At 40.1% G+C, this 57,671-nt stretch carries 46 protein-coding genes, 1 tRNA gene and 1 pseudogene (2 of these 48 only partly in view); 45 read left to right on the top strand and 3 right to left on the bottom strand.

Translation table 11 applies throughout. The annotated features are described in order from the left end of the window. The 14 genes from G633_RS0104095 to G633_RS17320 form a co-directional block, all read left to right on the top strand. A protein-coding gene (locus tag G633_RS0104095; protein WP_026512395.1) for an RNA-binding S4 domain-containing protein crosses the window boundary here: on the top strand, positions 1–57 show its end. The gene continues 183 nt to the left of window position 1, outside the view; the window shows 57 of its 240 coding nt (coding positions 184–240); its start codon lies beyond the left edge, outside the window; the stop codon is at positions 55–57. 50 nt (positions 58–107) lie between these two features. Next, positions 108–419, top strand: coding sequence for a septum formation initiator family protein (locus G633_RS0104090; RefSeq protein ID WP_022767936.1), 312 nt, complete (start codon positions 108–110; stop codon positions 417–419). A gap of 81 nt (positions 420–500) precedes the next feature. Continuing rightward, complete coding sequence (gene tilS, locus G633_RS17330; protein WP_022767935.1) at positions 501–1,919, top strand: tRNA lysidine(34) synthetase TilS; 1,419 nt, start codon at positions 501–503, stop codon at positions 1,917–1,919. Further along, positions 1,912–2,436: a hypoxanthine phosphoribosyltransferase gene (gene hpt / locus G633_RS0104080; RefSeq protein WP_022764867.1), complete on the top strand. Its 525-nt coding sequence runs from the start codon at positions 1,912–1,914 to the stop codon at positions 2,434–2,436. The genes tilS and hpt overlap by 8 nt, the downstream gene beginning before the upstream one ends. 38 nt (positions 2,437–2,474) lie before the next feature. Then, positions 2,475–4,340 (top strand): ATP-dependent zinc metalloprotease FtsH, encoded by a 1,866-nt coding sequence (gene ftsH, locus G633_RS0104075; protein WP_022767934.1) that lies wholly within the window; start codon positions 2,475–2,477, stop codon positions 4,338–4,340. Positions 4,341–4,558: 218 nt separating this feature from the next. Further along, on the top strand, positions 4,559–6,652 hold the full coding sequence (locus tag G633_RS0104070; protein WP_022767933.1) for an alpha-glycosidase: 2,094 nt from the start codon (positions 4,559–4,561) through the stop codon (positions 6,650–6,652). Between the two features lie 65 nt (positions 6,653–6,717). Then, positions 6,718–7,581: a class II fructose-1,6-bisphosphate aldolase gene (fba, locus tag G633_RS0104065; protein ID WP_022767932.1), complete on the top strand. Its 864-nt coding sequence runs from the start codon at positions 6,718–6,720 to the stop codon at positions 7,579–7,581. A 91-nt stretch (positions 7,582–7,672) separates the two neighbouring features. Beyond that, the gene (locus G633_RS0104060) at positions 7,673–8,176 is read left to right on the top strand and encodes a GreA/GreB family elongation factor (protein ID WP_022767931.1); all 504 of its coding nucleotides are present in this window, start codon (positions 7,673–7,675) and stop codon (positions 8,174–8,176) included. A gap of 32 nt (positions 8,177–8,208) precedes the next feature. Then, positions 8,209–8,715, top strand: coding sequence for a flavin reductase (locus G633_RS0104055; RefSeq protein WP_022767930.1), 507 nt, complete (start codon positions 8,209–8,211; stop codon positions 8,713–8,715). Positions 8,716–8,747: 32 nt separating this feature from the next. After that, positions 8,748–10,091 carry an ABC transporter substrate-binding protein gene (locus G633_RS0104050; protein ID WP_026519154.1) on the top strand — a complete coding sequence of 448 codons (1,344 nt, stop codon included), beginning with the start codon at positions 8,748–8,750 and terminating at the stop codon, positions 10,089–10,091. 21 nt (positions 10,092–10,112) lie between these two features. Then, a complete protein-coding gene (locus tag G633_RS19110; RefSeq protein WP_051199926.1) occupies positions 10,113–13,199 on the top strand; it encodes an ATP-binding protein in 3,087 nt (1,028 codons plus the stop codon). Between the two features lie 24 nt (positions 13,200–13,223). Continuing rightward, positions 13,224–14,420 carry an FprA family A-type flavoprotein gene (locus G633_RS19880; protein ID WP_026519153.1) on the top strand — a complete coding sequence of 399 codons (1,197 nt, stop codon included), beginning with the start codon at positions 13,224–13,226 and terminating at the stop codon, positions 14,418–14,420. 32 nt (positions 14,421–14,452) lie between these two features. Next, positions 14,453–16,093 carry a DUF5722 domain-containing protein gene (locus tag G633_RS0104035; protein WP_242838827.1) on the top strand — a complete coding sequence of 547 codons (1,641 nt, stop codon included), beginning with the start codon at positions 14,453–14,455 and terminating at the stop codon, positions 16,091–16,093. A 1-nt stretch (position 16,094) separates the two neighbouring features. Continuing rightward, the gene (locus G633_RS17320) at positions 16,095–17,342 is read left to right on the top strand and encodes an AAA family ATPase (RefSeq protein ID WP_081664680.1); all 1,248 of its coding nucleotides are present in this window, start codon (positions 16,095–16,097) and stop codon (positions 17,340–17,342) included. A 47-nt stretch (positions 17,343–17,389) separates the two neighbouring features. Here G633_RS17320 and G633_RS0104025 read toward each other — a convergent pair. Next, positions 17,390–17,463, bottom strand: a tRNA-Pro gene (locus G633_RS0104025). Between the two features lie 152 nt (positions 17,464–17,615). Here G633_RS0104025 and G633_RS19105 point away from each other — a divergent pair. After that, positions 17,616–18,707, top strand: coding sequence for a GGDEF domain-containing protein (locus G633_RS19105; RefSeq protein ID WP_051199924.1), 1,092 nt, complete (start codon positions 17,616–17,618; stop codon positions 18,705–18,707). A gap of 11 nt (positions 18,708–18,718) precedes the next feature. On the opposite strand, the gene G633_RS0104015 is transcribed toward G633_RS19105, so the two are convergent. Next, complete coding sequence (locus tag G633_RS0104015; RefSeq protein ID WP_026519151.1) at positions 18,719–19,648, bottom strand: radical SAM protein; 930 nt, start codon at positions 19,646–19,648, stop codon at positions 18,719–18,721. A gap of 387 nt (positions 19,649–20,035) precedes the next feature. Between G633_RS0104015 and G633_RS0104010 the strand changes: the two genes are divergently transcribed. The 22 genes from G633_RS0104010 (at position 20,036) to G633_RS0103905 (ending at position 47,839) form a co-directional block, all read left to right on the top strand. Further along, the gene (locus tag G633_RS0104010; RefSeq protein WP_026519150.1) at positions 20,036–21,433 is read left to right on the top strand and encodes a sugar transferase; all 1,398 of its coding nucleotides are present in this window, start codon (positions 20,036–20,038) and stop codon (positions 21,431–21,433) included. A 19-nt stretch (positions 21,434–21,452) separates the two neighbouring features. Continuing rightward, complete coding sequence (locus G633_RS17310; protein ID WP_051199922.1) at positions 21,453–22,604, top strand: glycosyltransferase family 4 protein; 1,152 nt, start codon at positions 21,453–21,455, stop codon at positions 22,602–22,604. Positions 22,605–22,606: 2 nt separating this feature from the next. Then, a complete protein-coding gene (locus tag G633_RS17305; protein WP_155834907.1) occupies positions 22,607–23,227 on the top strand; it encodes a VanZ family protein in 621 nt (206 codons plus the stop codon). Then, positions 23,224–24,423 (top strand): glycosyltransferase, encoded by a 1,200-nt coding sequence (locus G633_RS0103995; protein WP_026519149.1) that lies wholly within the window; start codon positions 23,224–23,226, stop codon positions 24,421–24,423. The genes G633_RS17305 and G633_RS0103995 overlap by 4 nt, the downstream gene beginning before the upstream one ends. Before the next feature lie 195 nt (positions 24,424–24,618). After that, positions 24,619–26,706 carry an InlB B-repeat-containing protein gene (locus tag G633_RS0103990; protein ID WP_026519148.1) on the top strand — a complete coding sequence of 696 codons (2,088 nt, stop codon included), beginning with the start codon at positions 24,619–24,621 and terminating at the stop codon, positions 26,704–26,706. 475 nt (positions 26,707–27,181) lie between these two features. Next, positions 27,182–28,723 (top strand): glucosyltransferase domain-containing protein, encoded by a 1,542-nt coding sequence (locus G633_RS0103985; RefSeq protein ID WP_026519147.1) that lies wholly within the window; start codon positions 27,182–27,184, stop codon positions 28,721–28,723. A 159-nt stretch (positions 28,724–28,882) separates the two neighbouring features. Then, positions 28,883–30,055: a radical SAM protein gene (locus tag G633_RS0103980; protein ID WP_026519146.1), complete on the top strand. Its 1,173-nt coding sequence runs from the start codon at positions 28,883–28,885 to the stop codon at positions 30,053–30,055. A 75-nt stretch (positions 30,056–30,130) separates the two neighbouring features. Next, positions 30,131–31,111 carry an acyltransferase family protein gene (locus G633_RS0103975; protein WP_026519145.1) on the top strand — a complete coding sequence of 327 codons (981 nt, stop codon included), beginning with the start codon at positions 30,131–30,133 and terminating at the stop codon, positions 31,109–31,111. Between the two features lie 313 nt (positions 31,112–31,424). Next, complete coding sequence (locus G633_RS19100) at positions 31,425–31,658, top strand: acyltransferase (protein ID WP_026519144.1); 234 nt, start codon at positions 31,425–31,427, stop codon at positions 31,656–31,658. Between the two features lie 59 nt (positions 31,659–31,717). Then, positions 31,718–33,097, top strand: coding sequence for a hypothetical protein (locus G633_RS0103965; protein WP_026519143.1), 1,380 nt, complete (start codon positions 31,718–31,720; stop codon positions 33,095–33,097). A 184-nt stretch (positions 33,098–33,281) separates the two neighbouring features. Continuing rightward, positions 33,282–34,541, top strand: coding sequence for a Coenzyme F420 hydrogenase/dehydrogenase, beta subunit C-terminal domain (locus G633_RS0103960; protein ID WP_196804227.1), 1,260 nt, complete (start codon positions 33,282–33,284; stop codon positions 34,539–34,541). Positions 34,542–34,594: 53 nt separating this feature from the next. Further along, the gene (locus G633_RS0103955; RefSeq protein ID WP_022767912.1) at positions 34,595–35,047 is read left to right on the top strand and encodes an adenylyltransferase/cytidyltransferase family protein; all 453 of its coding nucleotides are present in this window, start codon (positions 34,595–34,597) and stop codon (positions 35,045–35,047) included. Between the two features lie 12 nt (positions 35,048–35,059). Then, positions 35,060–35,869, top strand: coding sequence for a LicD family protein (locus G633_RS0103950; RefSeq protein WP_026519141.1), 810 nt, complete (start codon positions 35,060–35,062; stop codon positions 35,867–35,869). A 25-nt stretch (positions 35,870–35,894) separates the two neighbouring features. Continuing rightward, the gene (locus G633_RS19095; protein ID WP_051199916.1) at positions 35,895–37,004 is read left to right on the top strand and encodes a glycosyltransferase family 4 protein; all 1,110 of its coding nucleotides are present in this window, start codon (positions 35,895–35,897) and stop codon (positions 37,002–37,004) included. Between the two features lie 15 nt (positions 37,005–37,019). Further along, a complete protein-coding gene (locus tag G633_RS0103940; protein ID WP_026519140.1) occupies positions 37,020–38,267 on the top strand; it encodes an O-antigen ligase family protein in 1,248 nt (415 codons plus the stop codon). 3 nt (positions 38,268–38,270) lie between these two features. Continuing rightward, complete coding sequence (locus tag G633_RS0103935) at positions 38,271–39,149, top strand: glycosyltransferase (protein WP_026519139.1); 879 nt, start codon at positions 38,271–38,273, stop codon at positions 39,147–39,149. A 9-nt stretch (positions 39,150–39,158) separates the two neighbouring features. Next, positions 39,159–41,546, top strand: coding sequence for a polysaccharide pyruvyl transferase family protein (locus tag G633_RS19090; RefSeq protein WP_051199914.1), 2,388 nt, complete (start codon positions 39,159–39,161; stop codon positions 41,544–41,546). Positions 41,547–41,556: 10 nt separating this feature from the next. Further along, positions 41,557–42,753 carry a polysaccharide pyruvyl transferase family protein gene (locus G633_RS17285; RefSeq protein ID WP_051199911.1) on the top strand — a complete coding sequence of 399 codons (1,197 nt, stop codon included), beginning with the start codon at positions 41,557–41,559 and terminating at the stop codon, positions 42,751–42,753. Between the two features lie 3 nt (positions 42,754–42,756). Next, complete coding sequence (locus tag G633_RS0103920) at positions 42,757–44,283, top strand: lipopolysaccharide biosynthesis protein (protein ID WP_026519138.1); 1,527 nt, start codon at positions 42,757–42,759, stop codon at positions 44,281–44,283. A 12-nt stretch (positions 44,284–44,295) separates the two neighbouring features. After that, positions 44,296–46,098 carry a DUF1919 domain-containing protein gene (locus G633_RS0103915; RefSeq protein WP_026519137.1) on the top strand — a complete coding sequence of 601 codons (1,803 nt, stop codon included), beginning with the start codon at positions 44,296–44,298 and terminating at the stop codon, positions 46,096–46,098. Continuing rightward, positions 46,091–46,711 carry a CatB-related O-acetyltransferase gene (locus tag G633_RS0103910; protein WP_051199909.1) on the top strand — a complete coding sequence of 207 codons (621 nt, stop codon included), beginning with the start codon at positions 46,091–46,093 and terminating at the stop codon, positions 46,709–46,711. The genes G633_RS0103915 and G633_RS0103910 overlap by 8 nt, the downstream gene beginning before the upstream one ends. Before the next feature lie 27 nt (positions 46,712–46,738). Next, positions 46,739–47,839 carry an acyltransferase family protein gene (locus G633_RS0103905; protein ID WP_026519135.1) on the top strand — a complete coding sequence of 367 codons (1,101 nt, stop codon included), beginning with the start codon at positions 46,739–46,741 and terminating at the stop codon, positions 47,837–47,839. A gap of 61 nt (positions 47,840–47,900) precedes the next feature. Here the strand turns inward: G633_RS0103905 and G633_RS0103900 are convergent, their stop codons facing one another. Then, positions 47,901–49,559, bottom strand: a complete 1,659-nt coding sequence (locus G633_RS0103900; protein ID WP_026519134.1) for a glycosyl hydrolase family 28-related protein — start codon at positions 49,557–49,559, stop codon at positions 47,901–47,903. Between the two features lie 357 nt (positions 49,560–49,916). On the opposite strand from G633_RS0103900, the pseudogene G633_RS20430 reads away from it, so the two are divergent. From G633_RS20430 to G633_RS19080, 8 genes and pseudogenes are all read left to right on the top strand, one after another. Then, positions 49,917–50,276, top strand: a pseudogene (locus tag G633_RS20430) (GDP-mannose 4,6-dehydratase); the annotation flags it as partial. Between the two features lie 11 nt (positions 50,277–50,287). Beyond that, positions 50,288–51,334: an acyltransferase family protein gene (locus tag G633_RS0103890; protein ID WP_026519133.1), complete on the top strand. Its 1,047-nt coding sequence runs from the start codon at positions 50,288–50,290 to the stop codon at positions 51,332–51,334. A gap of 151 nt (positions 51,335–51,485) precedes the next feature. Continuing rightward, positions 51,486–52,199 (top strand): Wzz/FepE/Etk N-terminal domain-containing protein, encoded by a 714-nt coding sequence (locus tag G633_RS0103885; protein WP_026519132.1) that lies wholly within the window; start codon positions 51,486–51,488, stop codon positions 52,197–52,199. A 15-nt stretch (positions 52,200–52,214) separates the two neighbouring features. Next, positions 52,215–52,940, top strand: a complete 726-nt coding sequence (locus tag G633_RS0103880; RefSeq protein ID WP_026519131.1) for a CpsD/CapB family tyrosine-protein kinase — start codon at positions 52,215–52,217, stop codon at positions 52,938–52,940. Next, positions 52,937–53,866, top strand: a complete 930-nt coding sequence (locus G633_RS0103875) for a hypothetical protein (protein ID WP_026519130.1) — start codon at positions 52,937–52,939, stop codon at positions 53,864–53,866. Before G633_RS0103880 ends, G633_RS0103875 begins: the two co-directional genes overlap by 4 nt. A 70-nt stretch (positions 53,867–53,936) precedes the next feature. After that, complete coding sequence (locus G633_RS19085) at positions 53,937–56,057, top strand: glycosyltransferase (protein WP_051199907.1); 2,121 nt, start codon at positions 53,937–53,939, stop codon at positions 56,055–56,057. Between the two features lie 5 nt (positions 56,058–56,062). Then, positions 56,063–57,115: a glycosyltransferase family 2 protein gene (locus G633_RS0103865; protein ID WP_026519129.1), complete on the top strand. Its 1,053-nt coding sequence runs from the start codon at positions 56,063–56,065 to the stop codon at positions 57,113–57,115. Between the two features lie 65 nt (positions 57,116–57,180). After that, a protein-coding gene (locus G633_RS19080; protein ID WP_051199905.1) for a glycosyltransferase family 2 protein crosses the window boundary here: on the top strand, positions 57,181–57,671 show its start. It continues 604 nt past the right edge of the window; the window shows 491 of its 1,095 coding nt (coding positions 1–491); its start codon is at positions 57,181–57,183; the stop codon falls past the right edge of the window.

Here is a 57,671-nt window from a genome sequence, read left to right as displayed (position 1 = left end):
GACGTGCAGGAAACCGTGCACAAAGAGGATGTGAGTAACCTTTACAGGTACATTTAGCTGTATTACAATAAAAATGGTGATATAGTGTTTGAAAGTAGGGGGTAATTATGGCGGCGAGAGCTCGTTATAAAAGGCGCAGGCTCACAAACAGAGCGGGTATCGTCTGGGCAAGCATCGTTGTACTTATTCTTGTGACGGTGGTTTCTGTAAAGAGTATCGGACTTATGCAGAAAGCCAGGGAATATCAGGAAAAGGAACAGCAGCTTCTGCAGCAGATCGAGTACGAGAATCAGAGAAGTGAAGATATCGCTGAGTTTGAGCGCTATACAGAGACGCGTAAGTATATAGAGGATACAGCCAAGGAAAAGCTGGGACTGGTTTATCCGGGAGAGATCATCTTTAAGAACTCGGATAACTGATAGCTAAGCAGTTAGGCGCAGACATCTATACGGGGGGTTCGTATGAGTCTGCGCTTTTGATATTCAAGAAGCACGATTCTAATGGACAAATTCACATCAAAGGTACTTAGTTTCATAAAGGAAAACGGGATGTTATCCCCGGGGGATAAGGTTGTGGTCGGCTTCTCAGGAGGAGCGGACTCCACAGCTCTTTTAAACGTGCTCTGGGAACTAAGGGCCGTCCTGAAGATCGAGGTGGCAGCCATTCACCTAAATCACGGGATGAGGCAGGAGGCCGGGGAGGACGAGGAATTTTCAAGGACCTTTTGCCTTGAGAGAGAAATCCCCTTTAGATCGGTGGAGGTAAGCATCCCAAAGATGGCGAGGGAGCTGAAACTGACAGAAGAGGAAGCCGGAAGAAGAGCCAGATACGAGGCCTTCGAGCTTTTTGCAAAAGAGATCGGTGCCGGGGTCATAGCTGTTGCACATCACAAAAACGATGTGGCGGAGACTCTTCTCATGAACCTGACGAGGGGGTGCGGGCTTCACGGGGCAGCAGCCATAAGGCCTGTGAGGGACAACATCATAAGACCGCTTCTTTGCGCAGACAGGAATGAGATTGAGAATTACCTTCGGGAAAAAGAGATCTCTTTTTGCACAGATAAGACCAATTTTGAAAATATCCATACCAGAAATATCATCAGAAACCGCCTGATCCCGGAGTTTGAAGAAAATGTAAATCAGAAAGCCGTAAGTCACATGGCAAGGGCAGCAGCCTCTTTTGAAAAGGCGGATGAGTTTGTAAGAAGCTATGCCCGTAAGGTATTTGAGGACATTGCTGAGGTTTCTGAAGAGGCGGTTAAGATTGACGTTACGGCGCTTCTTAAGGAAGCTGACATCATCAGGGAAAACGTAGTACTGATGGCATTTGAGGAGCTTGTAAAGAGCCGCAAGGACATTGGATTTGTCCACGTGGATGACGTTCTTGGGCTTACTGATGACATATCGGGAACAGCATCGGTGGACCTTCCCTATGGTCTTAGAGCTGTAAGAACATACAATATTCTTTATTTGGGACCTGTGGAAAACCGGATGACTTCAGATGAGGAAATAAGCTTGTCCCTCGCGGATGGAGAGGAAACTGAAATAGACATTCCGGGACTCGGAAGGGCTCAGATTGCAGTAATTTCCTACGATGAACAAAAAGAAGTCCCCACACAGACATATACGAAATGGTTCGATTATGATAGAATACAAGCAGTTTCATTTCGAAAGCGAAGACGGGGCGACATCATCCGGATAAGTCAGGGAGGGGAGCTACATTCCAAGGAACTGGCCAAGTTCATGACGGATGAGAAGATACCAAGACCTGAAAGAGACAGTATATACATTCTCTGTGACGGGGATGAAGTTATGTGGGTTCCGGGCTATCGAATGAGTGATGCTTACAAGGTAAGTAAAGCTACTAAAAGGGTTTTATCAATAAATATCAATCAGACTGGAGGAAAGAGTAATGGCTGAATCTGTACGTATATTACTTTCAGAAGAGGAAGTAGACAAGAGGATCAAGGAACTTGGAGAGGCAATAAGCAGGGATTATGCGGGCGAGACCGTACACCTTGTATGCGTCCTTAAGGGCGGTGTTTTCTTTATGTGTGAGCTTGCCAAGAGAATCACAGTTCCTGTAACAATGGACTTTATGTCTGCATCAAGTTATGGAAGTTCAACAAAATCCAGTGGTGTAGTTAAGATCGTAAAAGACCTTGATGAGCCCTTAAAGGACAGACATGTACTTATCGTTGAGGATATTGTGGATTCAGGCAGAACCCTTTCATATCTGATCAAGATGCTTGGGGACAGAGATCCTGCCAGCATCAAGCTCTGCACACTTCTTGATAAGCCAGAGAGAAGAGTAACAGATGTAAAGGTTGATTACACAGGATTTGAGATTCCTGATGAATTCGTGGTTGGATATGGACTGGACTATGACCAGAGATACCGTAACCTTCCTTATATCGGAGTAGTTGAGTTCAACTGATCCGAAGGAAAGTATTGTTAAGAGGGGAAAAACGCAAGTTGAATCGTTCAAGGAACTTTAATTCGATATTTATTTTTGTGATCGTGCTTCTTGTGGCCGTTGTGGTCCTGGAGTACGGAAGAGGACTGGTGGATAATTCAGGACCTGCTTATAACAGGGCTTCTCTTGAGAGAGACGTTGAGGCAGACAGAGTTCTGTACGCAGTTATCACACCTAATTCCGAGACGCCGACAGGCCAGGTAAGAGTAAGCTTTAAGGATGAGACCACAGACGCAAGCTTTTACTCAACGGATGTTGTTGATATTGAGAAGTATCTCACTGAGAAGGGCGTAGGCGTCGAGGTCAAGGATGTCCCTTCGGAAAATGTACTTATAAGTGGCATAATTCCCATAATTGTGGGATTGATAGTCATGGTATTTATCTTCTCGCTCTTTTCCAACATTCAGAGCCAGGGTTCAGGCAACAGCAAGATGATGAACTTTGGAAAGAGCAGAGCCAGAATGTCCACAGGTGAGGAAAACAAGGTTACCCTCAATGAAGTGGCAGGTCTTAAGGAAGAAAAGGAACAGCTCGCTGAGATAATCGAGTTTTTGAGAGACCCCGAGAAGTTCACCAAGGTTGGAGCAAGAATTCCCAAGGGAGTTCTCCTTGAAGGTGCTCCCGGAACAGGTAAGACCCTTCTTGCAAGAGCAGTTGCGGGAGAAGCGGGAGTTCCGTTCTTTAGTATTTCAGGTTCAGACTTTGTGGAGATGTTCGTAGGTGTCGGCGCATCAAGAGTAAGAGATCTCTTTGCGGATGCAAAAAAGAATTCTCCATGTATCGTGTTTATCGATGAGATCGACGCAGTAGCAAGAAGACGTGGAACAGGAATGGGCGGCGGACACGATGAGAGAGAGCAGACACTGAACCAGCTCCTTGTTGAGATGGATGGTTTTGGTGTCAACGAAGGTATCATCGTAATGGCAGCAACAAACAGAGTAGATATCCTTGATCCTGCTATCTTAAGACCGGGTCGTTTTGACAGAAAGATCACTGTTTCAAGACCTGATGTGGGCGGAAGAGAGGAAATCCTCAAGGTTCATGCCAAGAACAAGCCCCTTTCCGATGACGTAGATATCAAGCAGGTGGCACAGACCACAGCAGGATTTACCGGAGCAGACCTTGAGAACCTTCTTAACGAGTCTGCAATAAGGGCAGCCATCGATAACAGACAGTTCATCAAGCAGGAAGATATAAACAAGGCCTTTATCCAGGTTGGAATAGGAACAGAGAAGCACAGCAGGATCATCTCTGAAAAGGAGAAGAAGATCACCGCTTACCATGAGACAGGACATGCGATCCTCTTCCATGTACTTCCCGAGGTTGGCCCTGTTCACACAGTATCCATCATTCCTACAGGCCTTGGGGCAGCAGGCTATACAATGCCACTTCCCGAGAACGATGATATGTTCCTTACAAAGCGCAAGATGCTTGAGGATATCATGGTTTCTCTCGGCGGAAGGATTGCTGAGGAGATCATATTCGGCGAATCTGATATCACGACAGGCGCTTCCAGTGACATAAGAAAAGCTACTCAGGAAGCCAGAAGCATGGTTACCAAGTACGGTATGTCCGGTAATATCGGTGTCGTAAACTATGACGACAACGAGGAAGACGTATTTATCGGCTATGACATCTCTCACACCAAGAAGCACTCTGAGCTGGTGGCAGGAGAGATTGACCAGGAAGTTAAGAACATCATTGATAAGTGCTACAAGAAGGCCAAGGAGATCATCCTCCAGTATGAGGACGTTCTTCATGCAAGCTCCAAGATTCTGATCGAGAAAGAAAAGATCGGAAGAGAAGAGTTTGAAGCCCTCTTTGAAGGCCACACCATCACTGAGGATGTGGATGTAGAACTTTGATTGTGAAATATGCACAAAAACATGACGCTGTTTTTGACAAATTTGTGAAGTATTAGTCTTTACGTGGGTTTGAGGGGATGCTAGTATAATAGGCGTAACCCCCCAATACATTATATAGTTTTTTGCTATACCCCATAAGAAAGAAATACCTTCTCTAAAAAGACAGCTACCCCGCTGTCTTTTTTACTTTATACGAAAAAATATTTAAAGGAACTACTATGAATCAGTCGGCATTCTTTCACGACATGACCTTGGATTATCTAAGGCCTGCGGAACCAGATATCGGGCGTATTACGGATTTCAGATTCAGATGCGCTCATGGGGAGGCTTTGCAGGTTTATTTGGTGTACGGATCTGAGAGCAGAAAGATGAAGCACTCCGAGACTGATAACGGTTTTGATTACTTTGACGTTTCAATAAATATAGGCAAGGATCCATTCAGATATCACTTTGAGATTACAGGAAAAGACGGAAGTTTCTGGCGCTATGACAAAAGAGGCGCTGTTTCTGATGTGATGGAGAGTATGAGATTCCTTGTTATCCCGGGATTTTCCACACCGGAGTGGGCCAAAGGTGCGGTTATGTACCAGATATTCGTTGACAGATTCTGTAACGGCGACCCGACTAACGATGTGATGACCGGAGAGTATTCATACAGCGGATTTAAGGCCAAGAAGGTCGATGACTGGGGGAGCTACCCCGATCCTAAGACGGACTTTTGTGAGTTCTACGGGGGTGATCTTCAGGGCGTACTGGACAAACTTGATTATCTGAAGGACCTTGGAGTAGAGGTTATCTACTTCAATCCATTGTTTGTTTCTCCGTCCTGTCACAAATACGATATCCAGGACTATGATCATATCGATCCTCACTTTGGTAAGATTGTTGAGGATGGTGGCGACATTCTCCCTCAGTTTGAAAAAAACAACAAGAGGGCAGAGCGCTATATTAGGCGCGTCACCAATAAAAAGAACCTCGAGGCCTCTGACAAGCTCTTTGCCAAGGTTGTGGCAGAAGCTCACAAGAGAGACATAAGAGTCATTTTGGACGGAGTCTTCAACCACTGCGGATCCTTTAACAAGTGGCTGGACAGAGAGCTCATCTACGAGGATGCAAAAGGGTATGAGAAGGGTGCCTATGTGGCAGCCACAAGCCCTTATCGAAAATATTTCTCATTTTCTCAGGACAAGTGGCCCTACAACGCAAGCTATGATGGCTGGTGGGGGTACGATACCCTGCCCAAGCTCAATTACGAAGGGTCAAAAGAGCTTGAGGACTACATTATAAGCATAGGCAAAAAGTGGGTTTCGGAGCCCTATAACTGCGACGGCTGGAGACTTGATGTGGCAGCGGACCTTGGACACTCTGAGGAGTACAATCACAGATTCTGGAAGAGGTTCAGGGATGAGGTCAAAAAGGCCAATCCTGAGGCCATTATCCTTGCTGAACACTACGGACCGGCAAAGAGCTGGCTAAATGGCCATGAGTGGGATACCGTCATGAACTATGACGCTTTTATGGAGCCTGTAACCTGGTTCCTTACAGGAATGGACAAGCACAGCGACGAGTTCAGACCGATACGTGTGGGAAATGCCAGAGAGTTTTTTGATACCATGCTCTATGCAGGGGGCGAGAATTTCACAATGCCTTCTCTCTACACAGCCATGAACGAGCTCTCAAACCATGACCACTCCAGGTTCCTTACAAGGACCAGTCAGAAGGTGGGAAGGTGCGATACGCTCATGTCTTCATCGGCTGACACAGGTATCAGAAAGCATGTGATGAGACAGGCTGTAATGATACAGATGACCTGGCCCGGAGCACCTACACTGTACTACGGAGACGAAGCAGGAGTCTGCGGATTTACTGATCCCGACAACAGGAGAACCTACCCCTGGGGCAAGGAAGATAAGCAGATGCTCGCTTTCCATAAAGAGATGATCCGTATTCACAAGGAATGTCCGGAACTTAAGACAGGTTCCGTAAGAGAGCTATATGCCGAGAACAACTTCATGGCCTATGGAAGATTCAACAGAACCGCGGCTGTTGTGGTTGCAATAAACTTAAATGATTACGAGATCACAAGAGATATTCAGGTATGGCCCATGGGAATCCCGAGGGATGCCAGGTTCAGGCAGCTGATTGTCTCTGACAGCACGGGATTTGACGTTTCACCAACTACAAAGACCGTAACGGACGGAGTTTTGAGCCTTACAATGTCCAGAAACACAGGATACGTTCTTCGATACGATAGTTTCGAAGCAACAACGGATGAAGAATTCTGGACAGATAACTTCTTTGGGTTTGATTAAACAAAACAACAAGTATATAATGGTTTTAACCATCAAAACTATCAAATATAAAGGGGAGAAACAAAATGTTAGTATCTGCAAAAGACATGCTTGTAAAAGCAAAAGAAGGCCACTATGCAGTTGGTCAGTTCAACATTAACAACCTTGAGTGGACAAAGTCAGTTCTTTTAACAGCAGAAGAACTTAAGAGCCCTGTAATCCTTGGTGTATCTGAGGGCGCAGGTAAGTACATGACAGGTTTCAGCACAGTTGCAGCTATGGTAAGAGAGATGGACAAGAACCTTGGTATCACTGTTCCTGTAGCTCTTCATCTTGACCACGGCACATACGAAGGATGCTACAAGTGCATCAAGGCCGGATTCACATCCATCATGTTCGACGGTTCTCACTACGATATCGAGGAGAACGTTGCAAAGACTTCAGAGCTCGTTAACGCAGCTCACATGCTTGGCCTTTCAATCGAGGCTGAGGTTGGATCAATCGGCGGCGAGGAAGACGGTGTTGTAGGAATGGGCGAGTGCGCTGATCCTGCAGAGTGCAAGAGAATCGCTGATCTCGGCGTAGATATGCTTGCAGCAGGAATCGGTAACATCCATGGTAAGTATCCTGAAGGATGGCCCGGACTTAGATTCGACGTTCTCGATGCAATCCAGCAGCAGACAGGTGTAATGCCTCTCGTTCTTCACGGCGGCACAGGAATTCCTTCAGACATGATCAAGAAGGCTATTGACCTTGGCGTATCCAAGATCAACGTAAATACAGAGTGCCAGCTTTCCTTCGCAGACGCTACTCGTAAGTACATCGAGGCAGGCAAGGATCTTGAAGGAAAGGGATTTGACCCTCGTAAGCTTCTTGCTCCCGGCGCTGAGGCTATCAAGGCTACAGTTAAGGAGAAGATGGAGCTCTTTGGATCAGTTGGCAAGGCTTGATTCAGGTAATAGACAGATTTTCCGGAAGGGTAGAGCCAAGGCTTTACCCTTCTTTTTCTTTTAAATTAAATGATCAGGGGTATGGGTTTAAATGAACAACGAATTAACCAAAAAAGACATCGAAGATATGGAAGCTGAGATCGTGCACAGAAAGGTAGTTGTGAGAAAAGAGCTTTTGGAGCACGTAAAGGAAGCAAGAGCTCAGGGCGATCTCTCGGAGAACTTCGAGTACTACGCAGCAAAAAAGGCCAAGAATCAGAATGAGAGCAGGATCAGATTCCTTGAGAGAATGATAAAGACAGCTCACGTTATAGACGATAATACTAAAGACGACGAAGTAGGAATGAATAAGACCGTTACCATCAGAATGGAAGATGACGGCAGCCTTGAAACCTACAAGGTAGTGACCACGATGAGGAAGAACTCCCTAAAAGGCCTCATCAGTATTGAGTCTCCTTTGGGCAAACAATTACTTGGACATAAGGTAGGAGACCGTGTTACTATTATAGTGAACAGTGAAATTAGTTACGATGTAACGATAATGAACATAGAGAATACCGGATTGACCGAGGAGGATACCATAAGGGATTTCTGACTCGGGGCTCTTAAGAGAAGTGGAGGGAATACATGCACGTTTTTCAGCCAGTTGATCCTGTCGATATTGAGCAGGGAGCGTATACTTTTGACGGTACCAAATTTCTTGTTACAGCAGGAAGCGGAGGCAAGGTAAACACAACCACGGCCAAATGGGGTGGCGCAGGTTATCTCTTTGATAAGAGAGTTGTTTATATTTTCCTTCGTGGTAAGAGATATACCAGGGAACTCCTTGATGAAGCCGGTGAGTTTTCACTGAGCTTTCTTAATCAGCAGGAATTTAGAGGGGCCTTTAAGTATCTTGAGGCCGTTTCCGGAAGATTAGAGGATAAGATTGCCGGTGCCCGTCTGACAGTTAACTACGATGACGGGATACCTTTTATTGACGAGGCCGACAATGTCATAACAGCAAGAGTACTCTACAAAAAGGACTTTAGGGAGGATGGTTTTGTAGATAAGAGTCTGGCGGATGAATATGAAAAAGATGGAGAATATTATATCGTCTATGTTGGGGAAATTAAGAAGATCATGATCAGATGACGACTGAGTAAGGCTATTTATATGAGGTACATATGAAGAGCAGGAAGCTAAGAAAGATCTTTGTAAGTGTTTTTTCCGCAGTAGCTGTTCTGACAGGTGCGCTCAGTGGCATAAATGTTGCCGGGGCGAACCTGTCTTTTGGTGCGGAAACTCCTGAGACCCACGTACTTAAAGGGGTGGAGTCTGCCCCGGCATCAGGAAAAGAAGAGGATGTCACAACGATCAGGATCGGAACCTGGTACACTGAGGACAATCTAACCAATCTTAAGGCATATCTGGCCGAAGAATTTCCAAATTATAATTTTGAATTTGAATATATCGGGAAGAGTAATTACGAGCCCATTATGGATGCGAAGCTTTCCTACAAGGGAGCTCCGGATATTATTTACGTCAACCAGGAGATGGCTGAAAAGCACGCCATTACCGGCTATATTGCCAACCTTTCGGATATAACCGAGAAGTTTAACAGAGAGGCAAGGATTGCTTTTGGCTACGGAAACGCAGTTTATGCAGTTCCGAACACCTCGGAGCTGGAATGTATCTTTTACAACAAAGACATGTTCAGCGCAAAAGGAGCAAGCGTTCCAACGGATTTTGCCACATTCATAGGAGCCTGTGACTACTTCAGGGTAGTGAGAAAGATAAGACCACTGGCAGCGAGCCTTAAGGATCCATACAGCTTTGCCAACAGCGCCATGGGAGTTCTTGCAGCAAATTATTTCTCCACCGACAGAGGAAGTGGCTTTGGAGGAAGACTACAGTACGGAAGAACATCTTTTTCGGAAGAACTTCGTCCCTACATGAAGGACTGGGAGACACTTCTTGAGCACAAAGTCCTTACGCCGGAAATGTACACCATTGACGGTAAAAGAGCTGTCGAAGAATTTGTGAGTGAAAAGGCAGCCATGATAGTCGGAACCCCTGAGACATTTCTTGCCATCAAGGAAGCAAGGCCTGATATGAATATCGGAACCATGCCCTACTACGGAACGGACGGAGTGGGAATGGCGATAATAGGTGGATGCGACCTGGGATTTGCACTTAATTCAAATGCGCTTAACTATGATAAGGCAAAAGAAGTGCTGGCTTCTCTTTCAAGAGTTAAAGGCCAGGAGGCTCTCTGGAAGGACAGACCCGGAAGCCAGACATATCTGGAAGGGTACGCTTTTAACGTAGATGAGGCATATAAAGGGATTGAAGTTTGCTACAAAAAGGGACTGGTGTTTACTCCCTGGATGGACTGGGGAAAGGACTTAAACAGAAGAGTGCACTATACCTACGGAAGAGAACTTCAGAAAGTGCTTCTAAAGAGAGAGACGCTGGATGAGGCGCTTGCCAACGTAGATAAGCTTGTATATGAGATACTCCACGAGTGATAAGTAAGGAGCGGCTAAAGAATGAGAAGGATTGGAAGGATTGGAAGGTTCGGATACGCGAGCAGCATAAGGAAAACCCTTATCCGGGTATTTGCTGTGCTGATCATAGTTCCCATCTTATTGCTGGGAAGCTATTCTTATATTGTTGCCAGAAATAACCTGATCGAGCAGACTAAGATCGCCATGATAGGAAACGTGGATGTTATCTCACACGGTATTGAGAACGGTGTCAAAAAAGAAAATGACGTCGTAAAGTTCTTTTCCTATGAAGACGAATTCAGAAAAGCGCTGGAGAGAGTAAAAAATGATCCGTATACCCTGACAGAGGAGCTCAATGATGAGATCGAGCCCCTTATCTGGTATTACCTGAGCAGCGACACAAATATTGAGTCCATAATCATATATTCGGATCTCATAGACGGCGAGCATATGGGGGACTTCCTTCTAAAGCCCACCACCGACAAACAGCTGCAGTGGTATCAGGAGACAAGTGAGGAATACAGCGCTTTTTGGGATGTTGACGATGACGGAGGAGTATATCTTATTAAAGCGCTGCTGGACTCCCCGACATCCTCAAAGCGCATAGGAATGATCGCGCTTAAGGTGAAAGAGGGCGAGTTCTTTTCCATAGTAAACAAGACCGGTTACCTCAATAACGGTATCATAATCCTTGACTCCAACGGAAAGACCGTCAATCACAGAAAAATTGATGATACAGCCCTTGAAGAGAGGATCCTGAGCGATATAAGAACCGGAGAAGTTGAGGAGTTTCACGCAACCGGTGAATACTTTATTGCAGAATCTCAAGGTACGGCAAATGGCTGGACACTCTATTACTATGTAGACAAAAACGAGATCACGGCTGACGTATACAGCATACTTTTATCAGTCATCGTAATTGCTGTGGTGCTCTTTTTGGCGGCATTTGTATTCGGCCAGCTGTTTGCGGATCGCTTCAGTAAGAGGCTTGGTGCCATCAATGATATGGCGCATGAGATTGAGAAGGGTAATTTTGACGTTAAGAATCCGGATACCCACAATGATGAGATAGGACAGCTCTCCGAGTCAATGGAATCCATGGCAGATACCCTGAACAAGATGGTTCGGGAGATCGACAGGATGAACAAAGAGCAGCTCATGCTCAAAGATAACGACATTCATTACAGAGAGTGGCTCTTTGATTTCGTGGTTGAAAAGAACAATGATATCCTGGCAGTTATAAGCGGAGACGGCTATGAGGCGAGCTTTATCACGGCCAATGCCGAGGCTGTGCTTGGTATACCGGCAGACGAGCTGAAAGCAGACATAAGAAACCTCGATAAGGCTCAGAGAAAGGGCGAGGACAAGAGGATTGACGAGGCTATTGAGGATGCGAGAAAGACCGGAGATACTCAGCTCTTTGATGAGATAAGGCTTAAGAATGTAAAGACAAATGAGCATCTCTACTACCGTGGAATCATCGTTTGCACCATTGATGACGGCGGAAAGAGAATGGCGGTTGCGCTCTATGACAGAACTCAGGAGTTCAGGCGTAATCATCAGCTTCAGGAGGCTCTTAGTGCTGCGGAGACGGCAAACAAGGCAAAGACCAGCTTCCTCGCCAACATGTCCCATGACTTCAGGACACCTATGAATGCCATTACCGGCTTTAATCTGCTGATTGATAAGCATGCAGATGAGCCGGATAAGGTAAAAGAGTATACTCACAAGATTTCCCTAGCGTCGCACAATCTGCTATCACTTCTTAATGATGTTCTTGATATGAGTAAGATTGAGTCCGGAAAGACCACGCTGGATATTCAGGAGATGGCTATAGGACTGCTTCTTGAGGAGATCAACTCTGTTATCGGCTTCCAGGCTAAGGCCAAGGATCAGACTTATACTGTTAAGATTGAAAACATGCAACATGACGTTTTCATGGCGGACAAGCAGAGAGTCAATGAGATACTCATGAATATCCTTGGAAATGCTGTCAAGTATACTCCTGAGGGAGGAAAGATCGACTTTACCATTTCTGAGTCCGATTCTTCTTCGGAAGGCTTCCAGAATGTAAAGTTTGTTATAGCTGACAACGGAATCGGAATGAAGCCGGAGTATAAGGACAAGATCTTTGATGCCTTCTCGAGAGAAGAAAAGGGCGCGACCAAGACCATCCAGGGAACAGGACTTGGAATGGCCATCACTAAGAGTCTTGTAGAGCTTATGGGCGGAACCATAAGGGTTGAGTCTGAAGAGGGCAAGGGAAGTACATTTATTGTAAATCTGCGACTTAAGGCGGTAGAGACCGGGGATGTGGATTTCTGGAAGGCCCATGGAATGCACACGCTTCTTACTGTCAATGGAAGCTTGACGGATGATAAGGTTTATAAGGAAAAATACAAAAATGACCAGATGGATTCCACAGTGGCCACAGGCGGATATGAAGCCCTGAAGCTGGTGGAGGAAATGGCGGCAAAAGGCAAGGCTTACGATCTTATAATTGTAGATGAAAACTATGATGACATGGAGCCGGCTGAGGTAATAAGAAATATCAGAAAGAAAGATAAGAGTCATCACAGCGTAATCCTTGCAGTTACCGAGTTCTTCGAGAAAAATGAGGATGCTCTCAGAGAAGCCGGCTGCAATGAGGTTATGCAAAAGCCGGTATTGCCGTATAACTTAAGGACTACCATAGACGAGATCACCAAGATAGAAACATCAGCCGCAGAAGAACCAAAGAACCCTCTTGAGGGCATGAAGTTCCTGGCTGCGGAGGATAACGATATCAATGCGGACATCCTGATCGAGCTTATGGATATGTACGGGGCAAGCGTGACAAGAGGCGTCAACGGACAGGAAGTTGTTGAAATGTTCAAAGCCGCAAATGAAGGCGACTATGATATGATACTTATGGATATTCAGATGCCTGTCATGAACGGTTATGAGGCAGCTGCGGCCATCAGAGCTCTTGGAACCGACTGGGCTCAGACCATACCTATCATCGCCATGACTGCCAATGCCTATGCCGATGATGTTCAGCAGGCCTTTGATGCCGGGATGAACGCACATGTTACAAAGCCTATTGATATAAAGGTTGTTGAAAAGACAATCAGTGAATTTAAAAAATAAAACAGCAGAGAGGAGTTACAAAAAATGAAGGGAATCAAAAAGGTTGCAGACGGAATTTTCTGGATCGGAGGGAGTGACAGAAGGCTTGAGAGATTTGAGAACATCTTTCCAATACCGGAAGGCGTCTCCTATAACAGCTATTTTATAGATGATGAGAAGACTGCAGTGTTTGATACTGCCGATATCACCGTGGCTGACCAGTACATTGAGAATTTAAAGGAGGCTCTTGGGGACAGGAAGCTTGACTATCTTGTAGTGCTTCATATGGAGCCGGATCACTGCTCACTTATAGATAAGGTGGTAGCTCTTTTCCCTGAAGTTACAGTAGTTGGCGGTAAGCAGACCTTTACATTCATGCAGCAGTTCTTCCCAGAGTCTCAGGGCTTTAACAAGCTTGAGGTAAAAGAGGGAGATACGCTCTCAACCGGCGCTCATACTTTCAGCTTCGTGGCAGCGCCCATGGTTCACTGGCCTGAAGTTTTATTCGCTTATGATGACAAGAATAAAGCTCTTTTATCTGCGGATGCCTTCGGTACCTTCGGAGCACTTGACGGTGGAATATTCGCGGATGAATTTGACTTTGAAAAAGATTTTCTTGCCTCAGCCAGAAGATATTATGCTAATATAGTTGGAAAGTATGGCCCTCAGGTACAGGCGGTCCTTAAGAAGGCAGCAGGACTGGACATTCAGATGCTCCTGCCTCTGCACGGACCTGTATGGAGAAAAGACCTTGACGTGCTCCTTGATAAATATCAGAAATGGAGCACCTATGAATCTGAGGAAGATAGTGTTATAGTAGTATATGGCAGTCTCTACGGACATACAGCCAGCGCTGCTGAGGCAGTGGCTGCATCTCTCCGTGATAAGGGTGCCAAAGGCGTTAAGGTTTATGACGTCTCCGGAACGGATGTCTCATACCTCATCGGGGAAGTATGGCGCTGCAGGAAGATCGTCCTTATGTGCCCGACTTATAACAACGGGGTATATCCTCCAATGGAGAACTTCATAAACGACATGGCAGCACTTGGTGTGCAGAACAGGGTATTTGCCCTTGCTCAGAACGGCACCTGGGCGCCGGTTACCGGAAAGCTCATGAACGATAAGCTTTCAGGCCTTAAGAACGTAACCGTTCTTGAAAATGTATTAACCATCAAGAGTGCGCTCCATTCATCGGATGCTGAGGCACTCAATAACTTCACGGATGCGATCATGAACGCATAAGTGGATCAAGTTGGAGGTTTGTTGTGAAAAAAATGAATTTAATGAAAAGGATCTTTGCCGGAGCAATGGTGGCTGTGACTATGATCGCTTCTGCAAAGAGTGCAGCAGTTGTTTCAGATTTCAGCGGAGCTGTGGCTGAAGCAGCCGGAAGACCGGTAAGCATTACATCCTGCACAATTCAGGGGGACAACGTTGTTGTAAATGTTTCATGCAGTTCTGTTCCTTCTTCATCAGACGGAAAGTTCTATCTCTACGCTGATGAGGTTTATCAGGACGGCTGTGTTGGCAAGATTGTTGCCGAGACAGCAGCAGGAACCAATGCCACATTTACTTTCCCGCTCAATCATTACACTGCAGAATCTAATCTTTCAAAGAAGTTCCTTGTAGCTGTAAAGAGCGGCTCAATGGTTCAGGTAAGTGACGAGCACTACATCACAAACCCTGAGGCTAAGGCTACCAAGACCGTAGCAAGAAATGACCACGGTATGAAGGGTATCCTTCCCAACAGCGCAGATGCAGCAACATTCAAGGATCTTGGAGTTGCTCAGATGGTCTACAACCTTTACATGGGTGATATCGTAGGCCCCGGGGATGGATCAAACGTAATTCCTTTCTCATATAACGGAGTTGATTATCAGTTTAACGGTGCAGCTCTTGCACAGTATGACGGATTTGTTCGCTGGTGCAGCGCTAACAACTTCCAGCTCACCATGACTATTCTTAACAACAAGACAGCAGCCGGCGCAGATCTTATCCATCCTCTTTCAAGAGATGCCCATGTTTGTCCCGGATATGCCATGAATACCAAAGAGGACGGAGGCACACAGCACCTTAAGGCTATCGCAGCTTTCCTTGCTCAGAGATACTCAGGTGGTGCATACGGAACCGTTGATAACTGGGTAATCGGAAACGAAGTAAACGCAAGAACAGAGTGGTATTACCTTAACTCAACAAACATTGAGCTCAATGTCAGCGAGTATGTTAAGGCTTTCCGTATCTTCTACAACGAGATCAAGTCTGTAAACGCTAATGCGAGAGTTTACACATCCTTCGATCAGGAGTGGAACAGAAAGTCAAATCCCGGATGCTTCCTTTCAAAGGAGTATATGGACAGATTCAACTACTACATGAACCGTGAGGGTAACATCGACTGGTCACTTTCAGTTCACCCTTACAACGCTCCACTCTTTGATCCATACGCTTGGAAGCAGCAGTCACAGTATGTAAATACAACACTTGCAACTCCATATATCACAATGGAGAACATTTATATCCTTACAGATTACATGTGCCAGGCATCTTACCTCAATCCTGCCGGAGCGGTTAGAAACATCTCTCTTTCAGAGATTGGCTACACATCAAGCTTTGGTGAGGATGCTCAGCTGGCATCTATCGTGTATGCTTACACTATGGCTGAGAACAATCCATATATCTCAAGCTTCATTCTCTTTAGAGAGACAGATGATGCGCACGAGATGGAGAGTCACATCGCTCAGGGTCTTAAGAACCTTGACGGCAGTAAGAAGATGTCTTATGACGCATACAAGAATCTTGGTACAGCAAACGCCGCAGCTGTTAAAGCTCAGGCATCACAGATTATAGGACAGGACGTAAACGCCCTTGTAACAACAAGAACTTTCCTGTCAAGAAAAGGTTGGTTTTTGAACGATTGATATGGAAAGAGATAAAGAATTAGAAACACTCAAGAAAATTACAAATATGCAGAAGGACCTGTTGGGAAGCCTGTACGGAGACTTCTTCTCCGCAGCAGGAACGGGTTCAAAGCCTGAAGCACCGAGCTTTGAGCCAAAGAGCGAAGGTCCTAAGAACGGCAGCGTATACATTCCACCTGAGGATAAGAAAAGAGCCGAGGAGGCAAAAGCACAGGGACAAGATGCAATTACCAATGCCAATGACGCCTTAGAGGAGGCGAAAGCTCTTTTTGCAAAAGATAATAATGTAAAGCCCGCCGAGCCCGAAGAGCCCAAGGAGCCTGAAGAGGATCCTATGGAGACCCTCGATAAGCTCATCGGCCTTACTACAATCAAGGATGATGTAAAAGAGCTTACGGCATTTGTTAAAGTTCAGAAGGCAAGGCAGGAGCAGGGACTTAAGTCAGTTCCCGTTTCACTCCACCTGGTATTTACGGGTAATCCAGGAACAGGTAAGACAACTGTAGCCAGGATCATTGCTCAGATCTACAAGCAGATCGGTGTTCTTTCAAAGGGACAGCTCGTTGAGGTTGATCGTTCGGGACTTGTTGCCGGATATGTCGGACAGACAGCGATAAAGACCCAGGAGCAGATTGCTAAGGCCAAGGGAGGAGTTCTTTTCATCGATGAGGCTTATGCCCTTGCACAGAAGGATGATGCTTTCGGTCAGGAGGCTATTGATACGATCCTTAAGGCCATGGAGGACAACAGAGATGACTTTGTTGTTATCGTAGCCGGATATACAGAGCCCATGAAGAAGTTCATCGATTCCAACCCGGGACTGAAGTCCAGGTTTAACAAGTACATCGAGTTCCCGGATTATAACATTGATGAGCTTGAAGAGATCTTCAACATGAACTGCAAGAAGTACGACTACATCGTACCTGAGGATGTTAAGCACCAGATCAGAGCTCTTATCACAGCAAGGAAGATTGAGAACATCGACAACTTCGCCAATGCCAGGGAAGTAAGAAATCTCTTTGAGGAGATTATTACAAATCAGGCTAGAAGGATCGCTGCAATGGCGGAACCCAGCGAAGAGGATATGATGACCATTCTTTTAGAGGACCTTACCGATACGGTTAAGAAGCCTGAGGAAGAAAAAAAGGAAGAGGAAGCTTCCACAGAGCCTGCTGCAGAGGAGACTCCTGCAGAGGAGAATGTTCCTGCAGAGGAGGCCGAGCCTTCAGTTGAAGCAACAGAAGAATAATTTAGGCATAATAAAAACCAGTCTACATAAGTAGGCTGGTTTTTTCGTCGAGGCGACAAGATTCGAACTTGCGGCCTCTGCGTCCCGAACGCAGCGCTCTACCAAACTGAGCCACGCCTCGATTGACATTTTTGATGCCGACTTACCTATTATAGGAGAAAATGCTGTGTTTCGCAAGGGCTATCGGCCAGACGAATATTTAATTATTTTTTAACATTCATTTCTGTCCGGATAACGTACAATTGAGGTGTGGAAAAATATAAAGGTGGGTACATGGGAGAAGAGACTTTAAGGGACAGAACGTATAAAGAAATATCCAATGGTGATTATCTGGATAACAGTCAGTACATGGTGGTGGCTGTTTCTCTTGGAGTTACGCATTTTTTGATGGAGTTCTTCTATATCTGGATTGGCTGCACTCCAATGATCATTATCAACATTTTCAGCTTTCTGTCGTATGTTGTCAGCGTATTTTTGATATCTAAGAGAAGACATCTGATGACTGTATGGATAATGGAGGCTGAGATCTTTTTGCATGTGATTTTTGCCAGTATTTTTCTTGGGATTAAATGTGGATATCATCTGTGGCTCTTTGGTACATTCTCCAGTATATTTCTTCCTTTCTTCATTCCGAATCTGAGTAAAAGGCCCAAAAAGCAGATTGGAGTTTATGCAATTACTATAGTGCTGGGCTTCGAGATTCTTGTTTTCCTTGGAAAACACGGATACTTACCTACAAAATATAATGTTGATGAGAACTTGGCTGAAATACTTTACTACATAAATGCAGCTCTTGGTTTTATCTCCATTATGATCTACACCTCGATCTATAACCAGAGAATGGCTATGAAGAATGAAGAGATGACATATGTGGCCGAGCATGACTCGCTTACGGGAATCTTCAACAGAAACAAGATACAGGGTATCCTTGAGGCGGAAATACTAAGAAAAGGTGACATCAAAGAAGGAAATCTCTCAGTTGCCATATTGGATGTTGATCATTTTAAGCAGATCAATGATACATACGGACATCTGACAGGCGACAGCGTCCTTAAGAGCATTACCGAATGCTTCAAAAAGTATCGTGACAAAGGCCTTATCTACGGAAGATGGGGCGGAGAAGAATTTCTTTTGATATCTCCCGAAACAATTTCCTATGATGAGTTCGGAGAAATGCTGGAGGATCTGAGGATGACCGTTGAAGCCCTGCAGCTTACTTCCGGAGGAGAGACTATCAAGGCCAGCGTATCCATAGGCGCAGCAGCTTACGAAGAGGGCCTTAGCATGGATAAGCTTGTGCAGAGAGCTGACGAAAGGCTATATATAGCCAAGGAATCAGGAAGGAATAAAGTGATAGTCGGCTGACAATCATTTTTCTAATACTTTTTCTCAACGGTGTGAATGCTTGTTGTAATTATTTCTTTATCAGATGAATGCGCTCCCTCATCAAATTGTACCAGACTCTTTATCTTTTTAAATGAGTGGTATAATATGTGGTTTTTATAAAATGTTCTTATCAAATAAGGCCTTTGCAATGCCAAATGTTTCATTCTTGTTACAAATGATTCATCATGTTCCAAGCCCATCAAGCAATATTTGCAAGAATCCATCATTTTAGTATCAGATATATAGGCCTCAAGTCTGTTCCGAAAATCATCCGCAGATATCTTTACTCCATCCGTTATTCGCAAATCCTTGTCTAGTTTTATACCATGCCTCTTCTCAAGATAAAGGTTAGTTGTTTTTGGTCGCATACATTTATAATAATATCCATTAAAAATGCAGCAACCATCTACTATTCTTCTGCAATTATGATATCCTTGCTGTGCTTCACCTTCTGATATACTTATGGTGTCAATTTCATTAAAATAACCTATAGATTTGATATAATAAGTAAAGTTATGCTTTTTCGACAACGGTTTTAAATAATCAGAAATCACCTTTACCGAATCTTTCATTTCCGGATAATGCGATATTTCCAAAACATCAATTGTATCCATTAATTGAGGTGATAATCTTTTATATAGTAAGCCGTTCGATAACACTCTATATATTTCGGCCATCTTCTTATCTCTTGCGTACGAAATATACTTATCCAGGTTCTCACATAATAATGGCTCTCCCCCCATAAATGTCATAAACCCAAAGTGAACATGTTTGGATAAGTTGTCTATATCCTTTATGAACTGTTCTAACGGATAATAACTCTTATCTATTAGATTGGCATGACAGTTACACAGATCACAATTAAGATTACAATGCTCAATTACCGGAACCTCAGCATGAGGAATATATTTTTTTTCCATTATATTAAAATGCTCCCGCAATAATTTTACAAATCCGTAGTCAATGAGACGTTTCTGTTTTAGTCACTTTTACAAACGAAAACAAAACCGCGTACTTATCATATCACTTCATGAGCACATATTCTTCGATATTTTCTCCATCGCGTCCGGTAGAATTTTTGCATTTTCGGCTTTTTTTAAATGGAGCTTCTTATTCGCGATACTTGTTTTCGAAAAAAAGTTTCATTTTAAACATTAAGTTTTGAATTAATTATAAACTAATTATAAATTAATTATAAACCCCCGGTGTTTATTTTTAAAAGAATGTGTGTTATAATTTTTAGACTGTAATGTCGGGTGATATTGATAATATGTTAACATAGTGTTGACTTGTGTGGAGAAAATGTTATGAATCGCTCAAATAGTGGGGCTTCTTTTGATATAGTACATGTTGTTTTGGACATATTTGTTCACGTCATATCGTTCATTATTTCTTACAATGTGTGGGGCAGAGGGATTTATACCGCTCATGAGTGGGGAGCCTTTGCAACGGTATACATTGTATCGATTATTATTTTCCTATTATGTAACAGGACACTAAATATTTATAATTCAACCATTTTCTTTTATCTGGATAGAATCGTAAAGAGGGAGTCCGTTTCCTTCGCACTTGCAGTATGCTGTGCAGCGGTAATCTTTTTGAAGGCCTCTTATATAGAGTTTAATGTAGAATTCATGAGGGGACTCTGTTTAGTTACCTATGAAGTTATGATTCTGGAAATTCTGTTCTTTGAGAGGATATTGGACAGGATCATCATGCGTAAGTACATTTCCAGGGTGCTTTATGTTGGTAGTAAGGATTCCTACAACAAGTTCAGATATTTCCTTAAAAAAACATCTATCATCATCAACGAGATTGGCTATGTGAGCTATGATGATAATGACGATTCGCTGGAATACATTGGCAAGCTCTCAGACCTTGAGAAACTCATCAGAAAATACAATATCGATCAGGTCTACATGTTGCAGAAGAGGGATATGGATATCAACAACCTGCAGAAGTATGTGGATCTCTGTATTGAGATGGGGGTAACCTGCCGTGTTATTGTGGATACCTTCAAAAGGCGTAAGTCATTTTCCTATGTCAGCAGCATAGGAACATACCCCGTGACGACATTTCACACTGTTACCATGAACACTTACGAGAGAGTATTCAAAAGACTCTTTGATATATGCTTTGCATTTGTAGCTATTGTTTTGACTTCTCCTATCATGCTTATAACGGCAATAGCTATTAAGCTTGACTCCAAGGGGCCGGTGTTCTTTAAGCAGGTTCGCGTGGGCAAGAACGGAAGGCACTTTAAGATGTGGAAGTTCAGGAGCATGTACCAGAACGCCGATGAGTTGAAATCCTCACTTATGGAGTTTAATGAGATCGAGGACGGCATGATGTTCAAGATGAAGGATGATCCGCGAGTTACAAGGGTCGGAAAGTTCATCCGTAAGACCAGCATCGATGAGCTGCCACAGTTTTTTAACGTACTGTTTGGATCTATGAGTGTTGTGGGTACAAGACCCCCGACAACAGATGAGGTTGCCAAGTATTCCACTAAGCAGTGGAGGAGGATAAGCATCAAGCCCGGTATTACCGGAATGTGGCAGATAAGCGGAAGAAGCAGCATCACAGACTTTAACGAAGTGGTGGAAATGGATACCAAATACATCGATGAGTGGTCGCTGTGGCTTGACTTCAAGATTATTCTGAAAACAGTAGCAGAGATTTTTATACACAAGAACGCGTATTAAGCAGTAAGGGTTACGTATCATGAAGATAGCAATGATAGGGCATAAGAGGATTCCATCCAGGGAAGGCGGAATAGAGGTCGTGGTTGAGGAACTGTCGACCCGTCTTGTGCAGATGGGACATTCAGTTACCGTCTACAACAGAAAAGGAAAGCACGTATCCGACAAGAATGCTGACCTGGAGGCTCACAAACTAAAAAAATACAAAGGTATCAGAATAGTAAACGTACCTACCCCGCAGAATAAGGCAATGAATGCTTTAGTTTCTTCTTTTGTTGCCACACTTTATGCGCTGGTTGGTAATTACGATGTTATACATTACCACGCCGAGGGTCCATGCATGATGCTGATGATACCCCATTTCTTTGGAATCAGGACAGTTGCCACGATTCATGGTCTTGACTGGCAGAGATCCAAGTGGGGAGGCCTTGCTACAAAGGTGATAAAGCTGGGCGAGAAAATTGCGGCACTTTATGCGGATGAGGTTATAGTCCTTTCCACCAATGTCCAGCAGTACTTTAAGGACACTTACAACCGTGATACCATCTATATCCCAAATGGCGTCAATCCGACAGAGTTCAGGGATCCTGATATCATCACTAAAAAGTTCGGCCTTGAAAAGGAAAAGTATGTGCTGTACCTTGGCAGATTGGTGCCTGAGAAGGGTGTGACATATCTGCTGGAGGCTTTTTCCAAGGTGGATACTGACATGAAACTCGTCATTGCCGGTGGAACCAGCCACTCAGATGAATATGTGGAACAGATAAAAGAAATGGCTGCGAAGGACAAAAGAGTTGTCCTGACAGGCTTTGTTCAGGGAAACCTGCTTGCTGAGCTGTACAGTAATACCTATCTGTATGTACTGCCCAGTGATGTGGAAGGTATGCCCATAAGCATTCTGGAGGCCATGAGCTATGGCAGGAAAGTCCTTGCAAGCGATATTCCTGAGAATTCAGAGGCTTGTCGCGACTATGCCATGTATTTCAAAAAGTCCAATGTTGATGATCTTGCAATGAAGCTCCAGGAAGCATTAAACCATCCGGATGCTTTTCATACCAAGGACGAAATCATGGAGTACTGCTATAAGAGATTTGACTGGAACAAGGTTACCGGTGCCAGTGTAAGGCTGTATATCGACGCGATTTTGAATGTTGAGAGGATAGATCAGGTATAAGTGTGGAAAGCTTAGGAATGATTTTGAACATGAACAGCGGCTTCATACATGACTTTGCAGTAGTACTTAAGAAAGAAACCGAGGGGATCAACATTGCTGACCACTTGGTAATGCTGGTGGTGGAAACGCTGGTGATCTTATTGCTTGGACAGGCGTTCTTGAAAAAGGGATGGATATCTAACAAAAAGGTCATTTACATCATGTTGGTGCTGGCCTACATCAATATGCTGTTTTCTATAACGATATTCAATCGAATGCCGGGATCAAGGGAAGGAATCATCCACCTTAACATAAATCTCGGATTTGGACTCCGAACAGGTCACCCCTCATCATGGGGGCTCACATTCAGCCTTTTAAATATCCTTTTGTTTATTCCCTTTGGGATACTGGCTTACCCTATTTTCAGGAGTTATAAAAGGGTGTTAAGGATATTGGTCGTTACAATGGCAGGAGCTTTAACCAGCCTTGGTATAGAATGTATCCAGCTTGTGACCGGAAGAGGGATGTTTGAAATCAGCGACTTCGTTACAAATACGGCAGGGAGTTTTATAGGAGTGGTAATAGCCGCTGTTTTTTACCACATAAAAGAAAGAGTTATGAAGGGCAAGGCAACTAGTATATGAAGATATTGTTTGTTAATAAATTTCTATATCCCAATGGCGGATCAGAGACCTATATTTTTAAGCTGGGAGAAGCGCTTACAGCCAGGGGACATGAGGTTGAATATTTCGGAATGGAGCACGAGGGCAGATGCGTCGGCAACAGGGTCAATGCGTATACCTCCGACATGGATTTCCACAATGCGAGTAAGCTCACTAAGCTTACATATCCGCTGAAGACCATCTATTCTACAGAAGCTCGCAAGAAGATAAGACTGGTTTTGGATGATTTTAAACCGGATGTTGTACACCTCAACAATTTCAATTATCAGTTGACTCCATCCATAATCCTAGAGATTGTGAAATGGAGGAAGGAGACGGAGCATAAGTGCAAGATAGTATTTACTGCTCATGACTATCAGCTGGTTTGCCCTAACCATATGTGCAACAATCCTGCTACCGGGGAGAACTGTGAGAAGTGTCTTGGCGGCAGTTTTATAAACTGTACAAAGGGCAAGTGCATTCACGGAAGTACTGCTAAAAGCTTTATCGGAACCCTCGAGGCTTCTTTCTGGAAGCTGAACGGGGCTTATAAATACATCGATACATTCATTTGTTGTAGCAGATTTATGAAGACAAAGCTGGATACCAATCCGCTTTTTGCAAAAAAGACTGTGGCAATACATAACTTTATAGATAAAATTCCATGGGTCGATATGCCTAAGGAAGATTATATATTGTATTTCGGAAGATTTTCTGAGGAGAAGGGCATTGGAACGTTGTTAGAAGCGGCCAAAAGAATGCCTGAAGTTAACTTTGTATTTGCCGGAAAAGGGCCACTTGAAAGTCTCGTTGACAGCGTAGAGAATATTAAAAACGTTGGATTTAAAAGCGGTGATGAACTTGCGGACCTGATCCGCAAAGCCAGAGCTTCCGTATACCCGTCAGAGTGGTATGAGAACTGCCCATTCTCTGTAATGGAGTCGCAGCTCTATGGAACACCGGTTATCGGGGCAGATATAGGTGGAATACCTGAGCTTATACAAGCCGGTAAGACAGGACTTCTGTTCAGGAGCGGAGATGTGGATGAACTGTGTGATAAGATCCATATCCTCTGGCAGGATGATGCCAAGGCTAAAGAAATGCATGATGCCTGCAAGGAGCTGAACTTCGATACGATAGATGAGTATCTTGAGAAACTGATGAAGATATATAGGTAACGGTGTAAACCTTTAAGTTATTATTATATTATGGAAATTTAACACATACTTAATAAAGTCATAAACGAAATAATGTTACAATTAATGTGCTTGCAAATGGTATTTTGCAAGCACATTTTTTCGTTTTTGGGCATAGTAAGTAGACGTTTTTTAGTGACCTTCTGTTTCCGTTAATCCAGATAAGGAGGAAAAGATATGTTCATAAGAAGGCTTTTGGCGGCTGGAATCGCAGGAGTACTGGTTGTTGCTACGATTGGTGCAGACAGTATTACAGTACGTGCGGGAGAAGATGATGTTATTATTTTTGATTTAGACGAACCTACGACGGAAGATGTCGAGGAAACTGATGAAGAAAACAAGTCTGATGAACCTCTTATTATCCCGGACCCGGAAGAAGATGCTGCTGATGATTCTGTAGAGGAAGAGGATCTTTCCGAGGATGCAGAAGAAGAGCTGGAAGAGGATGCCTTATCTGAGGAAGAAGAATTAGATCCAGAACTGGAAGCACTAGTAACGTATGACACATATTATATTGAATTTATTCCGGGCGATGGAAAACTTATTTCAAGTCTGGACTTTGGTGAAGATGTATCGAGCTGGGAGTATGATGTCAGCAGTGGAATTATGACTATTACTGTTCCTGGCGAAGTTAAAATTTTGAAATCTGTAAATTATGCGCTTGTTGTTCCTGATGGGAGCAAGGAGTTTGATGGATGGTACTTTGATGAATTGTATTCAGAAAAAGTTGATTTCGATGAAGGCATAACACTGGCGCAGGAAGAAAGAATAAAATTATATGCGAAATTTAACGATACCGGATATCAGTTTGACGATGTTCCTATTGCAATGGATGAACCTATAGCCGAAGCCGCATTGCCATTGTCAGAAGGATTTGCATCAGAAGAATCATTTGCAATTAATGATGACATAAGTGAATATGAGCCTATTTTAGAGAAATCAATAGATTTCGAAGATGAAGAAGTACCTGAAGCACCACCTGAAACTCCGCAGAAAGATTATGTAAATCTTGATGAGGCAGCGCTATCTGGTAATGTACCCGTTCAGACCTACAGGGAGAGTGGCGGTACTCCGCAGTCTGTCGGCGGCGATGTGATAAGCCTGTTTAAAAATGGCAGTATAACAGTCAGTGCAGGAGGAGAGGAACTTCAGTACGTAGATGATAAAGATGCTTCATCAATTTCAGAAGAAGGATATTATTTTACAGTTGTAGATCCAGCTGAAAGTAATTCTGATGTAAATCGTAATATAGATGGTGACAACTATGTAACTCTTGTTCCCACTGATGCACCGGAATACAACCTGGTTGAAGGAGAATTTAAAGTACCTATTACCATTACGGCTTTAGAGCTGGCTGTAACTGTCACTAACGGAAGACGTTACTATGATGGAGATCCCGTACTTGTATATAACGACAATGGCAGTGTCAACAATGAGGAGACAATAAAAAGGCTTGGTGCAGTTGTAACAGATTCCAATAATGAAGCGGTGTCAGCTGATAGGTACACCATCTCAGCAGCGAGCGACAGTGCTGAAATAGGAACAGTAGCCGTTATTTTTGAAGGAAAACCTGAGAGGGGCGTAAAGGGAAGACGGACTAAGAATATCAAGATAACCAGTAGACCGGTGAATAAAACTGATGTGGCAGTAAGCTTTATTGATAGTAAGCTTGATCCTAACAATGTGCCTATGGATGGAGGAAAGGCAACACCAGGTGTCATAGTCAAGCTTGCTGCTAATGGGAAAGAGCTTGTCAAAGATAAAGACTACTCTGTTACATATTCCAACAATGATGCTGCAGGCAAAACCGCGGGTGTTACTCTTGAGTTTGCGGGCAATTACAGCGGAACATTAAGCAATGCCCTTACATTTACAGTGGCAAAGAATGTCCTTAGTAAGAGTACAGTAGTGGCAAGTGCTGCTGATAAGAGATATAGCTTTTTCTCACGGTTTACTTCATTTAAATCCACTCCTGTTTTGGAGTATGGTGACAAAACTCTTAAGCTGAACACTGATTACGAATATGTTGATCAGCCAAAGTATTATTACGCAAAAGATTTAGTAGAAAAGAATTCCAGAGGCCAGGTTACATATTCGAGAAAAACCGGACAGCAGATTCCTGATTCGGAGACTGTTCACAGAGGTGCTACGATAGAGTGTAGATTCAGTATAGTACCTTCATCTTCCAGCCAGGAATATACAGCGAATATGAAAAATGGAAATTACGTTCCAATTAATTACGTGGTTACTTATAGTATGAAATAGTGACAAATTATGAGGAAATAATAAAAAACTTAATTTCCAATAAGTTTTGAAACTCAATTGGAAATTTAGGAATAAAAGCTCGGAAAATTCAGCATTTCTGTTGATTTTCCGAGCTTTTATTGTATTATCATTGGGTAAGCATACATGCTCATTATCAAAGAGAGAAACTGGCAATGTTCTATGATTTCTGGGTGAAGCTTTCAAAGGATTTGGGTGTGATGACAGCGTTTAATTCCAGATAGAGTGGAACCACATTAAAAGCATAAGGAAAATTTTCTGTTTGGATAATAATAAGCCCTATGGCTTGGTAAGGAACTGATCCTGTCAGTAGGACGTTATTTTTTTAGTGGAAAACTATTGGAAGAGAAGGATATTATTGCATCTTTATTACCAATAATGTAGGATATTTGAGGCGGTAATAAGCTACGAATATGATATAAGTTTTACTTTTGTTAACGCGTGAGGATAAATCATAATGGAAAGTACAATAAAAAAATCTGCAAAGCCAATATTTATTATATGGGTTATTTCTGCTTTATGTTATTTGCCGTTGATTGCAAGAGGGCTTACTAATTCAGTTGACGGTCTCTGGGCATCAACATATTCTCAGGCGGGAAACTGGGAACTTTCAATTGGCCGCTGGGCGTGGCTATTTCTGGATAAGGCCAGAGGCGGATATGGGGCAGAGCCTTATAATTCATTGCTGACTCTTTTGCTGATTGCTATCGCAATGTATATTATGACAAATATGTTTGTGGAAGAGGGTGCAAAGCCTCGTTACAGGTTTTATATATTTGCTATGATTGCTATGTGCAGCACTACAGTATGCTGTTATCTGTCATACAGATATATGTCTCCAACATTTGGTATGTCAGTTTTATTATCAGTTGCTGCTTCGTGGTTTGTATCAGCAGAAACTGATAATAAGAAGGAAGCAAATCTCTATCTTGTCATTGCTACAGCTTTTTTGATTGTAAGCCTTGGATTATATCAGGCTAATATTGGATGTTTTTGCGTCGTTATTATTTTTATGATGATGAAGTATCTGTTTCAGAATGATATCAAAAAAATTTTCAGTGCTTTTATTAGAGCTTTACTCTGTGGATCGATAGGATGTATTTTGTACAAGATTGCCTGGGATGTTTGCCTTTGGGCAAGGAAAGTAAGCCCTGCTGGCTATAACGGTGCTAATTCATTATCTGTTCCTCATATGATATTGTCACTTCCTAAATCACTAATGCGAATATATGGTTATTGGACATCATATTTCTTGTTCCGTGATGGAAACTATGTATTTAGGCCGGTGAGAATAGTTGTAACAGTGCTCATTTTTATACTGTTGCTTTGGATTGGGATTAAGAAGTTTGGGAAAAAACCTAAATATCTTGCTCTTTATCTGCTTCTGATTTTGCTTTTACCTATCAGTGCAGATATTTTCATCATTCTGGCTCCTGATGCTATAGGTGTTCTGACACAGATGACTTTCCCTATGATGATGGTAATACCGCTGAGTCTTATTTTTTTATCGGGAGCAGGCATTAAAAGAGATTGGTTGTTATGTTTGTTTGGAACCCTTCTCTTATATGGCAATATCTATGCTGTTGGAACAGATATTGATGCCATGGCGCAGGGAAGCAATTCATCAAATACTATAATGAATAATATTGTTGTGACATTAAATCAAAAAGAATTAGTTTCCAATGATTACAAATATGCTTTCTATGGGAATATTTCTGCAAATGTGATGTTCAAAAAGAATGAATTATTTGATCTGGCATCTGGCTATGCCAAGTTCGGGAAGATGCAAAAGACGCCGGACATAGTTCATAAATCATATATTGGCTTAGTGGATGATCTGGGAGTGAATTTGGAGATAATAGATAATGATCTTTATCATGAGATATATTACAGCGGCGTGTTGGATGAAATGCCGGCTTATCCAATGGATGGGGCCATTGTTTTGAAAGATGGTGTAGTTATTGTAAAGGTTTCGGATGACTATAAGGTTAAAAAATAACAGAATGATATAACTTTAGGCAACTGGTTGGTTAGGAACAGAGCCTGTCTGTAGGACGTTAATTTTACATATTTCCATTGTCAAGACGATTTATTTGTTTTATAATCTTGCGAGACTATTAATAATAAGAATATACCAAGTAAATGCAAGGAGTTTGTTATGGCGGAGAAGAAGCTGAATGGAACTGTAATTGTAACTTATAGATGTAATGCACGATGCTCTATGTGCAACAGATATAAAGCGCCCAGTAAGCCTGAGGAAGAGATTTCAATTGAGACAATCAAAAAGCTTCCGAAGATGTATTTTACAAACATCACAGGTGGTGAGCCTTTCATCAGAACAGATATTAAAGATATCGTAAGAGAACTTTACAAGAAATCTGATAGAATCGTAATTTCTACAAATGGTTTCTTTACTGACAGAATCGTAGATCTTTGTAAAGAATTTCCTCAGATTGGTATCCGTATATCAATCGAAGGTCTTGAGAATACCAATAACGAAATTAGAGGTCTTGAGAACGGATATCAAAGAGGCTATCAGACCCTTAAGACACTTCGTGAGATGGGCATGAAGGATGTAGGATTTGGAATGACTGTTCAGGATAAGAATGCTCCTGATCTAGTTCCTCTTTATAAACTCTCTGATGAAATGGGTATGGAGTTTGCCACAGCATCTCTCCATAATAGCTTCTATTTCGTGGAGGCCAAGAACATCATCAAAGATCGTCCGATGGTTGCTCAGAATTTTGAAAACCTTGTCAACGAACTTCTTGCAAGCAAGAGCCCCAAGAAGTGGTTCAGAGCATACTTTAACCATGGACTTATCAATTATATTTATGGTCAAAAGAGACTTCTGCCATGCGATATGTCTTTTGACACATTCTTCATTGATCCTTACGGGGATGTTATGCCTTGTAACGGAACCAAGGACAAAGAGGTAATGGGAAATCTTAATACTCAGACCTGGGACGAACTGTGGAACTCAAAGGAGGCAGAAGCGGTACGTGCCAAGGTGCGCTGCTGCGACAGAGACTGCTGGATGATTGGTTCGGTTTCTCCTGCTATGCACAAGTATATCTGGGTACCTTTGTGGTGGGTAATCCGTCATAAAGTTAAATTCTGGACTAAGAAGAAATACAGCATGTATGAGAATAAGATTGTTCGCGACCTTCGTGATGGAAAGGTGACAAAAGAAGAACTCGATAAATGCAGCACTTGCGATATGTGTGCCGTTGTTAACAATGGTCTGTCTGAGGCATCCAAGGAACAGCTAAAGAACAGGACCGGAGAAGAGATCGTCGATGCTGATATTGCAGCGCAGATGAAAAAATAAGACTGAGTAAAGTAACCACCGATATAAACCGGTGGTTATTTACTCTTGGTGTTAAATGGTAAAGGGGTAGCGGTTGTGAAAAAAAGATATGAAGCAATAGATGGGCTTAGGGCATTGGCATGTATTGGCATAGTTGCAATGCACATGAAGGAAAATCTGTCTTTTCAGTTAGAGGGATTTCTTTTTGATAAATTCATTCCATCATTGACGAATCTGGTCTTCTTGTTCATGGTAATCAGTGCATTTGGCATGTGCTGCGGTTATTTTGATAAAATGATTGATAAAAGATTGGATATTGTGTCATTTTACAAGAAAAGATACCAAAAGATATTGCCCTTTTTTGCTTTTCTATGCATCATAGATTTGGCTATGAATCCATCACTTGAGTCATTGTATGAAGTTTTTGCGAATCTTACATTATGTTTTGGGTTGATTCCTAATGCCAAGATTTCTGTTATAGGCGTGGGTTGGTTTTTGGGGGTGGTTTTTGCATTCTATTTACTGTTTCCTTTTTTCTGCTTCCTTATATCCAGCAAGACAAGAGCATGGTTTGCATTAGCGGTATCGCTTGTGATGAATTATATATGCAATGTTTACTTCGGCGCAGGACGAACGTCAATTGTTTATTGTTTCGTCTTTTTTATGGCCGGAGGTATTGTCTATATTTATAGAGACCGAATTATGCAAATACGGGGTATAAGATGGATCTCATTGGCTGCTGTTTTAGTCGTGACAGTACTATACTATACTTACTTACACAATATTCTGATCATATTGTTGATAGATGTATTTGCATTGATATATGCAATGAGCATTGATGGGAAAACTATTCTTAATAATGCTTTCGTGAGAACAATCGGTGGAATTAGCTTTGAAATCTACTTATGCCATATGGTTTTATTTAGAGTATTTGAAAAAACAAAGCTTTTAAAAGTTATATCTAATGAATACGTCAGTTACGTGTTGACAGTACTTGTTGTGCTGATTAGCAGCAGTATTTTTGCTGTATTATTTAAGAAAGCAATGGATGTTATAGAGCAAAAACTGAAGCGCTAAGTGTTTGAAGGTACATATCTATGAATAAACGTACAATATTGATGTTCAAGTTAAAGTTATACTCCGTACTTGGAAAAAGCCACGAGAAGGCAGATCTGGTTAGGAAATCGGGACTGTTCAAGAGTTATGGAGAGGGGGGGATATTGGCATCCTGATTGGATACCGTCATTTCCCTATTTTATAGATATAGGCAATAATGTGACTGTTTCTGCCGATGTCAGAATATATGAACATGATATGATACAACGTATGTGGGACCATGATCCGACATTCAAAGGAGAACAAATGAAGGTAAAGGCCGATTATATTTCAATTGGCGACAATTCTGTTCTGGGGGGCCAGAAGCATAGTATTGTATGGTGTTCATATAGGCAAAAATGTGGTTGTTGCTTCAGGAAGTGTTGTTACAAAGGATGTACCTGATTATGCTATTGTAGGAGGTGCTCCGGCGAGAATAATAGGAAATACAAAAGAGTTATTTAAGAAAAGGCTTCAAGAGAATGGTGTTGATGTTAGTAAATTCTCATATGAGGATTACTTTGGCTAGAATGCTTGCGCTGTATGTAATGAGTATGCACATAGACATTGGAAATGAGGTGAACAGCTGTGTTTAGTATTGCATTTTTGGTGGTTTTTACGCTGGCGCTGATAGTTGCCAATGTGTATTGCTTTAAAAAGAAGAACTATTTGACTTTATTTATTCCATGTATGCTGTTTTTGCCTGATTATTATGGGATAGATCTTTCGGAATCTCTGCCAATACTTTCTGTGACCAGAATTATGTTTGTTGTTTTCTACGTGTATGCAGTTATCAATAGGAAAAGGAATCTGCACATTAAGGAAATCGATTTAAAGAGAATTCCCAAAGTATATTTATTCTTAGCTGGCTATTTTCTCTTTAGAATTACATCAAACCTATATTATGTAACGACATATGGACAGTCAGTGAAAACAATCCTTAAGATAGTGTTTGAGCAGTTGTTCTTGTTGCTCGCTTTTTATTTATTAAAGCCCACGAAAAGTGAAATAGATAAAATGATAAAGGCTATCGTTGGTGCCGCTGCTGTCCTTTTTGTTGTAGGTGTTTTCGAAAGTGTTTCCGGGATCAGGATATTTGATTCCCTGTATACTGTTTCAAGATCTGTGGGTAATCTGACAGCTACGCGGTTGGGCCTTCTCAGAGCTACTACAACGATGATTATGCCTGGATTTTTCGGTAATATGTGTGTTATGGTGCTGCCGCTGATCTTCTATTTATATGAGGAAACAAAGAACTTTGCATATGTTTTAGTGGCTGCTCTTGATGTGCTGGCAACCATTCATTCAGGTGCACGATCCGATATGATATTTATATTGGTTATCACTGTTGTATACCTGCTGTTTGTTATTAAGTCTTCAAAACGCCGACTTGTTTTTTGCAGGACTATGCTTATTGTGACAGGAGTGCTGTTGATTTATATAATTGGAGTATCAGCTGTCAGTGATGATTTGAGATACTATTACGTTGGTAACGGCAAGGCTGTTCTCAATGAGTTTGGTTTTGAATTTAACTTGGATGAGGGGGCGCCCAAAGGTTCGGGGGGGTATGGAGGAAACCTGAATGGGACAGTTTCACGAACCCGCCAGTTAACGGGGATGTATTATGTTGCTGGGATCAATCCGATATTCGGATTGGGATCGGGAGCACAAATCAGAGGAGATGTTCTTTATTATTGGCCCTACAGCAAGGGTGATTTGTGGAGTGCAGTAAATACTTATGATATGGGAATAGTGGAGATTTTTTGTGATGAAGGATTAATTGGACTGTTGGGGATCTGTTTCTTGTTTATATATATGATCATTAAGGCAAAAAACAGTCATTTCTATTGGTTTTTAATCTTTTGTTATCTGTTAGCGACATTAAACACTGCAAATATGATTCCTTTTCTGATGTTATTTGTGATACTGATTTCCCAAAACAGTAAAATTTGTGTTGGAAATAATTAAGCAATACCAATGAAAGGGATGCTCTTTATGAGTGTCCCTTTTGCGATAGGTGAAATGCATAAAATGGACAAGGAATCTTTGAATATTTTATTTTATATGTCAGTTGTCAAGACGGTGTAAATAGTAGTATAATTACACGACATTATGGCCATCTGTACGAAATTGTGTTATCTGCAAATATGCTTTGGGTGCAAAATATGAAGATGTGACGGGGTTAAAGAGATTAGTTATGACTTATACCTTCATTGATAATAAAGATATATCTATGTGCTGTGGATGTTCTGCTTGTGCAGATGTATGCGTAGTAAGTGCAATTGATTTTGAATATGGTATAGATGGTGCGCGATACCCACATGTGGATATGGCTAAATGTGTTTCCTGTGGGATGTGCAGAAATGTCTGTCCGATAAAGGAGAAGCCTGCAATCCCGGAGCCGGAATTTAAGAAGAAAGCATTTGCACTGGTGATAGAGCCTGAACAACAGCACCTCAAAAGCGCCTCGGGCGGTGCTTTTGAAGCGATAGCCACTGCGCTGCATGGCGAATATGCAGATTTGATGATAGCTGGTGCGGCCTGGGGAGATGATCTAAGAGTCTGCCATAAGCTTGTTTCCTATGACGATAGAGATATATTTAAGAAATCCAAGTATATTCAGAGCGATTGTAAAGGAATATACAAGGAAGTTAAACAAAAGTTGAACGAAGGTGTTCATGTGTTATTTACAGGTACCCCATGTCAGCTTGCTGCCCTTCGGAATTATTTGCGAAAGGATTATGACAACCTGTTTTTGGTGGATCTGATATGCCATGGTGCACCGGGCGAGTTGATCTTTGAAAAATATATACAGGAATTAAACTCGAAGAGGAACGCTAGAGCCATAAGGGCTACTTTCAGATACAAAGAAAAAGACTTATATGGAGAGGTCCATTCAAAGTATTTGCGTATTGAGTTTGATAATGGAAAGGTGTTAAAAGAGCAAGCAAAAATAAATCCGTATCTAAGAGGCTTTCATTCGGGGCTGTTTTACAGAGAGAGCTGTTACAGCTGTAAGTATGCGAACACAGGAAGATTGGGCGATATAACAATTGGTGATTACTGGCGTATTCAGGAACTTAATCCAAAATATGTCGACTATACAGGAGTATCATGCATGTTGGTTAATACGAAAAAGGGCTTGAGTTTACTCGATAAAATGGCTGATTGCAAGCTGTTTGAGACTGATGTTGAAGCGCTTTGCAAACGCAACGGACAGATGGTATCTCCGTCCAAAAAACATCCGAGTCGGAATTTCTTCATCTCAGAAATGGACAGTGAATCCTTTGAGGGATTGATGGATCGATGCGTTAAAAAAGAGAGTGGATATAAATTAGTATTATCTGCTATTTTACCGGGAAAATTGAAACGGAGCGTAAAAAGATTACGGAAAAACATGGTGACAAATTGACTTGAATAAGCATTTGTTTATATATCAATCAAATATGATTTAGGGAGAATAATATGAGCGACAAAAAGTTTAGAATCGGATACACTACCGGAGTATTTGATTTGTTTCATATCGGACATCTTAACGTACTTAGGAATGCAAAAGAACAGTGTAATTATCTGATTGTGGGAGTAAGTACTGATGAATTGGTAGAGGAATACAAGCACAAGAAGCCTATAATTCCATATGAAGAGAGAGTTAAGATCGTGGAGGCTATCAAATATGTTGATGAAGTAGTACCTCAAACATCGATGGATAAGTATGCTGCGTGGGAGAAGCTTAAATATAACGCATTATTTCATGGAGACGATTGGAAAAACTCTGCTATGTACAACAAATACATTGAAGAGTTTAAGGACACCGGTGTAGAACTTGTTTTTCTGCCTCATACTGATGGAACATCTTCTACTCTTTTGACAGAAGTACTTCATTCGGTGCGTGAAAAAGAAAACAATTCTAATAGTTGATGGGGATGCAAAATGGATCAGAATACATTGGATAGAATTCATGAAGTTCAGATTGAAATGCTCAAAGCTTTTCATGCCTATTGTAAGGAACACAACATCAGATACACGATTATCTGTGGTACATTGTTGGGTGCAATAAGGCATAAAGGCTTTATTCCTTGGGATGACGATATTGATGTTGGCGTGGTAAGAGAAGATTATGAAAAACTGTTAGAGCTTCTCCAGAAAGAGCCTATTGAGGGATGCTTTCTTCAGGAATATTCAACTGATGAACATTATTATCAGCCATATGCCAAGCTGGTTAAAGATGGTACGGTTTTTATCGAGAGTTATCGCAAGAACTGTAAGGCCAAAAGTGGTTTATTCATCGATATTTTCCCTTTTGACAGTATTAAAAAACCGGGGCTTTCCGGCACAAAAGCCAGAAGAGTAATCGCAAGGATCCTTACATTTGGCATATGGAGCAAAGAAGGTTGTCATATGGAGAGAAAGGGCAACAGGAAACTCTTGAATGCGTTGGGCACAGTTGTTGGACTTCTTCCCAAAAAGTGGCTGATCAATATGCAGAGAAAGCTGGTGATGAGGCAGCGCGATGATTGGGAATACCTGGCAAGTATGTTTTCCAGCAACTATGATAGCGACAGACTGTATTTTAAAAAGACTGATTTTGACAGTTTAATTGAAATTGGGTTTGAAAACATTGTTGTAAATGCACCTGAAAATTGGGAACAGAATCTTAAGAGACTGTACAAGAATTATATGGAGTTACCGCCGGAAAACAAGAGGAATTCAGGTCATGATGTATACAAAATCTCAATTTGATTTCTATAATTCATGAGGATTATGTATGAGAGTACTAAATCTACTTACTAGTGGCGAGGCTGGTGGAATAGAGAGCCTTTGTCGTGATATAGGAATTAACAGTGAATATGACAATGGATTTTGCTTTTTGTTCTCAGAGGGCGCCATTTATGATCAGATGAATGAGCTGGGGCTCAAGACGTACTCATTAGTTGATACTACAAGCAAGCTGAGCATCAGAAAACTTTTGTCACTGGCAAAAATAGCCAGAAACTACGACATTATTTGTGTGCATCACGGCGATCCGTTTTTGAAACTATATGGCATGTTGTCCAAATTGATTACCGGCAAGAAAATGGTAACAGTTGTTCATTCCTGCTATGAGCGTAAGTTCTTTTTTCCGAATAATAAAAAGAAATTTCATTTTGCCCATTTAATGTTCGCGATGGGACTGAATTACTCTGATCTGACCATATTTGTATCTAATGCTGGCAAAGAGTCATATGAGAAGGAATTTGGCCTTAACAATAAGAGAAAGGCAGTTGTTTATAACGGGATTTCTACAGACAAGCTCTTGCGAGGGAAAGATAACGTTGTTCCTGTAACAAAGCCTTACAAGATTACATATATCGGAAGATTGAATTATGTTAAAGGTGTAGACTATCTGATCCGCGCCATAGCTAAGATCAGGAATGATTATCCGATTTCTGTTTCCATTGTGGGAGATGGCCCTGAAAGAGAAAATTTGGAAAAGCTTTCGAATGACATCGGCGTTAGCGATGTAGTTAGTTTTGAGGGAAGACATCCCGATATTATTCCCTTTTTGGAAAAGACTAGTGTGTTTGTTTATCCTTCTATCTGGAAAGAAGTCTTTGGTATTTCTCTTGTAGAAGCCATGGCTTTTGGAATCCCTTGTGTTGCAAGTAATGTTGGAGGTATTCCGGAGGTTGTGAAGGATGGGGAAACGGGATTTTTAACAAGAGAAGCAAGTGATGAGGCCTTGGCTAAAGCACTGTGTCACGCACTAGACGTTCTGGATAATGAGAAATTGCTTGAAAAGATATCGCTAGATGCCAAGGAGAATGCAGCATACTTTTCAATAACAAATACTTGTAAGCGTTTAAAGGAAGAGTATTCCAAACTGATTGCTGAGTAACATAGAGGAGTTAAAGTGAAATATATTACATTTGACAAAAAAAATATACTGGTTATGCTGCTGTTGCTGCTTCCGGAACGTTTTGTTTATTTGGTGAACCAGAGTGCATTTGCTAGTATATTTCATATTTCGTATCCGGATTTTGTAATGTTAGTACATTTTTCAGTGTTTTTATATGTTCTTACCCGTTTTAAAATAAATGAATTTCAAAACAATTATTTTATGAGTAATGTATTACTGATCATTCCATTAGTGACAATGGCATCGATTGTACCTTATTTTTTATTCGGACAACAGGTTTTGCATGCATTACTGGCTCAAAAGTGTTTTTTAATGATATTATGTTACTATTATACTGTCAGAACACTTATTTTGGAAAAGGTTGTAGCGGCGGATTACCTTTGGGATTGTCTTTATAAGCTTTCGTTTGTCGTTACCGGTGCTGTTATAATTCAGCATACGTTAGCTGGATACATAAGATTCTTAAATGTCTCATATGATACGCGATTTGGTGTTCGAATCTATGATAATGTTACTTTTTCTAATGTTTTACTGATTGGATCTTTATTTTCATTCTTTAAAACCAGCAATAGAAGAGAAAAGATAACAGCTGTAATAGGTTTGGTTATGTCATATTATCATATAGTAATTGTGTCGCAGACTAGAATAATAATGGTGGCAACCGGTGTACTGACAATAGTGATGGCATTGTTCTACCGCAACAGCGCTCTTAAAAAAATAACATATATATTTATTATTCTTGGTATAGTTCTTATTATCTCTCAAACTGAGTTAGCACAGTATTTATTATCATCACTTGCTGATTCATCTAGCGATCCATCTGCGCAGATTAGAGAAATCGGTAAAGCGTATTATATTTCTGAGATTAGTAAAACGCCCCTGGTAGGAAGGGGGTATCCGCATATTGTCAGCCCAGAAGCGTATCAAGCTGCCGGGTTAAATAACAATATTTTTTTGAATGATAATGGTTTATTTGGGTTTGCTTATATATATGGAATAATAGGCCTGATATGGTACATCTGGTTAGCTGTTAAGATGCTTATCTGCTCCTTTAAAGCTGTCAAGAATGGAGATTATAGGTTTTTACTTCTTGTGATTTACCTTCAGATAGTATGTCCCAACATAATCACGTGGTATTGGCGTCCTATGTTTGCCTTGTTTTTGGCAATAATGCTGGCACTGATGGAACAATATGCCAATGCAGACTATGAACATAAGGTAAGATTTTATTTTGGCAATTAAACTATGAGTAGAAATAATAAACTGGCAATAATAGTATTAAATTATAACAAGTATGAAGATACTGTTCTGTGTGTAAGACAGTTATTGATGTCCCAGAAGTCAGTGTATGTTGTTATTGTTGATAATGCTTCAACTAATGATTCATATGATATTCTGATGTCTGAGTTTCGTGATGCAGAAAACGTATCTGTTATCAGGAACACTACGAATGCCGGATATGCTGCTGGGAATAATTTTGGATTCAGATACGCTATCGGGAAGTATCCAGAAATAAATTATGTGGGTATTATGAATCCTGATACTCTCGTGACTGAGGAGAATATCTTTGAAAAGGTGATGGAAAAAGCATCTTTATTTGAAGATGTAGCGGTAATAAGCCCTGTACTAATATCACACGGAGTGTATGACATTAATCATTCCTATTGGGATATCCCGACTTATGCGGAAATGCTCAAGCGTGGCTTTATAAAGTGCAGAACAAGAACGCAGTCTCCACTTATTGTGCTGCCCGAAAAATGTGCATATGTTGATGTTGTGCATGGAAGTTTGCTGTTGATTAAGGTTGAAGCTCTCCGAAAAATTGATTTTCTTGATGAGGGAACATTCTTATATGGAGAAGAAAACATATTGGCACTAAGGCTTAAACAGGCCGGTTATCGTGAAATGATAGATCTGGAACACTTTTTTCAGCATAATCATGCGAAGAAAGGGAAGGCCAAGTCATTAAGAGCCCAATTATACGTTCCCAACGAAGCACTGAAGTCCAGAGAATACACTTGCCACAAATACTACAATAAAAAGGCATATATTCTAAAAGTATTTAAAGTACTCAATAACATAATTTTAACCTGGTCATATTTAAAAGAAAGAGTAAGACAATAGGGAGCTCTTATGAAATTAGCAATTTTAACATGGGTGTCAGGTACATCTAATTACGGTTCGGTTCTTCAGGCTTATGCTCTTCAGGAATACCTTACGACACAGGGGTTTGACGTAACTGTATTGAATTATAAGCCAACTATGGACGATGTTATATTTCCGTCTAAGAATACCTTGTATTACAAGAAGGCAGTGGACAAGATGCATCGTATAGCCCATAAAAATGTGACGGTGCAGAATATACTGAAAAGAACCCAGCTCGTGTGTGATGAGTTTGTGTCACATAACATAGAGCTGTCCAAAACTATTCATGGGATTGGCGGATTAAAAAAAGCAGCAGATGAATTCGATGTTTTTATTTGTGGCAGCGACCAGATATGGAGCATGAATAAAAAAGTGAACCCGGCTTACTATTTAGAGTGGGTTCCGAATACGAAGATTAAGATTGCATATGCACCCAGCCTTCCGGTTCACAATCTGAACAAACTGAAAATTGATTTTCTTAAGCAGGTATTAGTAAATTTTGATGGAATATCCGTACGAGAAGAAGAAACGGCTACAGCTTTAACCTCGATTGTTGACAGACAGGTGCAATCTGTATTGGATCCAACATTGCTGGTTGACAAAAAACTTTGGGAAAACTTACTTATTGATGGCTCAGCAGATAATGATGAGCCATATATTTTGTGTTATTTCCTGGGAAAAAGAGATTTCTATACCAAGGGAATTGAAACAATTCAAAAGGCTACCGGACTTTCAGTAAAACTTATCCCAACTTCATTGGAGAGCGCTGCGTTTAACTTGGATATGGCGGAAAATGTAGGCCCGACGGATTTTTTGCGTCTCATTAAAAATGCTGAATATGTGATCACTGATTCTTATCACGCAACTATTTTTTCAGTGGTTTTCCACAAGGAATTCTTTTTATTCAAACGATTTGATGATGGAAAAAAAGACACACAGAATATACGCATTTATGATCTGGCCGGGAAACTGCAGATCGGCAGCAGGATTATAGACTCAGATACATCACAGCTTTGGCCAATCGAAAAGATAGACTATACTAAGGTTGATGAATGCATTGCCAGATTACAGGACAAATCCAGAGCCTTTTTAGCCGGTTCTTTGCCAGAGGTAGAGCCTGCCGACAAGAAAGAGAATAACAATGAATCAGTAAATAGCTTTGACAAGGTCTACGCTGATAACAGTAAATGTTCCGGGTGTGGGGCGTGCCATGATGCCTGCCCGGTACATGCGATAGAAATGCATGAGGATAAGACCGGGTATAAATATCCCGTAATAAATCCGGATGTCTGTTTGAAATGTGGGAAATGCAGAAAGACATGTCCTCTCTCTAATCAGGGACAAAATGATTATAAACCTGCCGCATATATAGCCGCTACAAAAGAAGCTGGCAAAGCATACAGATCATCATCAGGTGGGGTATTCCCAATAATGTGCGAAAAAATGCTGGCGGAGGGTGGAGTTATATACGGTGCTGAGATTAGTAAGCATGAAGATGGACTGTTTTATGTCTCTCACACTTGTGTGGATTCTCTCGATGAAGTAAGTAAGCTATACAATTCCAAGTATATTCAAAGCAATACAACAGGTATTTATTCTGATGTAAAAGAAAAGCTAAATGCAGGCAAAAAAGTTCTTTTTTCTGGTGTGCCCTGCCAGGTTCAGGGACTAAAGAATTTCCTGGGAAAAGATTATCCCAACCTATTTACGGTTGAGGTTATTTGTCATGGAGTGCCGTCTCATAAGATTTTTCATAAGTATCAGCAATACCTAAGCAAGCAGATTGACGGAGTATTGACAGGCATCTCATTTAGAGATAAGACAAGGGGCTGGGATAAAAACATTTGCGTTGAGTATATGGATAAGAGTGGGATGACTAAAAAGAAAATCATTCCATTTTATGAATCTTCATATTTCATGATGTTTTTGAAGGGAGATATCCTTCGTGACAGTTGTCTTTCGTGTCCTTTTGCATCAAGAAAACGTGCTGCCGATATTACATTAGGTGACTATTGGGGCGCAGAATATGAACATCCACGTTTTGTAAAAGCAAATGGTAATAAGAGCTTGAGACGACAGGGCTTATCATGTGTGATTATCAATACAGATAAGGGCAGGTCATTGTTTGAGCAGATTAAGGATCAGCTTATATATGAAGAGAGTACCTATGAGAAAGTGGCGCTTCATAATAAGCAGTTATTGTTCCATTTACCAGCTTCCAATAATAGAAAAAAGTATCTGGATATGCTGTCGGACAAGGACTATTCTGTTGTAGATAAGGATGCTGTTTCCCGATACAGCGTTGGTAGCAAGAAAAGCTATAAAAAGAATAATCTTACTATTATGGTTAGATTGTTAATGACAAAAAATAAGTGAGCATTTCGAAATGGATAACAAGAAGATGAACGTATTGCTATGTGGACTATTGGTTACAAATGGAAATCTTGGATGTGTTGCATTGACATATTCTGCTATTAGTGTTTTGCAGATGGTATCCGAGAAAACAGGAGTCGTATTCCATTATAAGATTGTCGCAAGTAAAATCGATGATACCTCAATAGATGTTTTATGCGACCAGTTATATGTTGACAGAAAACTTGTCGAAGGCGAAGTGATAAAGAATGTATACAGGAATAGGAGCGAGAAGCAGAAGTTTCTGAATATAGTGAAAAATTGGGCTGATATAGCCATAGATGCAACACAGGGAGATAGTTTTTCAGATATTTATGGCTGGAGAAGGTTCATAAACTATACTTATGCCAAAATACTTATTGAAAGAAACGGTGTTCCACTGTTACTTGCTCCTCAGACTTATGGCCCCTATAAGAAACTGAAGACCAGGATGATTGCAAAGTATGCTTGCAATAATGCATCTGTTCTGATGTCACGTGATGAAATGTCAAAAAATGTATTAAGAAAAATGGGCATCAGAAAACCTATAGTTGTTGTATCTGACATGGCATTTTTCCTTCCGTATAAAAAGCAGGAACTTGATAATTCTGTGACCAATATCGGGTTGAACGTTTCCGGACTTTTATGGAATGGCGGATATACGAAGAATAATCAATTTGGACTCAGTGTGGATTATCAAAGGCTGATCAGGTCTGCAATTGAAAGATTGAAATCAGATTCGCACAATAGAGTTTATCTGATCGGACATGTAATATCTGATAGTCCTAACAGCGTTGAAGATGATTATTCAGTATGCCGGAAATTGGCAGAAGAGTATAATGTCGAGTGTGCTTCAAGATTTAGAACACCAATCGAGGCTAAGTCGTTTATTTCCGGACTTGATGTGTTTATAGGATCAAGAATGCATGCGACTATTGCTTCATATTCATCTGGTGTTTCTACTATTCCATTGGCTTATAGCAGAAAGTTTGTTGGACTGTTCAATAATCTTAACTATCCATATGTGCTGGATATGTGCAGTTTATCTGAGAATGAAGTGCTTAATATGATGATGGGATACATTGGAGAATATAATAAAATGACGGATTGTATCTCAGAATCTAAGACAATTCTTGAAGATAAAAAGAAATTGTTTATAGATGAGATCGTGAAATGGATACAGGAGATTTGATATATGGCACAGAATCGTTCAAAAAATGCTTCACGGAATATCGTTTCTGGCTTATTAAACAAAGCTGTAACTATACTTTTGCCATTCGTGGTCAGAACCGTAATAATTTATGTGCTTGGAGATGAATATGTAGGATTAAGCAGTTTATTTACCTCTTTGTTACATGTGCTGAATCTGTCTGAGCTGGGATTTAGAAGCGCTATTGTTTATGGCATGTACAGACCGATAGCTGAAAACAATATACCCAAGGTGAACGCATTATTAAATGAATTTAAAAGGGTATATCGAATAGTGGGCTGTGTGGTACTCTTTGCGGGGGTAATAATGAGCTTTTTCCTGGATAAACTGGTAAAGGGAGACTGTCCGCCGGATGTCAATCTTTATCTGCTGTTTTGGATTTATCTTATTAATACTGTAAGTAGTTATTTCTTATTTGCATACAAGAGTTCATTACTCATGGCAAATCAGAGAAGAGACATAATAAGCAATGTAGATATGGTGTTATCCATTATAGAATATATACTTCAAATCATTCTGTTGCTGGTGTTCAGGAACTATTATGCTTATATTCTCGTTGTTCCAGTTTATACAATAGCTAACAATATTGTCTGTGCCAAGATGGCAACAAAGCTGTGTCCCAACTATACTCCCAGTGGAGATTTATCAAAGGAAGAGCGAAAGGATCTATATTCAAGAACTTTTGCGGTTCTGGGACATAAAATCGGAGCTACGGTAGTTACTTCTGCAGATAGCATTGTTATTTCAGCTTTTCTTGGACTTGCTATTCTGGGTATATATAGCAATTATTATTACATTATGGTTTCGGTTATCGGTATCTTTACAATAATTTACACTTCTATTGTGCCGGGTATCGGAAATAGTCTTGTTACTGAAACAAAAGAAAAGAATTATGAATTGTTCCAGAAATTACATTTTACTGTTTCATGGATGGTCGGTTTTTGTGCGTGCTGCTTCTTGTGCCTGTATCAGCCGTTTATGAAGATATGGGTTGGCGAGAACCGTATGCTGACTATGGATGTCGTGGCATGGATGGTTGTATATTTTTACACATGGCAGATCAGAGCCATGGGATCACATTTCAAAGATGCTGCAGGTATGTGGAAACAGGATTTTTGGAAACCATATATCGGAGCTGTTGTAAATGTGGTCACAAACATCATCTTAGTTCAGCACATAGGATTACTGGGGGCGCTGTTATCAACTATTATTATTTATACATTTATCTACTTTCCATGGGAAACAAAGGTTTTGTTTGATGAGTTGTTTGAGCGTACTGCGAAGCAATATGTCATCAATACACTTTTTTATGCGATAGCTGCCGGCGGTGTTTCGGTTGTAGTTTTTTGGCTGTGCCAGAAAATAACGGTCATTAATCCAATTCTACAGTTAGTGATAGATGTAATTGCTTGCTGCCTGGTGTTTAATACACTTTATTTCCTTGTGTTTATGAGATCTAAGTATATCTCAGAAGTCAAACTGATGTTACTTAAGGCTGTTCGACATAACTAACGGAGATTAATAATGAAAATTTGCGATAATTCAAAATGTACTGCATGTGGTGCCTGCAGAGATGTCTGCCCAAAGGAGTGCATTTCTTTTATCAAAAATGAATATGGTTCAGAAATCATAAATGTTGATGAGAGTAAGTGTATAAATTGCGGTCGTTGTAAGGATGTTTGTCAGATAGTTAATCCAATATCAATGGCGGAACCTCAAAAGACATATGCTGTTTGTCTCAAGAATAATGAAATAAGAGGTGCATCTGCATCCGGTGGAGCAGCTTATGCCTTTTATTCAAAAGTGCTTGAAGATGGTGGATTGGCATATGGTGCATCTTTTGATGATTATTTCAGGGTTGTTTTTACCAAGACATCAAGTATTGATGATTTAAAGAAATTTCAGGGGTCAAAGTATACTTTTAGTGATATGGAGGGGTGCTATAAAGACGTCCTGCAGGAGCTGAAAAACAATAAGCGTATCATTTTTATAGGTACGTCATGTCAATGTGCTGCCATGAAGAAATTCATCCCTGCAGTAATGCAGGAACAGCTGATGCTTGTGGATATTATCTGTCACGGTATGCCTCCGGCGACCTATTGGGAAGAGTATACTGAGAATGTTGCGGCAAAACACGGCAAAATCAGCAGCGTTTCCTTCAGAGATAATAATATTTTCAGGCTGAAAATCGAGACAGAAGATGGGACAGTAATAGAAGAAAAAGCAAAGAACAATCTCTTTATGGCAAACTATACACGTAAGGTTTTCTATAGAGAGAATTGTTATGCATGTAAATATGCCTCTCCGGAAAGAGTATCTGATGTTACTATCGGTGATTATTGGGGACGCGACAGACAGAATATGCTAAAGCCCAGAGAATATGGTATGTCTGTTGTTCTGGGTAATACCGATAAGGGTATTAAACTGGTTGAGAGCTGCGGTGATAGGCTTGTTATAACACTGAAGGACTATAAAAGTATTATTGACAGTAATGAGCAACTTCGAGGAGCTTCTCAAAAGCCTTCATACAGGCAGACTTTTTTGAATCAGTACTGCAAAGTTGGGTTTATGCAAGCCGCTAGTACTGTAGTCGAACAAATCCATAAAAGCAAATCGGTTAGTATGCCTCGTAAGGTATATAGATATTTAAAGCGCACACTTAATAAGAAGCCAAAGCTTCGCCTTGAAGATAATCGTACCGGGTTATATATACGCGAGCATTTTAGGAATAGTATCGATAGGTCAAGATTAAAAAATAAAGATTTCACACTGCTGACAAACGATTGTATGGGTGGGGTGATTTTACGTGATCTGGGGCAAGAGTTCAGATCTCCGATGATAGATCTGTTTATCCGTCCTAATGATTTTGTAAAGTTTTTAGAAGACTTTGACATTTATATAAAGCTGGATATTCGAGAAGTATATTATGATCTGGATTATCCGGTAGGAATGCTTGGTGACATACCTATTTTCTTCAAGAATTATTTATCTTTTGATGAAGCGATAACAAAATGGAAAGAGCGTATAGCGACAATTAATTATGAGAATATTGTCGTTGTGATGTCGGAGCAGGAAGGCTGTACACATGATACTTTAGAACGTTTTGAAAAGCTGCCCTATGAGAAAAAGGTTTGTTTTACTGAAAAGAATTATCCGGAATTCCCACATTGTGTTCAAATAAGGAAGAACCTTGATAAGGTGCGAGATTATAGTGCTATAAATTTTCTGGGGAAAAGGATATATCAATATGGAAAGAAATTTGATTATATTGAATTTCTGAATAATGGCACTATAGATAAGAGTAATAGAAGGGGTGTAAATGAGTAAACTGGTAGATTATATCAACAAAATCAAAAAAAATATCAATGTGAAAAGAGAAGGCGGCGTACTATATTCTCAAACATTGAGAGATTTTACAGAGAAAAAGTACGGTGTATCCGTTGGATTATTTTCCTATGGAAGTTGCTTTGACAAGGGCTTTAATCTAATGGGAAAAGTTAAGATTGGACGTTATTGCAGTATCGCTTCTAATGTTCATTATCTAGCAGGCAATCATCCGATTGATCATCTTACCAGTTCAGCGATTTTCTATAATAAAAAACTATCAAATCTTGATGTGGAAGATATACAGAGACATAGTCTTATAGTCGGAAATGATGTTTGGATCGGATATGGGGTATTAATTACCGCATCCTGTTCAACTATCGGTAATGGAGCAGTTATTGGCGCGGGAAGCGTCGTTACTCATGATGTTGAACCATACACAATAGTGGCGGGAAATCCTGCCAGAGTCATCAGAAAGAGATTTTCTGATGATCTGATCAGTCAGATAGAGAAGACTGAATGGTGGAATAAGACTCCTCAAGAATTGATGGAGTATTATCCGTATATGTCTAATCCATCCATGTTTTGTGATAAAATTCAGCAGAAGTTGCAGTAGAAACGGATAATAAAAGGAGTTGACATAGTGAATTATATTAGGCAGAGTGAGACAACTAGACAGAGGATAGACTCTTTACAGGCACTTAGAGCGTTGGCTTTTTTAGGAATCTTTTTTTCTCATGCAGATTTTTTTATCAGTTGGCCCAAATTGGGGGTGTCTATTTTTTATGTGATGTCAGGTTTTCTCATGACATATAGATATGAAAATGTTGAACTTGTTGAATCATTTAAGAACAATCTATGCTTTTCTTTAAAGAAGATAAAGAAACTATATCCACTTCATATAATAACTATGATTCTTGTGATTTTGATACATCTTGCATCCGTACTAGGTGGTGGAATAAGTATAGGAGAAATAATTGCTTTGCTTGTTCAGATAGCACTTAATGTGACGTTGTTGCAAACATGGGTTCCGAATAGCAGCTTCAATGTTTCACTAAATGGTGTTGCGTGGTATCTTTCCGTAACATTGTTTCTGTATTTTATGTTTCCATGGATTAAAAAGGTAATTGAGCAAACCACAATTATCAAGCTGTCAATTATTTGTGGAATCATTTTATGTCTTGAGATTGTGACATGTATTCTTTTCATATTTGTGTATGGGATTGATAGTCCGGTATATGTTTGGTTTATGTACTGTTTCCCTGTTTTCAGGATGGGAGATTTTTTTATAGGATGTGTTTTGAAACGCTTATTTTTTGAAAGTAATGTAAGAAGCATTGGGATGCTTGAAGCAACAATCTTTGAGGTGTTAGCCGTTGTAATTACTGTGTTTGTATTCCATTGGCTTGAAATTGAGCCTGATAGTATTGTACTACAAGCACTACATAACCGTACAACAATATATATACCTTTGGCTTTGATTTGGGTGTTACTTTTTGCGGCAAGTAAAGGCCTGATAACAACGGTATTATCAAACAAGTTGATGGTGTTCATTGGAAATATTAGTGCGTATGCTTTTTTAATCCATTATGTTATAACAACATTCACATCACGTTTGCTGTCATACTTAAATGTTAGTGTAAATGGATGGAACAGAGTACTACTTGTATTTGCAGAATTAGTAGTAACTATTTTACTTTCTATGATTTATAAATTATTTCATGAGAAATTTTTAAGTAGGTAGAAGGGTAGGACAACAAAAAAGGTCGCGGCGGAATGCTACGACCTTTTAGTTTGTACATACGTTAGTTTCTAATTATTGAATTCTCTGACCCTTGATCTTTTACCGTTATAGTATTTGGAACAGATATTGTTGTGTCAACGCATCTTTTTGTCATCCAGATTGTAGCGTTTTTATATTCAACATTGTCCATTTCTATATCAGTTTCACAGTCAAAACAAATACCGATTTTGCTATCGCTATATTCAATACTGGAGTTGTTAAATGATATATTACTATTTTTTTCACCGTTGAACCTGACATTAAAGTAATTGATATTATCCCGACCACAATTAGTCGTTGTTAAATTGTTAATAGTAATATATGAGCAATCTGTTACTAGCAATCCATCCTGTCTAATATTTGAGCAATTATTATCATCAACAATTACGTTATTACAACTAATAAATTTAATTCCACACCCCCCCGTAGTATTTGAAACGCTGTTATGTAACACTTGAACATTACTTGAATTTTGAATCCGCATGCCTGAAGCGATGTTGTTAAGAGTATTATTCCTTATGATAATATTGTTATTAGGCATAAAACCTGGAATTAAAATACCACACCCACCTGTTTTGTTTGACATTGTATTATTTTCAATCAGGATATTTGAATGTGACGAAGTTGCATAAAGTGAAATAGGTTCTGAAGCTTTATGACCATCAAATGTGTTATTTGTTATAGTAAGATCGTGTATGTTGCTAGCAGAACCCAAAGTAACAAAGCCACAGTCTATATTAACGAAAAAGCAGTTATTAATAGTAATATTATTACTTCCTACATCGCGAATTCCTGCATAGATGTTATCAATGAAGCTGCAACTATCTACAGTAACGTTATCACTGTTCCAAATCTCAAGCATATGAATACCATCTTTGGCATCCATATTCTCATAATTTACAGATGAATTGCCGCTTATACAGATGTTTTTAATTACAACATTGGATGCTTTATCTAACTTAAGCATGGTGGCGCCTCGACTGGTGCCAGGTGCAGCAATAATAACTGAGTTTTCGCCCTCTCCAATTATTGTAACGTTTGAAGGAATGCGAATCGAACTTGAGATTACATAGGCTCCACTAGGAAAATACACTTCTCCATTTGGGCAGCTTTTCAGTGCTTCTTTTATGGCGGCTGTATCGTCTGTTACACCGTCACCTTTGGCGCCAAAACTAAGAACTGATGATGGATTATTTTCCGGCAACACCTCTATATTCGGTTTTTCTACGATAATCGGTCCAATATCATTCTTTTCAGCACTTAAACCTATAACACAGATTTCTTTGTTCTTGTTGTACAGATAAATACTGCCCCATTCTACAGTTTTTTCATTGGGCAATTTGGAGGAATAGTCTGGTTCGCTGACAATCAGAGAAGCAACTTCATCAGGGCTGTTATAGATGTCCCCAGTAAAGTTTACCGTTCCCTCGCCAATATAATCGGCCATGTCAGGAGTTACATTTGTAAAAGTTGCTGTAAACTCGCTAGGATTAAATAGATAGAAAGAAGCTTTAGCTTGTATCGTGTCGCTAAGAGGGGTGTCATCATCAGGGATGATAACAGGAGTGGGCATATTAGATGTATTATCTGAAGAATTGAAAATAATGATAGTTAGCATTGCCAGAGCAAGAATTATACAAGGAATAATACGTTTTGAATATTTCTTATAAAGGTTCATCATTATACTTATCCTTCCTTATGGTAATTATTCGGTGTAATATTGTGTGGTGTAATATTGTATACAGATTTATTATCTCAATAATAAATATAAAAGTAAAAAAAAAAAACATGAACTATTGATGAAAAAAAAATAAAAATTGATTATACTAGGTATTTATATTAATTACAATAATTAAAGAAATTTAACTAAGAAGCTGACCCCAAATATATAATTACAGATTTATCGCTAAAAAATGAGCTATTGACATATGAAAAATTAGGCAAAAATAATATAGCTATTACTGCTAAATATGACTATAATTATTCTGCTTTTTTTCATGGAATAAAGAAATATTTTTGGGATTACGGAGGTGATTTGATGAGGACATATTTAGTAATAGGTGGAGCAGGCTTTATCGGCTCAAACCATGTTATATGTTAAAAAGTGCGACAACGATATTTGGACTATCAATGTGGATAAGCTCACATACGCAGGTAATCTTAAGAACCTCAAGGACAGCGAGAAAAGAGATAATTACACCTGAGAGCTTATATCTGTGACAAGGAAGCAATCAAAAAGATTTTCATCGAGAACGAAATCGACAGAGTCGTTCATTTCGCAGCTGAGTCACATGTTGATCGTTTAATTGTAAACATAGCGGTCTTTGTTAAGACCAACGTTCTAGGTACTGCAGTTATGCTTAATTGTGCAAAAGAAAGCAAATATTACGAAATAGGATACGGTGATTTATGACAGGTCAGACAAAAAGGGTAGAATGGGTAGATACACTTAAATATATATGCATAATGTGGGTAATGCTGAGTCATCTAGAGTCGAAGACTGGGTTTTTAAAAACATTCTATAATCCATTTTTCTTAAATGGATTTTTCTTTTCATCAGGTTATGTATATTTTCACAAAGATGAATTTAAGCAGTTTTTTGCTAAAAAAATTAGAGGCCTGTTTGTTCCTTGGCTCATTTTTAGTGTATTCAATATCTTATTATCTCAGTTAATATCGTTTAACAATCATTCGTCATTACTTGATGAGCTTAAATGGAATTTCTTTCAGATTAGAGGAAAAGGCGATGGGATTTGGTTTGTAGCGGCCTTATTTGTTGCATTTATTCCCTTCTATTTCTTCATAGATAAATACGAAAAAAGTCAGAAAAAGCTAAAGGATAACATTCTTTTTATTATAGTGACACTCTCGTTGGCTTTGATCAGCAGTTTATATGGCAAATATATGAATCCCAATTTGTTACCATGGGGAACATACAACTTACCATGGCATATTGAATATATTTTTATTGCAATGTTTTGGATGTTTATGGGATACATGTTCAGAAATGAATATGAAAAAATGTATGACAAAAATGTCAATGCTATATCTGCTATTATAGTATTTTTGTTTTATATAATACTACAATACGCACCATATCTGACAGGCAGTTACATTTTAAATGGATTTATTAGTATCATATACTCGTATATAGTCTCGTTTCTAGGGGTTTTTGTACTGATTTATTTATGTAAAAAAATTACCCCCAATAAATATATGCTCTATATAGGGCAAAATACCCTTATTTGCTTTGCGTTGCATGGCAAAATATACAGCATACTGCAGACAATTCTTAAAAAGACAGTGGGTTTATTATATGCTGCAATTTTGGCCAATACATTTGCTTCCTCAATTTTCGCGATAGTGTTTACTATTATCTTATCGTTAATACTTATTTTTCCTATCTTTATCATTAACAGATGGTTTCCGTTTTTGATTGGTAGAAAGAGAAGCTAATTATTATTTCTTTTTTGAAAATGCACAAATTATAGCTTTAAAATTGGGAACAATGGGCAAACTGTAACAAATAAATTAGTAGTGTACAATTCAAAGCAATAATGGTATAATTCATTGATTTAAAAAACTTTATATTTTGAAGGGATATTTTATGTATAAAAATGTATTGGAGATCGATGTCTTCAGATGTATAAGAGCCTTACTGAAAAAATGGGTCTTTATAGCTATTATTACAATCTTATTTCTTGCTGCAGGAATAGGTTTGACACTTGATGTCGGAGAGGATCAGTATTCTGCGTCGGCAACGGTTTATGCAGCTGCTGACAGATCTTATATAGAAGCTGCCAATGCTGTTACTGCCATGAATGCTTATTTGGATGTAGCTAAATCATACAAGGTTAGCAAGAGAGCAGCTTTGATAATGGGACGAAGCGATGTGGATGCTGCAAAAATACAGTCCTCAGTTTGGGCAGGATCTTCTGTTAAACAGGGTACTTCCAACAATGTGTCGAGCTTTATGAACAGTTCAGCTACAATAATCACTATTGTGGCTACTACAAACGATCCGGATCTTTCTGTGGATATGGCCAATGCTGTGGCAGAGTCATACACCATCGAGATGGCGGATATAATTAAAACAGATGCCGTTAAGAATCTGGATAATGCAAGTAGCGCTTATCTATCTTATAATGCAATTGTTGAGGCATGGAAAAACAGGATAAAGGTCATGCTTGTTGGATTTGTACTGGCGTGTATGTTGGTTGTGGTTTGTGAAATTTTTGATAGCAAGGTTCGTACTGTCAGAGAGGCTACGATCAGAAATGAACTTCCGATAATCGGCATGATTCCGGATTACAAAGATTGATGAGGAGATTTTGCATTGGAAAAATTGGAGATATACAAAAACGAAAGCTTTGCACTTAATGACTCATTTGACCAAGCTGTAATGAATCTGCATATATTAAAAAAGCAGCATGGCTATAAAAGTTTTGTGATTTGCGGTTGCGAGGCCGGTGACGGTTCAACGACTATAGCAATCAATCTTGCAGCTGCTATAGCCAGTTCAGGATGGAAGACAGTGCTTGTTGATGGCGATATGAGAAAAAAGCAGCGCCATAAAAGACTGAATGAGAATGTTTCAGTCGGATTATCAGACTTTCTACTCGGGAAGGAGTCGCTGGATCAGATTGTTTATGATACGACTACAGACAATCTTTCCTATATTCCATGCGGAGAACTTATTGATAATCCGGTCAGACTGCTGTGTTCTGAGTACATGAATTTACTTAGAGACGAGTTATCTCAGAGATTTGATTATATAATTTATGACATGCCTGCAGTCAATGCTGCCATGGATGCAGAGGTAATTGCCGTAAGTGTTGATGCTACAATTCTGGTAACAACTATTGGTGATACATCTAAGAGAGGTCTTATCAACGCTGCCAATGCACTCGCAGAGAAAAAAGTCAATTTGATTGGCACGATAATCAATAAGGTAGATATGGATCAGTACAGAGATTATCATGGTGATTATGACTATTTCCAAAGTGAGAAATATGTGAAGAACTACAAAAAGAAAAAGGGACCAAGGGGTAATAAAAAATGAAAAAGATGAGTATTTTTTTTGCATCAATTATCAATATTCTTTTGGCTCTTTGTCTGGTGATTCCCAATACAGGTATTCGTGTTTACGCTACTCAGGAAGCTCCTGTAGTGCAATCGGAGCCGTCATTTAATTCGGTGGTTGAAATTGAAAGCTATAGTATTGAAGAGGGATACATTGCAGCCGGGAAGAATGCAAACATAATATTAACGATTCGCAATGCTAACAAGAATAGCGCAGCAAATGGTCTTGTTGTTACAGTTTTAAGCAATTCGGGTATGGTTTATCCATCTTATGGTAATGACAACCAGTTCTTTATAGGAACATTAAAAGCAGGAGAAACTGCTACGGTAACAGTTCCTATTATTGTTAACTCTGAATTTGTTGGAGATTTTGTTGATTTTTCCTGTCAGCTCTCATATGAGAGTGGAGGTCGGCAAATAACTAACTCTTCATCTATGATTTTGCCGTCAGAGAGTGCAAGTGCTTTTCTTATAAAAAGCCTGGAGGTAAGTTCGGGAGCGGTAGTTAATGATGATTCGTTACTTAGTATAAGTTACCGTAATAACAGTTTGAGGAATATCACCGATATTGAGCTGATTATCGAAGGCAATGTAAGTGATGCATCCAAAAACATAAATCTGGGTTCTATCGATGCCGGAAAGACTTCTACTAAGGACTGTACTATTTCATTTACTGAGACCGGTGAGCAGACCATCTCTATAACGCTTAGGTATATGGGAGCGGATGGAGAGCAGATAGAAATGAACCTTGGTACATACGATGTCATGGTCGATGAGGCACCGAGTGATACAGAAAATGTTGAGGGCGTAAATAATGAGACTTTGATACGAATCGGCAGAGGCATTGCAGGCCTGGCTTTCATTGCAGCTATGATTGCTGTTTTGGTGTATATTAAGAAGAGATAATAGATTTGGTTCTGTTATGGGCTGCTTTTATTTGTGGATTTCAAATAAAAGCGGCCTTTAAAGGTTTTTTATGAAAAAGATTGCTATCATAGCTCCGTGCATTCTTCCTATACCGGCCACTCGTGGAGGTGCGGTTGAAGGACTTGTTACGAGGCTGTTAGATGACAACGAACTTAATAGGGACTTCTGCATCGATCTGTTCACTATTGCCTGTGACGACATGGCCGGCTCTGATTATTCTTTTACTGAAATCCTGACTGTTGAAAATGATATCGGTACGAGATTGGCAGACAAGATAATTGACAAGTACTATCGAACTGTGGCTAATGGTTCATCAAGAAGACTGCTGGACAAGAAAATAGCGCAAGCGTTCATAAGACGTCTAAAGGAAATGCAGGATAGATACGATGCAGTAGTTGTTGAAAATATGATGTCTACTGCTGTAGAGATTGTTCATCTCTGCAATGGAAAATACAAATTTCCAATCTACTTTCATATGCACAATGATGTTGATATATATCGTAGTCCTAGGCATATACATGAATTAGTTCGCTATGGAGTGCAGTTTATTGCGGTAAGTGACTATATAAAAAGACAGATAGTTAGAAGTGATAAGAATGCGATTGTGTCAATACTATACAATGGAGTCAATCTTAACAAATACGATAAGTGCAGTAAGATTCCGGACAAATACATTTCTTTTTTGTATGCTGGAAGGATCATTCCGGGAAAGGGTGTTAAAGAGCTGGTAACTGCATTTATTCTTATGCTCAATCGGGTGGATGAAAACGTCAGAAAAAATATAAAGCTTATCATTGTTGGCTTTTCCGGCGTGGATAAGCGTTATGAAAACCTCATAAAAGCGATGGTAAATGAATGCGATAATATAGAATGCATGGATCAGATTCCTGCTACTGATATGCCGGTGCTTTACGATGGGGCTGATGTTGTTGTAATGCCCACTGTAGACGAGGAACCCTTTGGCCTCGTGGCACTGGAAACCATAGCAAAAGGCATACCGCTCATTACTACCGATTCCGGTGCACTTCCGGAGGTTGTGGATGATGGAGCACTGATTGTAAAGAGAGACAAAGAATTCATTGAGAAACTATGTGATGCTATGCAAAAAATGGTGTCAGAGCCTAGTGTCAGAAAAGAGTTATCTGACAAAGCATACCATCGAGCTCACGAGAATAAAGATTTTGATATCAGAAATTACTATAATAACTTTAGAGTGATTATAGATCCAAGATCACCGGAAGATGATGGCAAGATTTCGGTAATCATCCCTGTTTATAATGTGGCAGAGTATCTTATGAGATGTCTTTTATCTATAACAGGGCAGACTTATAAAAACCTGGAGATAATACTGGTTGATGATGGTTCGACGGATGATTCGGGAGCAATCTGTGACCAATTAGCTGCATCTGATGACAGGATAAAGGTTTTTCATCAGGATAATGCGGGCCTTTCTAAATCCCGTAATACGGGGTTGGATCAGGCAACCGGTAGGTATATCTTTTTCTGTGACAGTGATGATTTTCTAAGGGAAGATGCTCTCGACATTATGATGCACAAGCTGCTTGATGATCATGCTGATATAGTAGCATGTGGAATAGTCAAGGTGCATGATAATGGTCTTGAAAATAAGCAAAAAGAGGAGATTTTTACGGATCTAAGACCCGGAAGATGGAGCGGACATGAGAGTGTAATCAGGATGATGCGCTCAAATAATATCTGTACGGTTGCGTGGAACAAGCTGTATAAAAGAGAACTGTTTGAGGGTGTACGTTTTCCTGCAAGTGTACAAAATGAAGATGAAGCAACTGTTTATAAGCTGTTATATAAGGCGGGGATAGTTTCGTATATTTCGGACACTCTATATAAATACTATCAAAGGAATGATAGTATAATGCATGAGGACTTGGAAACTCGTTATCATTTCTTTTTACAGGCTTCTTTAGACAGGATGGATTATTTTCATAAGCTTGGCGAGGCTGATCTTGAGGACCACAGCAGGATAACGCTTCTGGAATGGATTAAGTATACATATAGAAATATTGATGATCCTTATACAAAAAAAGAGTTGATGAAAGCATATAAGGAGAACATCACATTTCAAAATGTTCCTAAAGTGGTGGGAATCAAAAAAAGCATAGCACTTTTGGCATGGAAGTATATTAAATACTAAACATTATGAATGATAATATCTTGGTTTCGGTAGTTATACCGGCTTATAATGCTGAAAACTCAATAAAGGAATGCTTAAGCGCGGCAGTATCTCAAACCTATAGGAACGTTGAAATACTAGTGATTGATGATGGCTCTGTTGATGATACATTTGAACTTGCAAACTCTTTTTCCAATTCAGATGACAGGATAAGGGTGGTACGACAGGTCAATCAGGGACCATCAGCTGCCAGAAACCACGGGATAAAAGAAGCGAATGGGGATTATATTGTGTTTTGGGATGCAGATGATTATCCCGAGCCTGATCTTATAGAGAGTTATGTCACGGCATATGAAAAATGGTCTGATAAAGATATTTCATTTGTGGCATGTGGTATGTTTTTTGACAACAGATTTAATAAGTATGTAGATGACAAGGTAAGCATATTTGAATCGGTACTTGGTTATGTTGAAGGTGAGAACTATATCATAAACCGAAGCTCTGCTGCCATGATGGCATATCTCAAACTTTTTAATTTTGTTACTAATAAATGCTATAGCCTTGAGCTTATCAGAGATAAAGGAATTCTCTTTGACAAAGAAATAAAGATTGGAGAAGATCTTAAATTCAACTTGGATTATCTGGATAACTGCTCCGGAAATATCGGTATGATCAACAGAGCCTTGTATCACTATGTTAAAAGAACTGCTGATAATATTTCGATAACATACCATAAGGGAGATATGGAGGATACAAAAGCAATCTACAGACGGTTTGTGGATTGGGAAAGTCGTCAGACCGGAGTTACGAAAGATAATATTCTTGTTATAAAAGGGATATTCATTACTGACTGGGTCAGTAGAATGACGTCCATGTACGAGGCACTGTTCAAAACGGATAAAAAGTTCAAAATGATGCATACAATACGTCAGGAACTAGCTAGTAAAGAGTTTAGAAATATGTTGTATGAGGTTCACAAAGCAGGTAAGATAAGTACGCTCAGATACCTGTGTCTGATGACTACTGATTTTAACATATTCTACTTTTTCAGAAGGATTTACCAGAGATTCAAAGGGTAATAGAAACAATAGAGTCAAAACCAGAGGTGAGTAAACATTTTGACAGGTAATGGAAGATTTGCGTCATGTTAATCGGGAAATCTGAGAAGCTGGTCTCAATAATAGTTCCGGCATATAACGTGGAAAAGTACATAGAGCGATGCCTTGAGTCAATTCTTGAGCAAACTTACCAAGATATTGAAGTTATCGTCGTGGATGATGGTTCACATGACGGTACGTGGGAGATAGTCGGCAGGTTCATGAAAATGGATTCAAGAATAATGGGGTATCAGCGTGAGAACAGAGGTGTTTCAGCTGCAAGGAATTTTGCGCTCAAAAGGGCAAGTGGTGATTATATACAGTTTGTTGATGCTGATGATTATATCTCAAGATTTGCTGTTGAAAAGCTTGTTAATACGATGGAGTCAAATTGCGCTGACTGGCTCAATTTCCAGTATCACCGGGTAGATGAGACTGAGAATTCTCTTGATGAATATGATTTTATAATTGGTCACAATGATATTTCGGGGCAACAAGGAAAGTTTGAATTTTTAAGAGATGTACTTATGGAGTATCG

The organism is Butyrivibrio sp. FCS006 (assembly GCF_000424525.1).
GTDB lineage: Bacteria > Bacillota > Clostridia > Lachnospirales > Lachnospiraceae > Butyrivibrio.
This window is presented reverse-complemented; position numbering and strand designations above follow the sequence as displayed.

Bases quoted from the DNA above. Each gene is read 5' to 3' on its own strand.
- G633_RS0104090 (WP_022767936.1), top strand. From the start codon at position 108: ATGGCGGCGAGAGCTCGTTATAAAAGGCGCAGGCTCACAAACAGAGCG.
- tilS (WP_022767935.1), top strand. From the start codon at position 501: ATGGACAAATTCACATCAAAGGTACTTAGTTTCATAAAGGAAAACGGG.
- hpt (WP_022764867.1), top strand. From the start codon at position 1,912: ATGGCTGAATCTGTACGTATATTACTTTCAGAAGAGGAAGTAGACAAG.
- G633_RS0104070 (WP_022767933.1), top strand. From the start codon at position 4,559: ATGAATCAGTCGGCATTCTTTCACGACATGACCTTGGATTATCTAAGG.
- fba (WP_022767932.1), top strand. From the start codon at position 6,718: ATGTTAGTATCTGCAAAAGACATGCTTGTAAAAGCAAAAGAAGGCCAC.
- G633_RS0104060 (WP_022767931.1), top strand. From the start codon at position 7,673: ATGAACAACGAATTAACCAAAAAAGACATCGAAGATATGGAAGCTGAG.
- G633_RS0104055 (WP_022767930.1), top strand. From the start codon at position 8,209: ATGCACGTTTTTCAGCCAGTTGATCCTGTCGATATTGAGCAGGGAGCG.
- G633_RS0104050 (WP_026519154.1), top strand. From the start codon at position 8,748: ATGAAGAGCAGGAAGCTAAGAAAGATCTTTGTAAGTGTTTTTTCCGCA.
- G633_RS19110 (WP_051199926.1), top strand. From the start codon at position 10,113: ATGAGAAGGATTGGAAGGATTGGAAGGTTCGGATACGCGAGCAGCATA.
- G633_RS19880 (WP_026519153.1), top strand. From the start codon at position 13,224: ATGAAGGGAATCAAAAAGGTTGCAGACGGAATTTTCTGGATCGGAGGG.
- G633_RS0104035 (WP_242838827.1), top strand. From the start codon at position 14,453: ATGAATTTAATGAAAAGGATCTTTGCCGGAGCAATGGTGGCTGTGACT.
- G633_RS17320 (WP_081664680.1), top strand. From the start codon at position 16,095: ATGGAAAGAGATAAAGAATTAGAAACACTCAAGAAAATTACAAATATG.
- G633_RS19105 (WP_051199924.1), top strand. From the start codon at position 17,616: ATGGGAGAAGAGACTTTAAGGGACAGAACGTATAAAGAAATATCCAAT.
- G633_RS0104015 (WP_026519151.1), bottom strand. From the start codon at position 19,648: ATGGAAAAAAAATATATTCCTCATGCTGAGGTTCCGGTAATTGAGCAT.
- G633_RS0104010 (WP_026519150.1), top strand. From the start codon at position 20,036: ATGAATCGCTCAAATAGTGGGGCTTCTTTTGATATAGTACATGTTGTT.
- G633_RS17310 (WP_051199922.1), top strand. From the start codon at position 21,453: ATGAAGATAGCAATGATAGGGCATAAGAGGATTCCATCCAGGGAAGGC.
- G633_RS0103995 (WP_026519149.1), top strand. From the start codon at position 23,224: ATGAAGATATTGTTTGTTAATAAATTTCTATATCCCAATGGCGGATCA.
- G633_RS0103990 (WP_026519148.1), top strand. From the start codon at position 24,619: ATGTTCATAAGAAGGCTTTTGGCGGCTGGAATCGCAGGAGTACTGGTT.
- G633_RS0103985 (WP_026519147.1), top strand. From the start codon at position 27,182: ATGGAAAGTACAATAAAAAAATCTGCAAAGCCAATATTTATTATATGG.
- G633_RS0103980 (WP_026519146.1), top strand. From the start codon at position 28,883: ATGGCGGAGAAGAAGCTGAATGGAACTGTAATTGTAACTTATAGATGT.
- G633_RS0103955 (WP_022767912.1), top strand. From the start codon at position 34,595: ATGAGCGACAAAAAGTTTAGAATCGGATACACTACCGGAGTATTTGAT.
- G633_RS0103950 (WP_026519141.1), top strand. From the start codon at position 35,060: ATGGATCAGAATACATTGGATAGAATTCATGAAGTTCAGATTGAAATG.
- G633_RS19095 (WP_051199916.1), top strand. From the start codon at position 35,895: ATGAGAGTACTAAATCTACTTACTAGTGGCGAGGCTGGTGGAATAGAG.
- G633_RS0103935 (WP_026519139.1), top strand. From the start codon at position 38,271: ATGAGTAGAAATAATAAACTGGCAATAATAGTATTAAATTATAACAAG.
- G633_RS19090 (WP_051199914.1), top strand. From the start codon at position 39,159: ATGAAATTAGCAATTTTAACATGGGTGTCAGGTACATCTAATTACGGT.
- G633_RS17285 (WP_051199911.1), top strand. From the start codon at position 41,557: ATGGATAACAAGAAGATGAACGTATTGCTATGTGGACTATTGGTTACA.
- G633_RS0103920 (WP_026519138.1), top strand. From the start codon at position 42,757: ATGGCACAGAATCGTTCAAAAAATGCTTCACGGAATATCGTTTCTGGC.
- G633_RS0103915 (WP_026519137.1), top strand. From the start codon at position 44,296: ATGAAAATTTGCGATAATTCAAAATGTACTGCATGTGGTGCCTGCAGA.
- G633_RS0103910 (WP_051199909.1), top strand. From the start codon at position 46,091: ATGAGTAAACTGGTAGATTATATCAACAAAATCAAAAAAAATATCAAT.
- G633_RS0103900 (WP_026519134.1), bottom strand. From the start codon at position 49,559: ATGATGAACCTTTATAAGAAATATTCAAAACGTATTATTCCTTGTATA.
- G633_RS0103890 (WP_026519133.1), top strand. From the start codon at position 50,288: ATGACAGGTCAGACAAAAAGGGTAGAATGGGTAGATACACTTAAATAT.
- G633_RS0103885 (WP_026519132.1), top strand. From the start codon at position 51,486: ATGTATAAAAATGTATTGGAGATCGATGTCTTCAGATGTATAAGAGCC.
- G633_RS0103875 (WP_026519130.1), top strand. From the start codon at position 52,937: ATGAAAAAGATGAGTATTTTTTTTGCATCAATTATCAATATTCTTTTG.
- G633_RS19085 (WP_051199907.1), top strand. From the start codon at position 53,937: ATGAAAAAGATTGCTATCATAGCTCCGTGCATTCTTCCTATACCGGCC.
- G633_RS0103865 (WP_026519129.1), top strand. From the start codon at position 56,063: ATGAATGATAATATCTTGGTTTCGGTAGTTATACCGGCTTATAATGCT.